The sequence below is a fragment of the Bradyrhizobium sp. BTAi1 genome, assembly GCF_000015165.1.
In the GTDB taxonomy this organism is placed as follows: Bacteria; Pseudomonadota; Alphaproteobacteria; order Rhizobiales; family Xanthobacteraceae; genus Bradyrhizobium; species Bradyrhizobium denitrificans.
Genome location: NC_009485.1, coordinates 7,580,472 through 7,638,142, shown reverse-complemented (window position 1 = coordinate 7,638,142; position 57,671 = coordinate 7,580,472). Strand labels below are relative to the sequence as shown.

The following is a 57,671-nucleotide window of genomic DNA, read 5'->3' as shown; positions in this document are numbered from 1 at the left end:
AACCGTGAGATTGCCCGATGTGTCCGAACGCGATCTCGTTGTTGGCTGCGGTAGGGGGCGCATCCGCGATCATCGAGCACATGGTTGCCGTGGCCCGGCCGATATCGGCCAGTACCAATAATCCTGCCGAATCCGGTTGCAGTCGAACCGGCTTGAAATAGTTTGGCATGCTGCGACGTGAACGGGGTTTCCCCGCAGCTGTCGCAGTCGTCTATGGCGGTTATCGAATGTTGACGCCCACCACGAAAACCGGTTGCGACGCTCAGCGACCCTTTCGATCTCGCACAGGCTGGCTTCGTTGCAAAAGACAAACCAGCAAGATCCGCGGTTTTTCGGCACAACCGCTGAATCCTAGGTGATCGATTACGGTCCATTAAACTTGCAACTCACTTCTCGCCCCCGGGGGGGGGAGGGCGAGTTTATCCGCGCCGCTCAAGAGCCGCATTTACATGCAGACGCGGACCCGCCGGGTTCTGTAACCGTAAGGGGTCCAAACGGCGCGTTGGCGAATGAAACAATCCGCGGCATACGCGTATGGATAATAGCTGCCATAATAGGGGGCCGGATAAAATCCACCATAAAAACCGTAATGCCCGCCATGGTGTCCGCCAAACCCGCCGTGGTGACCTCCGCCGAAGTGACCTCCAAAATAGCCACCTCCAAAATGACCACCTCCATGATGGTCCCCGCCGTGATGCTGCGCCAGTGCCGGTTGTGCAACAAACAGAATTGCCGCCAGAACGGCCACGGCCGTCAAATGCTTGATCATGTCCCTCTCCCTCGAACCTTAAGACTATCAGCGTCGTCCACAATCATGGCATGATTTGGTTTGTTGTCGCCGAGCTTACTCGCAAGTTCCCGGATCGGTAACGCGCTTTTCCCAGATCCCTAAAGCTCAATAAACCCTTTCAAAGGGATGCGAGTGTCATGTCCCCTTCTGCGCCATGAAAGAGACGCTTCTCCAGCAAATAGGTGATGCTGTGCTGCGGCCCTTTTCACAACGTCCGCCATCGTGAATTGGAATGCAGACAGAAATTCATTCAATAAATATCGCAACTGACTCAGCGTCCTTGCAGTGTCCGAGACCGCGTTTCCCCAGCGCAACATCGTGTTTGATGAAAGTTCCAGTTATGGATTGGCTCAACAAGCGTCACCACCTGAAGAGACTCAAGCTGTTTTTCGTGGTGGCAGGTTTGGTCATCGCGATCAGCTTGCTCAAGGTATTCGTTCACTGGATGCAGTTTGAATTCGTGACGCTCAGCACCTTGCTGACCAGTGCGATCGGCGGCGCCATCTTCATCATCGGTTTTTTGTTGTCCGGCGTTCTATCCGATTACAAGGAATCGGAACGCTTGCCAGCCGATATTCGCGTCGCTCTGGAGGCGATTCATGACGACGCCATGTGCTTTGCCGAAAAAGCAAAGAGTTTTCAACTTGGATCCCTGCGGGCTATTCTATCGGGCATTCTGGTGACACTGCAGAAGGGCTTGGGGCACGAAGGCGCCCACAGCAGACTGCAACCCGTCATCGCCGAGATCGACAAGCTCACACCGGTGTTCGCACAGATGGACTCGCTCGGGATGCCCGCCAATTTTATTGTTCGACTGCGCGGTCAGCAGGATCAGCTTCGCAGATGCGTATTCCGCATCTATCACATCCAAAGCATGCAGTTCGTGCCGTCGGTCTACATCCTGGTAAAAACGCTGGTTGCAGCGATCGTCCTGCTATTGCTGTTTCTAGAGACCGAAGGTTCGCCCGGCACCGCACTGATTTTTGGGTTCATCTCCTATATGTTCATCTATGCTCTTTATCTCATCGAAACGCTTGAGCAGCCGTTTCGCAAGGATCACGAATCGCTCGACGACGTAAGTCTATTTCTGCTCCGCGAGTTCGCAGACAAGTTGGCTCAGTGCGACGCAGCCGATCCCGCGACAGTCGTGCGCGATCCCGGTCCATGAACAGCGAAAAGGAATAGAACGTGAAATTGGTAGGAATACGTGGCGACGCCAAGACCTCGAGATCTAGACTCGCAGAGCCGGCTCAGCCGCGCGAATTTCTTCGTCCTCAATTTGCAAAGTCACGTGATCAATCTTGAACTTCTCCTCCAGAACGGCTTTGGCGCGTTTCAGCACCGTGGCTGCGGCCTGCATGTCAGTCACGACGAGATGCCCGGTCAGGGAGTCCGTTCCGGACGTAATAGTCCAGACGTGCAAATCGTGAACCGCCGTAACGCCCGGAATTTCCCGCAGCGCCTTTTCGAGGAGTGGGAGATCGATCTCGGCCGGTACGCCTTCCATCAGGATATGAACGGCCTGATTCAACAGCTTCCACGTGCGCGGTACGATGAAGAGGCCGATCCCGGCGCCGATAATCGGATCGGCAAGGGTCCAGCCGGTAAACATGATGATCAGGGCCGCGGCGATCACGCCCAAGGAACCAAGCATGTCGCTGAGAACCTCGAAATACGCCCCTTGGACGTTGAGGCTCTCGGAGGAGCCGGCCGACAATAACTTCATGCTGACGAGATTGACGATCAGCCCGACGGCGGCGACCGCCAGCATCGGCGTGCCCAAAATTTCGGGCGGCGACAGGAACCGCTTATATGCCTCGTAAAGAATATAAATTGTCAGCAGCAGGAGAACGACCGCATTAATCAGTGCGGCAAGGATTTCAGTCCGTAGATAGCCATAGGTCTTTTGCGGCGTTGGAGCTTTTTGAGCGAAATGAATTGCGAACAACGCCAGGCCCAACCCGCCGGCATCGGTCGCCATATGCGCGGCATCCGCGATCAGGGCGAGGCTGCCGGTCCAGATTCCGCCAACGATTTCGGCGGTCATATACGTCAACGTCAGGGCCAGCGCCGCGTAAAGAGGCTTGCGGTGCCGCCCGGCCGCCGACGGGATTGCACCTCCGTGCGAATGACCTTCACCCATAACCAAAACCTCTCTCTATTGCGAACAACTTCAAGCTCATTTTCCGCCAGTGTGACGGCCAGGTGAACGTTGTCTGACAGAACCAGCTATTCGTAAATCTGGGGGTTCCGGACGGACGCGCGACAATGTAATAGTATTACTCTGCAAGACTTGCTAATCGGAACATATGAGCCATCGGCTGAACAAAAGGTTGCCTACATCGAAAGCGTCGGGCGCTCGCCGTGCGCTGCTGGCTTTGCTTGCCTTTGCGTATCTTTTCGTCGGAATGTCCCATGCCGTGTCCTGCGCCGACGAGGCCGTGGGAATCTCGCTCGCCTCCGATTTCAGCACCGCTTCGGATGAAGGCGGTCCAGATGACGATGGAACCAGAAAGTTGCCGGTGGTCGCCAGCCATTGTTACGTCTGTGCACCGGTCCTGACGCCAGCGCTGGCCGCGGTAAGCGGTCGGTCTGCCAAGCTCGTCAGGCGGTCCTTTGTGGCTCAACACCATCTTCACGCCAACCCTCTCTGGCTCGATACGCCGCCACCCAAGCATCTCACCTGAGCAACTAGCCGAACGCGCGACTAAAGTCGCGTCGTCATCTGTTTCGCTATTCAGGTTGATCTTATGTGGTTGGTTCGAGTGGCTTTGCGCCTGGCGGGTGCAATGCTTTTATTCACAATTCCCGTACAGGCCGCCGAACGCGCGTCGCCCGCCATTTCGCTGCCGCAAGCACTGCAGCGGGCCTTGGCAGCGAACCCGAGGCTGACGGCGGCGGAGCGTGACATCGGTATTGCCGGCGGGCTGCGCATCCAGGCCGGCGTACTGCCCAATCCGGACGTTTCGTTCGAGCTCGACAACGCGCTGGGATCGGGACCTTACAAAGGCCTACGATCAGCCGAGACCAATCTGCAGCTCAGCCAGCTCGTCGAATTGGGTGGCAAACGGGAAGCGCGCATCGCTGCCGGTGAGGCCGGCATCGGCACGGCAGTGTGGCAGCGACGCGCAACGCGGCTGGAGGTTTTGTCGGAAGCCGCGATCGCGTTCATCACGATCATCAGTGCGCAGCGGCGGATCGAGATCTTCGACGAGCAGATCGAAAGCTTTGGCACCCTCATTCCCCTGTTGGAAAAGCGCGTTCAGGAAGGTGCTTCTTCACCGGCTGAAACACTGCGTGCGCGGGTCGCGGCCGATTTATTCCGGGTCGAGCGGGAGCGCGCCAAGACACAACTCGCTTTAGCGCGTCGCGACCTCGCAATCCTGATGGGCGACAGCAGCCCTCATTTCGGCAAAGCGTTGGGGCGGCTAACCAACATTGGACAACCGCCGCCGTTCCGGGACGTGTTGCAGGCGATTGAAGCCAACCCGCAATTGTTGCGTTGGACGGCGGTTGCGGCCCAACGCAACGCAGAACTCCTGATCGCGCGTCTGAAAGCAATCCCCGATCCGCGCATTTCGGCGGGCTGGCGGCACTATCAAGACACCAATGACAATGCCGTACGGCTCGGCGTGTCGATTCCGATACCGATTTTCGATCAGAACGCGGGCAACATCATCGCTGCTCAGGAAACGCTTGCAAAGACTGATGCCGAGCGCGCGATCAACAAGCTCGTCCTCACCAGTATCGTCGGCCGTGCCTACGATACCCTTACCGGCGCCTTGGCCGAGCTCAAGCTGCTGCGGACGTCAATCATTCCGAATGCACGTAGTGCTTCCGAGACGATCCAGAGCGGCTATCTGCAGGGACGGTTTACGCTGCTTGAGCTGCTCGATGTCAAAGGCTCGGTCTTGCAGGCGCTGCTTCGAGAACAGGAGGCCCTGCAGAACTTTCACATTGCCATCGCGACGATCGAAGGTCTTGTCGGCAACCCGTTTACGCTCACGCGCGAGACGTCAAGATGAAACGACTTCTGAGATACTTTTTTTTCGTGTTGGTCGCAGCGGGGCTGGTCTATGGCGGCTATCGAATGCTGAAACCGGCCGTACCCAAGACGGCTCCTACCGAAAAAGCCGAGAAGGAAGAACATGCAGACAGCGTCGCTTTAAGCGACGCCAAGATTGAGGCCGCTGGAATTGAGCTGGTAAAGGCCTCAACCGGTGTGTTGCGGGACAGCCTGTTGCTTAACGGTATCGTGCAGCCGAACCAGGAGTCGCTGGTTCAGGTCACACCGCGCTTTCCTGGTATCGTCCGGGACGTCCGCAAGCGGATCGGCGACGTCGTCCAGAAGGGCGATGTGCTGGCCGTCATCGAAAGCAATCAGAGCTTGACGCAATACGAGTTGAAGGCATCGCTTGCGGGCACGGTCATCGATCGTCAGATCTCGCTGGGTGAGTTCGTCTCCGAACAGAAATCGGCATTCGTGGTAGCGGATTTGTCGAATGTTTGGGTGGACTTCTCGGTCTACCGCCGCGACCTGAAGCGGGTCAGCATGGGCGATCAGGTACTCATCGATCCGGCCGACGGTGGACCCCCAATCGAGGCCAAGATTTCCTATCTTTCCCCCGTTGGGAGCAGTGACACCCAAAGCGCCATTGCAAGGGCAATTGTCACAAATCCCAGCCAGCGGCTGCGGCCTGGACTGTTCATCACGGGGCGCCTCACGTTGTCGGCCAAGACGGTTCCGGTCGCGGTCAAGTCGTCTGCGCTTCAGACCGTGGAAAATCGAACCGTTGTCTTCGTGCGCAAAGGCGAGAAGTTCGAGGCACGCGATGTCGAGGTGGGCGACCGCGATCCGCAGCTCGTCGAAATTCTGTTCGGCGTCTTCGATGGCGATCTCTACGCGGCGCAAAACAGCTTCATCGTGAAGGCGGAGATGACAAAGGGAGCGGGCGGCGATGAGCATTGAGGGCAGCAAGACGTTGATCACCGCGCTGATCCGGCCGCACATGGAGGGTCATGTCGTTCGTGCGCTGCACGACCTTGCTGATTTCCCCGGTTTCACCTTCGACGAAGTGAGGGGACAAGGAAGAGGGCGCGGACAGGGCGGCAGTTACATCTCGACTGACGCGGACCTCACTTACCATCAATATTTGGAGCTGAGATTGGTTTGCCGCTCCGACCTCGCTGAGGACATTTGCAGGCGGATCGCCTCGGCCGCATGGACCGGCAGGAAAGGTGACGGCGTCGTCTACACGACGCCGGTCCATTCGTTCTCGCGCGTCAGGGAAATTGGCAAGCGCCCGGAGCAACCTCATGATTAACGGGATTCTTTCTTTCTCCATCCGGCAGCGTTGGCTGGTGATGATCGGCGTTTTTGTCATGGCCGCTTTCGGAGCGTGGAATTTCACGCGTCTGCCGATCGACGCCGTGCCTGACATCACCAACGTTCAGATCCAGATCAACAGTCGCGCGCCCGGCTATTCGCCGCTGGAAGTCGAGCAGCGGATCACGTTTCCGATCGAGACCGCGATGGGAGGTTTGCCTCATCTGGACAGCACCCGCTCCCAATCCCGCTACGGCTTGAGCCAGGTCACCATCATCTTCAAAGACGGGACCGACATCTATTTCGCCCGGCAATTGGTCAACGAGCGGATTCAGCAGGTCAAGGACCAGCTTCCGCCCAGCATCGAAACTGCGATGGGACCAATCTCTACCGGCCTCGGTGAAATCTATCTGTTCACCGTCGAGGCAAAACCGGAAGCACGCAAAACCGGCGGTGACGAATACACGCCAAGCGACCTGCGGACGATCCAGGATTGGATCATCAAGCCACAACTACGGAATGTTCCCGGCGTCATCGAGGTCAACACCATTGGCGGCTTCGAACGGCAATTCCATGTGCTGCCGGATCCGGCGCAACTGATGGCCTACAAGCTCAGTTTTCGCGAGGTCATGACGGCGCTGGCCGCGAACAATGCCAACGTTGGAGCGGGGTATATCGAACGCAACGGCGAGCAGTATCTCGTTCGCACGCCCGGCCAGGTCGCAAATGTCGAGGAAATAAAGCAGATCGTGATCGGCTCCCGCCACGGCGTACCTGTGCGGGTGATGGACGTGGCCGATGTCAAGGAAGGCAAGGACCTGCGAACGGGTGCGGCAACGGTGGACGGCAAGGAGGTGGTGTTAGGCACCGCCATGCTGCTGATCGGCGACAATAGCCGGACAGTAGCTCAACGCGTGGCGGCAAAGCTGAAGGAGATCGGGCGGTCCCTGCCGGAAGGCGTGATCGCACGAGCCGTCTATGACCGGACCAAGCTGGTCGAGGCGACGGTTGCGACCGTGGAAAAGAACCTCGTCGAAGGCGCTCTTCTCGTCATCGTGATCCTGTTCCTGATCCTTGGAAACTTCAAGGCGGCGATCGCCACCGCCTTCGTCATCCCGCTGTCCATGCTGTTTACCATTACCGGCATGGTGGAAAACAAGGTCAGCGCAAACCTGATGAGCCTTGGCGCCATCGACTTCGGCATCATCATCGACGGCGCGGTGATCATCGTTGAGAATTGCCTGCGCTTATTGGCCGAGGAGCAAACCAGGCAGGGCCGTGTCCTCGATCGGCAGGAACGGTTCGAAACCATCTTGACGGCGTCAAAAGAAGTGATTGGTCCGAGCCTGTTCGGGACGTTGATCATCGGCGTCGTGTATCTGCCGATCCTGACGCTCACCGGCGTCGAAGGAAAGATGTTCACGCCGATGGCGTTGACAGTGCTGATGGCGCTAACCGGCGCGAGCATCCTGTCGCTGACGTTCGTGCCGGCTGCCGTGGCCTTGCTGGTGACCGGCAAAGTCTCCGAGCATGAGAACTGGTTCATGCGCGGTGCGCGCTATGTTTACACGCCACTGCTCGCCGCTTCGATCCGCAACAGATGGGGCGTTGCGGGAATCGCGGTCCTGCTGATGGCCGTGTGCGGCATCGCGGCTTCCCGCATGGGCGGGGAGTTCATTCCGAGCCTCGACGAAGGTGATGTTGCACTGCAGGCGATCCGTATTCCCGGCACCAGCCTGACGCAGTCGCTGGAGATGCAGGCCATGCTCGAAAGGCGATTATTGAAGATACCGGAGGTCCGGGAAGTGTTTGCCCGCACCGGAACCGCGGAAGTTGCAACCGACCTGATGCCGCCCTCGACGTCCGACGGATACGTGATGTTGAAACCGAGGAAGGAATGGCCCGATCCGGAGAAGCCAAAAGCTTCGGTTGTTTCCGAGATCCAGGAGGCCGCCGAAGAGATCCCGGGCAACGTCTATGAGATCTCGCAGCCGATCCAGCAACGCTTCAACGAGCTGATTTCCGGCGTCCGCAGCGACGTCGGCGTCAAGATCTTTGGCGACGACCTCGACGTGCTCGTCCAGTCCGCGGCCAAGGTGCAGGCAGTCCTGCAGGGTGTACAGGGCGCCGCCGACGTCAAAACCGAACAGGCGTCGGGGTTGCCTGTGCTTACGGTCAAGCTCAACCGTCAGGCGCTGTCTCGCTACGGCATCAGCGTCGGCGACGTGCAGAACCTGGTCGAGATCGCCGTCGGCGGTAAGAATTCCGGCATGGTGTTCGAAGGAGATCGCCGTTTTAACATCGTCGTCCGGCTTCCGGAACATTTGCGTTCCGACATCTCGGCGCTCAAGGCGCTTCCGGTGCCGCTTCCGCCGCTGGAGAGCCAGGCCAAGCCGGTGACAGCGCTCTGGAGCAACTCGCCTCTTTCTCAGATTCGCTATGTGCCGCTTTCGGAACTGGCCCAAATCGACGTCGCGCCCGGACCCAATCAGATCAGCCGCGAAAACGGCAAACGGCGAATTGTCGTGACCGCGAATGTCCGTGGACGAGACCTCGGCTCTTTCGTCGCGGACGCCCAAGAGCAGGTCGAAGCCAAGGTCAAACTTCCGGCCGGTTATTGGATCGGCTGGGGCGGCCAGTTCGAGCAACTGGTGTCCGCGACGCAGAGGCTGACGATCGTCGTGCCGGTCGCGCTTCTGTTGATTTTCCTGCTTTTGTTCATGAGCCTTGGTTCAATGCCGGACGCGCTACTGGTGTTCAGTGGCGTACCGCTGGCTTTGACTGGCGGAATTATCGCCCTGCTGCTTCGAGGCATTCCGCTGTCGATCAGCGCCGGGATCGGTTTTATCGCCCTGTCCGGCGTGGCGGTGCTCAACGGCCTCGTCATTATTACTTTTATCGAGCGGCTCCGGAGCGAGGGCAAGAACGTGATCGATGCGGTCCGGGAAGGATCGTTGACGCGGCTGCGGCCGGTGCTGATGACTGCGCTCGTCGCATCTCTCGGTTTCGTGCCCATGGCAATTGCGACCGGCGCCGGGGCAGAGGTGCAGCGGCCGTTGGCGACGGTCGTCATCGGCGGAATCATCTCGTCGACCATACTGACCTTGTTGGTACTACCGGCTCTCTACGTCTTGTTCAGGCGGGAAGATCTGGAAAATGGCGAATCCAAATCACAGGCTACAGAACCCAAATCACCGGCTACAGAAGGAGCAGTGTCATGAAATACCTGATCGCTATCGTTTGTGTTGTCTTTATGTGGTCCGCACCCTCCTATGCTCAGCACGCGCATGGCGGCGAAAAAGGCCCCAACGGCGGCCCAATGGAGGATGTTGCTGGCATTGATGCCGAACTCATGACATCCGGCAACAAAATCACAATCAACGTCTTCGATCCCAAGACGACAAAACCCGTTGCAACCAAAAACTTTACCGCAGCGGTCATGATTGCGAGCGGCAGTACGCGTGAAACGGTCACTCTCGCCCCCCAAGGCGACAACTCCCTTCAGGGCGACGCGAAGAGCCCCGTGACAGCAGGCGCCACGATCACCCTCACCATCAAGACGGCAGACGGACAATCCGGTCAGGCCAAGTTCAAAAAGTAGGACGATCGTTGGAGCAAGACGAGCGAAGCTTAAAAGAATGTCGCAAGGTGAACCGCCATGTGACCGTGCCGGCGCGTGTTAGTAGCGCCGCGCGCGTGCTCCTGATCGTTTCGCTGTTTTTGGCTGACGTTTTCGCGGCCGGCGCATCTCGACCCCTCCGGGCGCAGGCACAAACGGCAAAAATCGTCGGTCTGGGCGCCACGACGTGCCAGCGGTTCTCCGATGACGTCAAAGCCAATCCTGCGGTTCGACGAGACTATCTGGCGTGGGCGCAAGGGTTCATGAGCGGAATCATATCGAGCCGGCCGCCGGGTGTTGATGAGGGTCTCGACCTCGCTCCGGTGTCCTTCGATCTGATCAAACAACTGCATTATTTGGAAGATTACTGCGCGCGGAACGTCTCGCTGGATTTCTCGGACGCCGTAGCAGCGCTGTATAAGCGGCTCCGTCAGGAGGGTAAGACGTGAAATTAAATCAATGCGTCAAGCTTCGCCGGTGCGGTCAAGGAGTCGATCATGAGCGACAACTCACAAGCTGTTCGGATGCGCTTCCGCATTGAACCTTCGGATGGGAGCATTGCGGTCGCAACGCTCGGGTACGGATGACATGAACACAGCGGTAGCCAAAAGCGGCTTGGGTCGTGACTTGAGGTTGGACCTTTTCCGCGGGCTGGCAAATTGGGCGATCTTTCTCGATCACATTCCCAATAACGTGGTCGCCTGGATCACGATGAAGAACTACGGGTTCAGCGACGCGGCCGACCTGTTCGTTTTCATCTCCGGCTACACGGTCGCGCTCGTCTATTCGCGGACGATGGCCGCGGGCGGCTTTGTCGTGGCCGCGGTCGGCATTCTGGCTCGGGCCTGGCAGCTATACCTCGCGCTTATCCTGCTGTTCGTCGTTTATGTCGCCGCGATCGGCTACGTGGCCCAGAATTACGGTCACGCCTATCTGCTCGACGAATTTAACATTCGGCGCTTGATCGCCGATCCGATCGAATTCCTGAAGCACGGGCTGCTGCTGGAGTTCAAGCCGCTCAATCTGGACGTCCTGCCTCTCTACATCGCGCTGATGGTCACGTTCCCGCCGTTCCTCTGGCTATTGGTGCGGACGCCCGGTCTGGCGCTCGCAGTCTCCTTCGCAATCTATGCTGCGGCCCGGACCTTTGACTGGAATCTCGCGAGCTATCCCGATGGCGAGTGGTATTTCAATCCCTTTGCCTGGCAGTTTCTGTTCGTGATTGGCGCCTGGATTTCGCTCGACGGAACGGGCCTGGTGAGGCGGTTGACCGCATCCCGCCTGGTCCTGTGGTCGGCCGTGCTCTTCCTGCTGCTCGGTCTTGCCGTCACGCTCGCTGCGCGCCTCGGCTTCTCATCCGCGATGCCGGCACTGGTCGTGGATCTGTTTCTCCCGAACGACAAGACGAACCTGGCACCGTATCGGATCCTGCATTTCCTCGCACTCGCGCTGATCGTCGCGAGATTGGTGCCGCGCAGCGCGACGGCGTTGAAGTTTGCCGTCCTGCGTCCCGCGATAATCTGTGGCGAGCGCTCCCTCGAAGTATTTTGCGTCGGAATATTCCTGTCGTTCGTTGGGTGCTTCCTCATCGAATTGGTTTCCACCTCAATCGCCTTTCAGTTGTTCGTCAGCCTATCTGGCATCGCCTTGATGACAGCCGTCGCCTACTACCGATCGTGGATCAACAACCTGCGACCGGCATCGACGGCCGACAGATTGAGGGCTGTATGATGTCTGACTCTCATGGAGCCAACCCGATGGCGTCCGCGACTTCAGTTACCACCCGGTTGCGGGTTGAGGGGATGGATTGCGCCGGGTGCGCGATCAAGATCGAAAACGCCCTACGGCGGATACCCGGTGTTACTGAGGTGAACGTATCCGTCGCTGGGGGCGCGGTCACTGTCAGGCATGATCTGGCGGATACCAGGACGATGAGCAGCCAGATCGCGGCTGTTGGATATGCCGTTACCGGGTCGGAAGAGGTCGGAGCCAAACACGCTGGTCATGAAGTGTCCGCTCCCGAGGAAGACACCGGCCGTTTCCACGTCCACGATCACAGCCCCACGAACAAGAGCTGGTGGCAGACCAGCAAGGCGGATTTGACGATCGCGTCCGGAACCGCGCTCGCAGTCGCCTTCGCATTGGGAAAAGCCATTCCGGCCACCGAACAATGGGCATTCCTTCTGGCGATGATGGTCGGCCTGGTCCCGATCGGCAAACGCGCAATTTCCGCAGCGATTGCAGGAACGCCGTTCTCGATCGAGATGCTGATGACGATTGCCGCGGTCGGCGCGGTCTTCATCGGCGCGACAGAGGAGGCGGCAACGGTCGTTTTCCTGTTCCTGATCGGCGAAATGCTCGAGGGCGTCGCTGCCAGCCGGGCGCGAGCCAGCATCCAGGACTTGACAAAGCTTGTTCCAAAGACCGCCCGGCTCGAGGATGATGACGGTCAGGTCCGCGAGGTGGAAGCCGACACGCTATCGGTCGGCGCCATGATCCAGGTGCGTCCCGGCGACCGCATCCCGGCCGACGGCGTCATCGTATCCGGAGAGAGCGCCATCGACGAAGCGCCGGTCACAGGCGAAAGCACACCCATCCGCAAGGGGACGGATGCAATGTTGTTTGCCGGTACCGTCAACGGCGACGGATTGTTACGCGTACGCGTCACCGCCGCTGCAGCGGACAATACGATCGCGCGCGTGGTGCGCCTGGTCGAGGAGGCGCAGGAGTCTAAGGCGCCGACCGAGCGTTTCATCGACCGCTTCTCGCGCTACTACACGCCCGGCGTGGTAGCGGTCGCGGCTCTGGTGGCCATCGTCCCGCCGCTGCTATTCGGCGGAGCCTGGAACGGCTGGATCTACAAGGCTCTGGCTATTCTTCTGATTGGCTGTCCTTGCGCCTTGGTTATCTCTGTGCCTGCGGCGATCGCTGCCAGCCTGTCTGCCGGCGCGCGTCGGGGACTTCTGCTGAAGGGCGGCGCGGTCCTTGAACAAATCGGCAAGGTCACCGTGGCATGTTTCGACAAGACCGGCACGCTCACCGCCGGCAAGCCCCAGGTGACGGACATTATCGGCTTCGCACGCAGTGAGGCCGATGTCCTGCGTTTCGCCGCAGCGCTCGAGTCCGGTTCAAGTCATCCGCTCGCTACTGCGATCTTGGCCAAGGCGGCAGAGCAGAATGTCTGGTTGCCGGCGACCTCCGGCTCGAATGCGATCGGCGGGAAGGGAATTCGGGCCAGTGTCGAAGGCGCGGAAGTATTCTTGGGATCGCCAAAAGCTGTCGCGGAGATCTGTACACTGACAAACGAGCAAGACAACAAGATCGCAGCGCTGAACGACGAAGGCAAAACGGTTTCGCTGGTTGCGGTCGACGGGCAGATCGCGGGTGCAATCGCGATGCGTGACGAACCCCGCCCTGACGCGAAAAGCGGGCTCAAGCTTTTGACGGATGCCGGCATCCGGACCGTCATGCTGACGGGTGACAATCGCCGCACGGCGGATGCGATCGGCAAGCAGCTGGGAATAGAAGTTGAAGCGGAGTTGTTGCCGGAGGACAAGCAGCGCATGGTCGGCAACTTTCAAAAAGCGGGGTGGTCGGTCGCCAAGATCGGCGACGGTATAAATGATGCGCCAGCGCTGGCGGCCGCCGATGTCGGCATCGCGATGGGCGGCGGTACGGATGTCGCGCTGGAAACCGCCGACGCCGCCGTGCTGCACGGGCGAGTCGCGGATGTCGCAGCCATGGTCGACCTGTCGAAGCGGACGATGGTCAACATCCGGCAGAACATTTTCGTCGCACTCGGACTGAAGGCGGTCTTTCTCATCACCACGGTCGTCGGGCTCACCGGCTTATGGCCCGCTATCCTTGCAGACACGGGCGCGACGGTTTTGGTGACAATGAACGCGCTCCGTCTACTTCGCCTTCCGGCAACCGGATCTCTTGAACCTAAAGTAGCCAGGAAACTATAACTCAACAAAGACTCGCACTCAGAGAAACCATCCGATGCTTCATCGATCATGCGTGTTTTCGCTGCCCAAGAGACTTCTTATTTCGGTCTTCGCACTCTTATTCGCCGCCGTCATTTTTGGGTTAATAATGGATGCTGCATTCGCAGCTCCAGGCGAAGCGGGCGGAACGACAAGGTTCGATCTGGCGCTTCTCGTCCGAATCGGCGTTGCCGTCGCGCTGGCTTTCCCCATTGGATGGGAGCGTGAATTTCGCGGTTCGGAAGCAGGCGACCGTACCTTCATGCTCGTCAGCCTGGGAGCGGCTGCGTTCACCGCGGTCGGCGTCGAGAACTTCCCGGCGACCGCCGAAAAGGTGATGGCGGGCGTTGTGACCGGCGTAGGATTTCTGGGCGGAGGCATGATCCTCAAAGATGGCGGCAACGTCCGTGGCTTGACCACTGCGGCCGCCATCTGGGCGACGGCGGCTGTCGGGATGCTCGCAGGGGTTGGCGAACTTCTCATAGCCGGGCTGGTGACTGCGATGGTGATCCTTATTCTAGAGTTTGAGTTTTTGCCCGTGTTCGGCCGTCTCGACGCGCGACGCTGGAGACCGACGAAAATTGATCAGGAAAAACATGGACGCGAATTCTGATGGTTCTTCTAGTTGTGCATAGGCTGGGTGCGGGTCCTGCCATCGCGTCTAACGCACCTATCGCGGGCGGAGGGGCGATTATGGTCGGCGGCGGCGGAAACTCTTCGTTTCTTCCTAATTTGTCGAGGAGCCCAAAGGTTAGCCTGCGAAGGCAATACGTGTATAATTGAATCGATCATCCGCACGACTGGCTTGTAACATTGACTGTCCCCCCTGAAATACAACTGGCGTCTCGAACTCAGTGTCATCTTAATGCGAGGAGATCAAAATGGGCTTCGATCAATATCACGAACCGCCAGAAGAGCTTTCGCAGGAAACGCGTACCTTTGCGCGAATGATCACGTCGCTGATCGAGGAGGCGGAGGCAATCGGCTGGTATGAACAACGGATGTCGCTCGAAAAGGACAAGGAAGCCAAGGCCATCATGGCGAACGCGCAAAAGGAAGAATTCAAGCATTTTGGCATGAATCTCGAATTTCTTCTTCGTCGCAACAAGGATTGGCGAACCGAGCTCCAAGGGATTTTATTCACGAAAGGAGACATCGTTAAGCAAGGCGAAGCTGCCGAGAAGAAAGTCGATTGATCCACTCTTGAGGTGGCTGCCATGGTCGATAAGAGGTCGATCCCGCGGAAGAGGGTATTCAAGGCCGGAAAGATCACGTTCGGCGGTGCCGTTATCGATTGCACCGTCCGAAATCAAACAGTGTACGGGGCTCTACTTGAAGTGGAGAGCCCGCTTGGAATTCCCCGGCACTTCGTACTGGATATTGCGGTCGATCAGTTTCGGCGCGAATGCGAAATCGCATGGATGAAGGAAAAGCGGCTGGGAGTCGTTTTTCGAGGAGGCTGATCGGTAAGATTGATGAATTGGGAGGAGAGCTTCCGATGCTGAAACTAGCCCTCGCGCTGGCGTTTTGTCTTGCCGCCGCGGACGCTCAGGGCAGAGCCTCCGGCGCCGCTCAAGGCGGCTGGTCGAAACTTTCGGCTGCGCAAATGCATCGTCTTCCCGGGGTTGTCCGTCTGGCGCTTCATCAAGTACAAGCGGGGTGCGGGGCAGATGCGATCAGGGTCAAAAACGGCTTTGCAACATATTTGCCGATCTCTGATGGGCGACAGGTCATAACGATCCACTTCGAACATGTTGAATGCGGCAACGGTCAGCTTTGCGCGCCTGAAGGATGCCTTCACCGCGTGCTCTTCTCGGGCGCTGACGGCAAGATTCAGCGCGAAATCTGGCGGGGAAAAGTTCGCGAAATCGATACGGCGTTCTTTGCTGGCAGTCTGCTTGTCGAAATCGATTGCAGCCAAGGAGACAGCATTTGCAAGCGCCAGTTGAAGTGGAACGGCAAAAGCTTGCAGATCTCGACAAGCAGTGGAGCTATTCGGGCACGTTAGCGAGTTTGCTTATTTCATTGATATCCTGCGAGTCTTTCAGCAGCTTGCTCGCGACTTCATAGGACCGGTTGAGCTCGGCCAAGCGGCTCATCTCGATCGTCGGCTGAACATTTGATTGTTCCAGCATGGCTTGCAGTACCGTCGCCGAGCCCGCATTCGCTTTTGGCGGTTGAGCGGACCGAAGCAAATTGCCTCCTGCTGCCTCTAGCCTTGCGCCGGGGTCAAAGCTGACAAGCTTCAGTTTTCCGAGTTCTACTTGTTGCATTGAAACACGGCCGGAGGGGTCGATTGTGATCTCACCCGCTCGGGGAGGAACGGTTATAACGCCCTTATCGCCAAGAACGGGCAGACCTTCCAATGTCACCAGACGGCCCTTGGCATCCAAACTAAAGGAGCCGTCGCGGGTGTATCGCTCCCCCTGGCTCGTCTGGATTGCAAAATACGCATTTCCGTTGATTGCCAAGTCTAGCGGATTGCCGGTAGACCGGAAGGCGCCGGACGCAGAGGATGTAAAAGGCAGCGCCGCATCGACCAGCGACAACGGGCGTTCGGGCTTTTCACCTATTTCGGGGGGCTTGTCGGGCTTGAGATACTCTTGAAAGGCAAGCTGCTTGGCACGATAACCCGTCGTTTGGCTGTTCGCCACGTTGTTCGCGGCAACATCGAGCCGGCGCTGCAGCGCCATCAATCGCGAGAGACTGATGAGAGTGGTTTCTCCGACCAACTGAACCTCTGCGTTGCCGAATCAATGCAACGTTAATCGGAATTAGGGGTTGCGCCAAGATCAGAACTGACGCACCCAGCGCGAGTGTCCTGAACAGGGAATTTGGCCATTGCACGAACGTGATGTAAGCCGGGTGCAATAGTAACAATGGCAGGAGACATTCGATGGCTGGCCCTAAACATACCAAGCCGTCTGCTGACCCTTTCAGCTACGAGGATTTGGACACCGCGCCGTTTATATATTTTGACATTGTGCCCGTCCACGGCACGATGGGCGGCTGCTTGCAGATCGAAGTTGCCGCCCGCGTTTTGACCCCGGCACCGGGAGGAAAGGTTGAAGTAAAATTCCTGACCACCGGACGGTTGAGGTGCACCAAGGCGGCCGCAGCCAATCTTCGCGACGCGATAGATTTGGGATTGCGCATGATTGATCAAACCGAACAAGGTCCCGCCATCGCTGCAAAATTGAATTGAAAGGGAGACTTTGCAGACCTACCGCTTTAGGATGACGCAAGCCAGTCAACCGCGATAACACGACGCCCATCGTGGTTTGAATTATTGCGGCGACAACGTCGTTCAAAGATCGGTAAGTCCGTTGGCGCCAAAGTGCTGGTATGGGCACACGCGAAAACGCATCATCGTTTTACGTCAGAGGTTCGTTCGTGGACCAGCCTTATTGCTAAGCAGGTGTAGGAAATTATATCAGAATTTCAATAACATAAGAGTTCGTAGTTTTATTCTGAATGGCGCGCCATTCGTTACTCATCTACGAACCCGGGGCCGCGGCGGCCAGGACGGCCATTTCGCCCGCGTCCTTGATGCCGGGCCACGGTGTCATAAGCGCGACTATGCTGATGAGAGACTGCAGGTAGATTTAATTCGGTATGCAAAATCTGCAAGCCGATTGACATCCAGTTGTTCCCCGCCTCTTAGCAGTTCTCGCTCGCCATCGGCGCACGTTCGATCATGCGAGCTTCTATTTCGACCATTCCGATGAGAATGCGACGAAGGCCCGCTTTAGCACGTCGTTCTCCGCCTGGAGTTTTTCGATCTTGCGACGGAGGACGTCCAGCTCTGCGCTGACGTTCTCCGGAAGGGGATTGCCGCCGGCCTTGATCGGCTTGCGTGTTCCCAGGCGCTTGGCGTCGGATTGCCGCACCCACAACCGCAGCGACTGCTCGCCGACTTTGAGTTGCTCCGCGACTTCCCGAAAGATCGTCCGGTCACGCGGATTGCGAACCCGGCGACGATCGACCATGGCGACGGCCTTTTCGCGAATTTTCTTCGAGTATTTGCTGTTCAACTGGGATGAACTTTCCTACTCGGACGAAGGCCTGGACGAATAGCAATACTTTGCGCTCGGCTTCGTGCAGGACTACCCTTAGGAGAGAAAATACGCTCTTAAAGGAGCGGACCTTTTCTAGTTAGAAAATCTAACTAGCAAAAGTGCCGCCGTAAAGGCCCGTAACGTACTGCCGGCCGAAGAGGACACGACGATGAGTGACTATCCGCCGCTGGTATCGGTTGAGTGGCTGCGCGACAGGTTGGACGATCCGAACGTCTTGGTTCTCGACGCGAGTGTCTATCTCAGTCCGGCGCAGGACGGGCATTCGAGAGGCGAATTCCGCAGCGGCCTCGATGAGTACCTTAAGTCGGGGCACATCCCCGGTGCGCGCTTTGCCGATTTGTTCACCGAGTTTTCCGACCCGACGTCGCGCTTTCCCTTCACGCGTCCGCAGAGAGAGCAGTTCGAGGCGGCGGCTCGCAAATTGGGCATCACTCCGGCGACGCATGTCGTGACTTATGACGGGCTGGTGGGGCAGTGGGCAGCGCGGCTCTGGTGGGTCTTTACGACCCTCGGCCATGATCGCGTGAGCGTGCTCGATGGTGGACTGCGCAAATACGTCGCGCAGGGCGGCCGGCTGGAGACCGACATCGTGCCCTATCAAAAGACCAGCTATCGGCTTCCAGGGCCGCCAAAGGACTTTGTGCGAACCGACTTGGTGGCGGACATCGTCGCCGGCCGAGCCGGCGGTCGTCTCGTCTGCCTCCTGCAGCCCGACGATTATTCCGGCGCGATTGCCGTCCGGAGCCGGGCCGGTCATATTCCCGGTAGCGTCAATCTGCCTTTCACGCGGCTGGTCAACGAGGCCGACAATACGTTGCTTCCGCCGTCGAGGCTCCGGTCTCTCATCCAATCGGTCACGCCGCTCGAAGGCGAACTCGTCGTGACCTATTGTGGCGGCGGCATCGCGTCCACACTCGGCGCGCTCGCAATGGCGGTGATCGGCTACAAGAATTCTCTCGAATATGACGGCTCCCTTGCGGAATGGCTCGACGATCCCGGCCACCCGATGGCGACTGGAGAAGGTTAGCGCCTCACGGCCTCAGCGGGGGCGGTCGGCCCGCACGACGTCGTGGCATCACGAGGCCACGCAGTCGAGATAGGCATCGCCATCTCCATCGCCGCCAAAACATGAAAAGCGATTCCATCGCGACGCCAATCTTTGCAACGCGCGCTGTTTAAAATTCTAATTAGAATTTCTAATATCCCCTGCGCCTCGCTCATCGGCGATGTCTCGTAGCCAGGGGATTTTCATGGACCTCAGATCTAACCTTGCCGCACTCACTGCGGTGGCATTCGCGCTGCTGCCGGGGTCGGCAACGCGCGCCGAGGAAAGCCTGACCACCCTCCGGATCTCCGCCGTCTCCGGATCGGTCATGCCGCAGGATTTTCGCGCCGGGATCGCCCAGGGGATTTTCGCCAAGCATGGTCTGAAGCTGGAAATCGCCGAGCTCGCAACAGGCGCCAACAACATCACCGCTGCGATCAACGGCTCAGCGGATATTGGCTATGCAGACATCTTCGCCGGACTGTCTTCGATCAAGAACGGCTTCGATATTGGTCTCGTCGCGCCTCACAACGGCATCAGCCCGTTCCAATTCCTTCTCGTCCGCGATGACAGCGATATCCGCTCCATCAATGATCTGGGCGGCAGAAATGTCGCGCTGGGAGCGCCGCCCCAGTTCAAGGCGATCACGTCGGCACAGATTAAGGCGCAGGGCGGTGACCCGTCCGCGGTCAAGTTCACCATTGTGCCGGACCAGACGACATTCGGTGCGGTGCTGCAGAGCAAGCAGGCCGACGCCATCGCGACGTCCTCGGCAGTCAATGCCTACAAATGGATTAATCAGTTCAAGTTTAGGACGGTCGGTGCCGTCAACACGCAGAGCCTCAATCTCTCGGATGGAAGCCCGATCGCCGGCTGGTGGGCGACGCGGGGCTGGTACGAGAAGCACGAGGACCTCGCGCGCCGCTTCCGTGACGCCCTGCGGGAAACCATCCTCTGGTACGGGACGCTGCCGAGGGAGAGGCGGGTCGAAATCATCAAGACTCAGACCGGTGTCGATCTGGTGGCGCTGGATAAGGAGGCGCCCGGGGTGCTCGATGCCGCAACGGAATATTTCGGCTTCGGCACGCCGGTCGATCTGAAGAAGTTGGCCATCTGGGTCGAGATCGGAGCGCGATACGCCAAGGTCCCGAACGACCTTGATCTCGATCGGCATGTCTTCCCGACCGCGAAGAACTGACCTGTCCGCGAACCAGAATCGAGAGAGGCGCGATGACCACTCCAACCCGTACTGTGAAGCTCGCCTATTCCGCCTGGCCGACGGGCCGGCATGCCAGCGCTTGGCGTCTCCCTGAGGCGTTCAACGGCGGCACGGTCGATCCGGTCTATCTGACCGACACGGCTCGCGCCGCCGAGCGTGGCCTGTTCGACTATTATTTCATGGGCAACGCAATCTCCAGCACCCCGGAAGCGCAGCTGATCTGGCACAACGACGTCCACAAGCTGGAGGGTTTCACGGTCGCCTCCTACGTCGCGGCTGTCACGCAGAAGATTGGCCTGGTGGTCACGGTCAATAGCTCCTACCAGGATCCCTTCGATACCGCGCGCGCGATCGTTTCGCTCGATCATCTCAGCCGCGGGCGCGCCGGCCTGAACATCGTGACGGGCCTGGAGGGTATCGATGCGCCGGCGCAAAATTACGGCCAGATCAGGCATCTCGCCGGAGATGAGAAATACCGCAAGGCCCATGAGTTCATCTCGATCATCAATCAGCTCAGCGACAGTTGGGAGGACGGGTACTTCCGCGACGATCGTGCCAGCGGCGTTTTCGTCGACGCGTCGAAGGCCCACACCATCGACTTCAAGGGCGAATTCTTCTCCGTCAGGGGGCCGCTGAACCTTCCTCGCCCGCCGCAGGGCCAGATCCCGATCGTCCATGCCGGAGGTTCGGAGAGTTCATTCCGCTACGGCGGGCAATATGCCGATATCCGGTTCAGTCCGTTCGTCTCCACCGAGTGGAACATCGACTATTATGCGAAGGTCAAGAGCTACCTGGCACTGTTCGGGCGAAACCCGGAGGAGTTCCATGTCATCCCCGGGATCACCTTCTACGTCGCCGGCACCGACGCCGAGGCGCATCGCAAATTCCGCGAGGTGCAGGATCTTGTCGTCTCCGACTATGCGCCGGCCCATGTGGCGACGGTACTCGGACGCGACCTGAGCGCGGTCGATCGCAAGGAGCGGCTGGTCGACGTCCTGGACGACGCCGAGTTCGAGAAGAATAAGTGGCTGCGCACCGCGCTTGATGCCTTCGGCGACGAGAACGTCACCTTCCTCGACCTGTTCCACTACGTCTCCAACAGGGGCCACCTGAACCAGCCGCCCGTGGTCGGCAGCGGCAAGAAGGTGGCGCGCTGGATCGCTGATCATTTCGAGGCACGGGCTTTCGACGGGATCAAGCTGTTTCCACCCTATGCGCGAGGCCCTCTGGATGCGTTCGTCGACTTGGTGATTCCGGAGTTGCAGCGCCTCGGCGTCTACAAGACCGCGTACCAGGCCGACACGCTGCGCGGACACCTCGGCCTGCCAAAGCCGGCGAACCGCTTCTCGGCGCCGACGGCGGAGGCGGCGGCGGAGTGATGACATCCGAAGGTGTTTCCATTCGAGTGTCCGCCGTCAGCAAACGCTACAGGAGCGCTCGCGGCGAAGATGTCACGGGCCTCTCGCCGGTCAGTCTTTCGATCGCCGATGGTACCTTGGTGTCCATTGTGGGACGCTCCGGCTGCGGAAAATCGACCCTGCTGCGTCTGGTTGCGGGGCTCGAAGCGCCGAGCGGCGGCGGCATCGCCGTTCATGGGTCTCCGGTCTCGCGGCCGCCCGACAGTGTGCGGTATCTGTTCCAGAACTACGGGGAGTCGCTGCTTCCGTGGCGTACAGTCGGTGGAAACATTCAGTTCGGATTGCGACACGCCTATCGCCGGTCGATACTGACGGACCGCGCGGGAATCCGCGCGGTCATCGACGAGAAGCTGGCCGAGGTCGGTCTTGCGGGGACCGCCGACCGATATCCGTCGGAGCTGTCGGGCGGAATGCAGCAGCGCGTGGCAATCGCCCGCGCGCTGGCCTCCGAACCGCAGATCCTGTTACTCGACGAGCCGTTCTCGGCGGTGGATGCGCTGAGCCGAGCCAATCTTCAGGACCTTCTGCTTCGCATCTGGCAGTCTCATGCGCTGACGATCGTCTTCGTCACCCATGACATCGACGAAGCACTGTATCTGTCCGACCGCGTCCTGGTTCTCGAACCGAATGGCGGCGGGCTCCAGATGGACGTCGACGTGCCGCTGCCGCGTCCACGGCACCAGATCGAAACGCGTCGCGCTCCCGCATTCGTGGAAATGAGAAGCGACATCCTTAAGCGCGTCCTCGCGCCGAACTGACATGAACGGAGGCCACGATGTCCTCGCACGATGAAGCTGCTGGCCGTCTGGGGCTTGGCGCGCTCAGCAAACGCTCGCCGGGGCCGGCGCGGCCTGGAGTCGTTCTTCTGGCACGGAGATACTTTACGAGCAGGGCGTTTGGCTGGTCGATCGTCCTATTGGCTCTGGGGGCCTGGCAGATTGCCAGCACCCTTCACCGGATGCCGCAACTTCCGCCCCTGACAGACATCGGCGCGGTCTGGCTCGATCGTGTGCAGAACGGGGATCTGGTTGCTGCGGTGCTCGAGACCTTGAGAATCACCGTGATCGGCTATGCATTCGCAACCGTCACGGGCGTTGTGCTGGGCTTTCTGATGGGGCGTGTTCCGGTCGTGTGGGGTGGCGCCGAACCCGTCGTGGAGATCCTCCGCCAGATCCCTATCACCGCGCTGCTCCCCCTGCTGATCCTGTATCTTGGCATAGGCGATAGTTTCAAGATCGTCATCGTTATGCTGGCTGCGACGTTTCCGATCCTTCTGAATTCCTATGCCGGCGCGCGCAGCATCTCCAAGACGATGGCGATGACGGCCCAGACCTTCCAACTGAACTGGATCCAGACACAGATCGAGATCGGCTTGCCGGCGGCACTTCCCTACATCCTCGTCGGGATGCGTCAGGCGCTCGCGGTCACGTTGGTGATCGCCGTCGTTACCGGAATGCTGGCCGGCAATAGCGGCATTGGCTACTTCATTCTCGAAGCGCAGCAGGTTCTCGACGTGAAGGCGCTGTTCGCCGGCATCTTCACCATCGCGGCGATCGGTTACGTTCTGAATGCGCTCTTTCTGATGGTCGAACAACGGCTCACGCGCTGGCGGTCGCTCGGATCGGCCCGCCACTGACCGAACCCGCGAACAATCCGCTCAAACCCGGGACAAGCCGATGACGCTTCATCCGTCACTGCGATCGCCGAACACCATCAGCGTTGATGAGCTGGCCGCGCAACTCACCGCAAACCGCGATATCGCTCTGATCGACGTGCGCTTCACGCCGGGCAAGCCAGGGCGGCGGGACAGCTATCTCGAGGCCCATCTTCCAGGCGCTCTCTATATCGATCTGCCGACGGAACTGGCAGACCCTGTGGCGCGCGCCGAGGGAGGCGGAAGCAATCCGCTGCCGGATCCGACGCGGCTCCAGGCCGATCTTCGCCGGCTGGGCATCGGCAGGTCCTGCTCGGTCGTCGTCTATGACGACAGCAACGGTGCACCGGCGGCGCGCGCTTGGTGGGTGTTGAGGTGGGCCGGCATCGCCGACGCGAAGCTGCTCGATGGTGGACTGAACGCCTGGAAAGCCGCCGGTCTGCGGCTCACCAGCGGAGAGGTCCTGCCGCGACAGTCGAGCGACATCGAGGTCAGGGCCGGCGCGCTTCCGTTCCTTCAAGCCGACGAGGCGGCCGCGTTTCCGGCGAAAGGAACGCTGGTCGACGTGCGGCCGCTCGCGCAATTCGGCGCTGACGGGACCGGGCACATTCCCGGAGCGAAGAGCTTTCCGGCGGAGCAGCTTCTCGGCCCCGACAAGAAGCTGCTCGCCAGATCGGAAATTGCCGCTCGGCTGGAGCAGGCCGGCATCGACATCGCCCGACCGCTTGCCACCTATTGTGGAGGCGGCATCGCTTCGACCCTTTTCGTCCTCGCGCTTGCTGAGATCGAAAAGGAAGTGAGCTTGTATCCGGGCTCTTGGTCGGAATGGATCGCCGGAGGCAGGCGACCGATCGAACGTTGATCATCGAATTGCGGAAACGCGGCCAATGAATGGGAGCGCAGCATGAGCATTCAGGACATCTTTGCAGTCAAGGACAAGAAGGCGCTGGTTACGGGCGGTGCCAGCGGGATCGGCCTCGCGATTGCCGAGGGTTTGGCGGAGAACGGCGCTGTCGTCGCGATCGTTGACCGCAATAAAGAGGCCTTGGAGCGCGAGATCGCGCGGCTGATCAGCCGCGACCTCAGGGTGTCCGGGGTCCATGGCGACGTGGCGGCCGACGGGTTCGACGCGACGATCGAGGCCGCGATCGCGGCGCTCGGCGGTGTCGATATCGTGTTCGCCAATGCCGGGATCAGCGGCGGTTATGGACCAGGCGTCGGCGGCAATGACGCCGGCCTGCTGCAGAATATTGATCTCAAATCTTGGAATCACACCATCGGCGTCAACCTGACCGGCATCGTCTCAACCTTGAAGGCGACGATCCCGACTCTGAAAGAACAGCGCTCCGGGAAGATTGTGGTGACCGCTTCGATCGCTGGGCTGCGCGCCAATCCCTCGATCGGCTATTCCTACACGGCTTCGAAAGCCGCCTTGGTTCTGCTGATCAAGGAACTTGCCCTGGAACTGGCGCCGTTCGGCGTGCAGGTCAACGGTCTGGCTCCTGGACCGTTCAAGACCAATATCAATGGCGGTCGTTTCTTCGACCCGGATAACGCGGCACGCGAGGCCGCAACAGTCCCGCTCGGCCGCCTTGCTCAGCCGCACGAGATCAAGGGATTGGCGCTGCTGCTGTCGTCCGATGCCTCCAGCTATATCACGGGCGCCGTCATTCCGATCGATGGTGGCAAGACCGCAGGCGGCAATTAACTCCTGCCGAAGAACACCGAAGATATGATGCTGACCAAGATCTCACAGAAGAGTCACGACCGGAGGGGCGCGGCCGGTTCGAACGCTCGTCGACCGCGGACGAGTCGATCGGGAAGCGACGGAAAATTAATACGCAGTATCAAAAGCGTAAGAGATCGTGGCTTTACTCTGAATACGCGTATTTTGCATTATTGAGACGCAGCGGAAGCGAGGGTCCCTTCCAACAAGCCGGCGTTCGGACGGCCCTGTGGGACGTCCCTGAACAGATGACAGGGGGCATGACCGATCGCTTCCCATCATGACCGAGGTCCGTTGCTGGCCGATGCGCCAGGAGCCTCGCGCAGGAGAGATGGCGGTCGCGGCCGCTGGGACGACGGGATCATCAATCGTCCTTCATAGTCATCGAGGCATCTCGGGCAGGGCGGCAGCGTACGGCGCGTACAGTCAGCAAAGATCGCGTTGCGAATGATGAAGCTGATCTCATTCGCACCTCGGCGCGCGCTTGTCTGTAGAGAGACGCGCGTCGTATCGGCACGCGAGCAACGGCTACGCGCTTCGTCGTCGGATATCCGTCCTCTACAAGGATGAAGGGAGAGGCTTCCTCCACCAACGATGAGTGAGTCGGCCTAGCCGCAACTAGCCGTATCGGTTCTCGCCGTAATGTTGCCGCAAGCTAGGAGGTGTGGACTGACAACATCGAATCGATCTCGCGCGCGCAATCCCATGATTGCGGGTCGCGAGTACTTTGAGGCCGTGAGCACGAGATGGGCATTGAATCGACCTCATCACCTCAGAAGGCAGTCGCCACAGGGTCAAAGACCGGCACAGAGGAGCCGGTCAAGCCGTCGGCCAGCGCACGGACGGGAATCGCAGACAATTTTCAGTCATTCCTGACGCTGCTCACAACGCAGCTCAATCACCAGAACCCTCTCGATCCGCTCAACGTCAATCAGTTCACCCAACAGCTCGTCCAGTTCGCGCAGGTCGAGCAGCAGCTCAAGGGCAACACGCTTCTCGAACGGCTCGTCGAGGCTCAAAAATCGACGCAATCGACACAGGCGTTGATGCTCGTCGGCAGGACGGCAGTGGTCGATGGCAGCGAGGCCAGCCTCGCGAAGGGCGGCTCCGCCGTGTGGAACCTGAGATCCCCCAAGAGTGCCACGGCCACGGTTTCGGTGAGGAACGTGACCGGTCAGTTGGTCTATTCCGCGACCCGTGCATTGAACTCCGGCGATACAAGCTTTGCTTGGGACGGTCAGGCGAGCAATGGTGCGATGTGCCCTCCCGGCCAGTACAAATTGGTCGTCGATGCGAAGGATATCGGCGGAAAGCCCATCGCCGTGGCGGCAGAGGCGCAGGGCGTCGTTGAATCTGTCGACCTCACCAAGAGTCCAATCATGCTGTCGATCGGCGGTCGGAACTATCCGCTCGACAGTGTCAGGCGGGTGATCCACGCGAGCGCACGGGTCTAGATGTCGACTTCTGATATTGCGCCGATGCCGCCTACGACGAGCAAGGGCCTATCGATTGTGTGTAGGCATCGGTGCGTTTCCGGAGTTTCGGCCTTCCTGACACGCGCGTACCGCTAGCGAACGACGCGGCGTGCTGTTCTGTTGGCGGCCGAGAAGCCGGCGTAGCGTACAAGATCGGCCTGACGGCGGATGCTGTGGCGTCAACCGTCAGGGCCTCGGATTGTCGTGCTCCGCAAAGCCGGTGGTGCGATCGCGTGCGTCTCGCGACGAGCAAATGCCGCGACGAGCCCTCTCGCTCTTCGGGCCAGTCGCAAGTCGAATTGATTAAGAGCGCTTTAAGTCAAGCCTGTCAGCCCGCCGTGTCGGCAAGTCAACTATCTTGTCGCGACTGGCGCAGTGGTCGCGCAATCGTTGATTGAAGTTCGCGCGGCTCGGTCGCCCTCTAGATCCAGCCTCATCAGCTAATAATCCCAGGACATTCGCAGTCAGGGCAGTCGCGCCGGACCGTGCGCCGTGCCGCGCCTTCGTGCGTCGCATGCCGATGAGCATGAACTAACGACGACATCGATTCTCGATCGATAAGTACAAAAAGTACCTCGATGAGGACGGAGGGTGTCAAAACGGCGCGTGGAGGGCTCGAGGAATTTCGATGTCGTAAATAGTCCGGGGCGAGGCTCACGCTCGTCGCATGAAGCGGCGAAAAGAGAAGAGAAAGATCTCAGCCATGCCCTCCGAAATCACACTGTCTGCTGCCACGCGCCAGAATTTGCTGTCGTTGCAGGACACAGCGTCCCTGCTCGCGACGACCCAGTCGCGCCTGTCGACCCAGAAGAAGGTCAACTCCGCACTGGACAACCCGGTGAACTATTTCGCGGCGCAGAGCATGACGGCCCGCTCCGCAGACCTGATGTCCTTGATGGACGGAATCTCGAACGGCATCCAGACCATCCAGGCTGCGAACCAGGGCATCACGCGCATTCAGGGGCTTGTCGACTCCGCCAAGAGCACCGCGCAGCAGGCGCTTGCGGTTCAGAACACGGCGTCCGGCTCCGCTGCGACGGGCGCGGTGGTTGCCGCATCCAGCGGCAAATCGCTGCTCGGCCCAGGCACCGGCGCTGCGGCTGATGGCACTCACGACTACAGCGCGGCATCGGCGGCCTCGGTCTTCACCGTCACCGACAATTTCGGCAATGCCACCACGGTCTCGCTGGATCGCTCTCGCCTGGCGCAGAGTGTGCGAGACATCTCGAAGGTCACGTCGACCGAAATCCTCACCCAGATCAATCAGCAGCTGAACCAGGCGGGCGCATTTGCAACCGCGTCGATGACGAATGACGGTCGCCTGACGTTCACCTCGACCCTCACGGGCTCGGATGCGAAGCTCACGATCTCGGGCGGCGGCGCCACCAACACGGTTGATGTGGGCTTTGGAACCGGCGCACTGACCGCTGTCGCCGCGTCCGGCATCGATGCGACGGATGGCTCGGCCAAGGCGAGCGTCACGGGCGCAGCGATCGGCGCGCTCGGAACGGCCAGCAATTTCGACCTGACCGCTGGCGACGCCTCCATCACGGTCCAGCTCGGCAATGGTCTCACCAAGACCATCAATCTGAACAAGACGGCCGACGCAGCCCTCGGCGTGGCCACTTTGAAGGCTCAGGATATCGCGGCCGCGATCAACCGTCAGCTCAATGCCGATACCGGCATTTCGGGCAAGGTGATCGCGACCTATGACAATGCTGCGGGCACGGTTTCGCTTCGTACGACGGCCTCGGGCGGCGATCAGAAGCTGACGGTGACCTCGGCCGCTGCGAGCACGAAGGACATCGGCTTCGGTACCGCTGGAGACGCAACGAAGGCGAGAACTGCGGCTGGCGCCGGGGCGACCGCAGCGAACGGAACCAATCAGCGCGCGGCTTTGGCGCAACAGTTCAATGAACTGCTGAACCAGATCACCATGGCGGCGCAAGACGCGCGATTCCAGGGCGCCAACCTGCTCTACCGCACCGGCAGCGATCCGAAAGAAAACACGCTGCACATGACCTTCAACGAGAAGGACACGAGCTATCTCGACATCAAGGGCGTCAAGTTCGACGCGTCCGGTCTGGGTATCACTCAGTCGAGCGGCAACTTCGCGACGAACGACGAGGTCAAGACCGCGCTCAGTCAGTTGATGAATGCGTCATCGACGCTGCGCAGCCAAGCCTCGACGTTCGGCTCGAATCTGACGGTGATTCAGAACCGGCAGGCGTTCACCAAGAACATGATCAATATTCTCGATGTGGGCGCAAACAACCTCACGATCGCCGATCTCAACGAAGAAACTGCAAACCAGAACGCGCTGAGCTTGCGCAACTCGCTCGGCATTTCTGCCTTGTCGCTCGCCAACCAGGCGCAGCAGGGCATCCTCCAGCTTCTCCGCTAGCGCGTTGATCTTCGCATCGTCATCACGCGCTCTGAGCGCGTGATGACGGGGCAGCTCACGCATATCCGGGAACGTGTCGATGATGTCCTGCTTCTCGTTGCTTCGCGCGCGGTGAAGCCGCGGAGCACACGGGAAAAACAACGACGGGCGGCCGGCAGGCCGGGCGCCCAAAACCATCCCTCATCTCCAATCTTCGATACGAGACAGAAAAATGAGCATCTCGACCGCTCTGTTGACGGCATTCAGCGGCATGAAGGCGCAGTCTTACGCGATGGCCAACATCTCCGGCAACATCGCCAATACCCAGACGCCAGGCTACAAATACGTCGACACAAGCTTCTCTGATCTCATCAGTTCGCAGACCAGGAAGCAGGCGGTGGCGGGAAGTGTCGTTGCGGAAGCGAGGTTCACCAACTCGGTCCAAGGGGCGCTTCGCGCGACGGGCACGTCGACCAACATGGCGATCAATGGTCCCGCGTTCTTCTCCGTCCAACAGAAGACGGGTGACAGCAAATTCTCCGGAGTTCCGCTCTACACGCGCCGAGGAGACTTCACGATCGACAAGGACGGCTATCTGATGAACGGGGCCGACCTGTATCTGTTCGGGACCAATCTCGATCCCGCGACCGGGAGTGCAGTCTCGTCCGGCCCGATCAGGATCAACAACTCCAACATGCCGGGCCGGCAGACCACGAGGATCGACTACGGCGCCAATCTGCCGAAGGCGCCGGTGACGACGGCGGGGTCGGCCGGTGATTCCACGCCCTACGCGGTCGCCACTGCGATCGTGACCGATCCGACGCTGGCCACACCTGATACCAGCAAGAAGGTGCCTGCGGCGCAGGCGCAATCCTTTCTCGATAAGTCGCTTCCAGGCCCCTCGCTGACGATGTATGGCGCCGGAGGCACGCCCGTGTCGGTCTCGACACGTTGGGCGAAGGTGCAGGACGCCAACGCCGCGGCCACGCCCCCGAAGAACGCGACCTGGAACTTGTTCTACGCGTCGAGCTCGACCGGGTCGAAGGCCAGCGACTGGACCAATGTGGGGCACGCCTTCGCCTTCGATGGCGCCGGAAAATTCGTGCCGCCCGCCGCTGCTGTCGTGGCGGGAGATGGAAGTGTGGCGTTGAAGATCCCGCAATTGACCGTCGACGGCGTCAATTCGGGCGATGTCACGCTCAGCATCGGCTCGGGTGGCCTGACGCAACTGGCGACGTCCTCCGGCGCTGTGACGACCAACACGCTGGCTCAGGACGGCTACCCGGCGGGAAGTCTCAAAAGCCTCTCGGTTACATCCGAGGGAACGATCGTCGGCACCTTCACCAATGATATGACCGCTGCCGTGGCTGTGGCCGGCGTTGCGAACTTTGCCAATCCGAACGCGCTCAAGCCGGCGTCCGGCGGCAGCTATGAGCAGACGCGCGACTCCGGTCCGCCGATCGCCGGCCTCAATGGCGCAACCATCGTCGGCGGCAATGTCGAGGCCTCCAACAGCGATGTCGCGGGCGAATTCTCCAAGCTGATCGCGACGCAGCAGGCCTATTCGGCCAACGTCAAGGTCATGACGACCTCCCAGCAGATGATGTCCGACCTGCTCAACGCGATCCGCTGATCGTACGCGCTGCTGCTGGACCGGAGACGCCTGATGTTGACGAACGCCTTCAATACCGCAACCGCGGGTCTGCAGACGCTCCAGGTCGCCATCGGAACGGTCTCGCAGAACGTCGCCAATTCCGGCGTTGCCGGATACACGCGGCGCGTTGTGTCGACGGAGTCCGCAGGGCCCGGCAATTCCGGAGTTGCGGTCGCCAGGATCGACCGCACCTTCGATGAGATGGCGCTGAAGCAGATGCGGCTCGAAAGCGCGCATGCGGCCTATGCGTCGGCCAAGGCCGACATCCTGGCGCAGATCGACAAGCTCAGCGGCAAGCCAGCTGATTCCAGCGCGCTCGATGCTCGTCTCAATGGCCTCGCCAAGTCGTTGCTGGCGTTGGCTTCGAATGGTGCGTCAGCGAGCAGCCGCAGCACGGTCGTGGACGCGGCATCCGTTCTTGCTGACAAGATCCGCGGGATGGCGGATGCCCTTCAGGCCATGCGTGACGGTGCCAATAAGCGGCTTGCGGCCGAAGTGTCCGCCGCCGACGGCTTGCTGACGTCGATTGCGGATCTGAACATCAAAGCTACCACCGTAACCGACGACGCAACACGCGTGGGCATTCTTGATCGCCGTGACCAGCAGATCACGGAACTCGCCCGCTATATGGAAGTGAAGTCGATTCGTCAGCGCGACGGCGGTGTCACTCTGATGACGGCGTCGGGTCTGACCCTGGTCGAGCGTGGTGCTGCCACGAAGCTGTCCTTCATCGATCGGTCGCCAGCGACCGGCGGCGGTGCGATCGTGGCCACCCTGCCGGGCGGAGTTGGGCTCGAGCTCGATGCCTCGGCGGTCTCATCAGGCTCGATCGCAGCCAATCTGGAGATTCGCGATGCCATTCTGCCGCGCACCCAGCGTCGGCTCGACGATCTCGCGTTCGGGCTCGCCCAGGCGTTCACGAATACGACGGTGACCGCCGGTCGCCGTGGCGCCGGCTTCGACCTTCGCCTGGATGATGTCGCCCAGATGCAACCCGGCAATACGATCACGATTGCGGTCGGTTCGGGCGACACGCAACGCACCATTGTTCTCGTCGCATCCAATCTCGCTTCGAAATCGCTGGACGTTGCGCAGCCGCCCGGCCGCGTCCAGACGTTCGCGATCCCATCGGCTCCGGCGACGTCGCAGGCCTATGCCGCTGCGCTATCCACGGCGATCTCGGCCGCCGCACCGGGCCTGACGGTGACAAGCGGCGGCTCCAATAGCATCACGGTCGGCGGGGCCGGCATTCAGAGCGTGACAGCTTCCGTCACCCAGCCGAAAACCGCGGGCGACCTCTCTGGCGGCTATCCAAAGCTCGCTGTTTTCGTCGATGGCGCGGCGAATGCGCTGGTGAACGGGGCGATGGATGATGGTCCCCAGCGTGCGGGATTGGCTGCCCGCCTCGCGGTGAACACGGCGCTGAAGGCCGATACGTCGGCCCTTGTTGCCGTGGGCTCGTCACCGTCGGCGCTGTCGCGTCCGCAGGCCCTGTACCAGGCGCTGACCTCCGAGAAGCAGGGCTTCTCTTCGCCGAACGGCAGCAGCAACCGGTCCCCCGCCATGACGACGGTGATCTCGTTCGCGCAGGACGTGGTGGCGGCCGCGGGCTCCGAAGCCGCGGCCTCAGCCACCGTTGCCGACCAGCAAAACGTCGCAAAGGCCAACGCCGATGCCTGGTTCTCGAAGGGGGCGAGCGTGAACATCGACGAGGAGATGTCGCGGCTGATTGCGCTGCAGACAGCCTATGCAGCCAATGCTCGCGTGCTGACCGCAGCCCGCGAGATGATCGACCTTCTGCTCAGGGCGTGAGGCTTGGCATGACCACGATCTACCCCAGCATCCCCGCGAGCAGCTACCCGATCGGTCGCAGCGCAGCCGACCTGATGGCGCTCAAGCAGCAGATTGATCAATTGTCGTCGCAATTGAGCAGCGGCCGGGTCGGCGAGACCTTCGCCGAGCTGGGTGCCAGCCGATCGGACAGTCTGAGTGCCCGGGCGATGCTGAGTGCGCTGGATGGCTATGATGTCGGAATCACGAGCGCCCAACCGCGGGTCCAACTGATCTCGACCAGCGTCGCGCAGATCTCGAAATCGGTTGTCACGCTGCGCAACGCGTTGGTGAGCAACAATCCCGGACCAGGCGCCAGCGAGGCGCTTGCACGGGATGGACTTGAGAGCACGATCGCCGCTCTCAATCAGCAGATCGGTGGCCGCTACGTGTTCGGCGGACGAGAGGACAGGATGCCGCCCGTCGCGAGCGCCGCCGTGCTGCTTGACGGCGACAGCAGCGACCCTGCAAAGCCATTGGCGGGACTCAAGGCCCTGGTGGCGGAGCAGACGCGGGCCGACAGAGGTGACGGCACCGGCCGGCTGGCAGTGTCAAGGCCAAGCCCGACCAGCGTCCAGCTCAGAGAGGATGCCGACCCCGGAGCCCGAGCGAACTTCGGCTTCACGCTTGCTGGCGCCGCCGTCGTGTCGAGCAGCTTCGCGACTGTGAGCCATTCGGCCGGCACCATCGACGGCGCCGTGCCGCAATTCGCGCAGGCTCCGCTCCCGAGCGACCGTTTTCGCGTGGTGGTCAATCAGCCGTCCGGCGGACAGAAGACGTATGACCTGAGCGGCGCCGATCTGGCTGATATCAGCTCGCCGGCCAATGCGGCGTCCTCCCTGCTGGCGCTGCTCGGCAACGGCAAGATCGCCAGCGTCCAGAGCGCGACGCCCCCCGGGCTTCAGGCGACGTTTGCCACCGGCGGTACAGCCGGAGCGCTGACCATCGATGTTGCACGCCAGCCCGCGGTCGGTGACCAGCTCTCGATCAAGCTGGCGCTGCGCGACGGAACTACCACCACTGTGACCCTGCAGGCGCAGTCCAGGGTCGATGCGGACTCGGCGTTGGACTTTGCCATCGGCGCGACCCTGACGGAGACCGCGCAGAACATCTCCGAGTCCTTGCGCCGCGCCTTGGCTCGCGCGTCCGATACAGTCTTGGCGGCGAGCTCGACCGTGCGCGCGACACAGGATTTCTTCGCCGGACAGAGCGCGCCGGGACTTGCGGCGCGGCGGATCGATTTCAGCGCAGCTACGCCCGCCTACGCGCAGATCGCATCCACCTCGACCGTCACCTGGTATCGCGGCGAGGGATCGACCGCGGCTCCGCGCGAAGCGGTGGTCGTGCAGGCGTCGTCGACCAGCGCGTTGGCCGTTGGCGCGCGCGCCAACGAGGACGCCCTTCGTTCGGCCCTGGCCGGGTTTGCATCCGTTGCCGCGAGTGGATCTGGAACGACAACCGCGGCTTCAACTGAGCGCTCGAAGTCGCTCGCATCCCGTGCACTGGCGCTGCTACCCACGCGAGAGGCCGTCGACGGGATCACCAATGATTTCGGGCTCGCCCAGGCGGCGCTCTCCGAGGCCCAGTCTGAAAACAAGGCGATCCGCGCAATCCACCGGACCCAACTTGACCGTCTCGAGAGCGCTCCGGCCGAAGCGGTCGTGGCTGAGCTCGTGAGCCTGCAGAACAGATTGCAGGCGAGCTACCAAGTCACCGCGATGATCTCCAAATTGTCCCTGGTCAACTATCTCCGATGATCAGCGCTTCATCTCCCGCCCAGGAGGCGGCACCTTCGCAACTCGAACGGCGCTGGTCCGGCAAGTCCGGTAATGCCGCGGTAATGCGCCGGCGGAATATGACTGCGACCGACGAATCGGGCGCTGCAAATATGCCGCTCAAATTGATAGATCTGAGATCCTCAGAAGCGGACGATGATCAAATCCGGCTCCGGACGTGGCAGGAGCTCACGGCAAGCTTGTTCGTCACCGATCAGGCCGTTGCGGCGCAATCGGTCTGCGATATTTTTCTGCGCTGCTACCACCTGGAGCGGATGCTCTTCTTCGACCATAGAGCCTGCGCGCATCGGGCGGAGCGCACACAGTCGCAGATCGTAACGCAGGGTGTCGACCACATCTTCATTGCGTTACAGACAGCCGGTGCCACCCGGATGGCGCATGTCGACGGCGAGCTTGTTGCGACGCCCGGCGATTTTGTTGTTCTCGACCTTGCGCGCAGCTTTCGTCTCGCCACGGAAGGCATGTCTGCTATCCAGATCTGCATTCCCAGGCGCCATATCGCGCAATATGCCGGCCGTCCAAATGCGCCGGCTGCAAGGGTTCTGCCGTCACGCGGCAATCCGCTGCTGAAGCTGCTGGCCGATCATTTGTTGAATATGCGGGCATGCCTGACGCGCGCCGACGCCGAGCAGAGAAATCATCTGACCTCAGCGGCGCTTGCGATCTGCAACGCGGTCCTGACTGCGGACGATGAAGATCGCGGCGACGATCTTGCGCCGGCTGAGATCCAGCTTCGTCAATTCGTCGCGCAGAACCTTCATCGGCCCGATCTTGGCGTGGAACTGCTCTGTGCGACGTTTGGTCTCTCTCGGACCCCGTTGTACAAGCTGTTTGAGGCCGATGGTGGCGTCGCGAATTATATCCGAGATCGGCGCATGGCCCATGCTATGCGGATCTTGGCCTGCGCCGATGGTGGAGCCGCACAGCGCGTCTCGACGGTTGCTTACGCCTGCGGCTATCAATCCGAGAAGATCTTCAGCCGTGCCTTTCGTCGCCGGTACGGCATCAATCCCAGCCAGGTGAAGCGGGCATTTCCGCAGGTCTCCATCCGGCCCAAGGGCGCGCTTCTGGCCTCGTGGCTTCAGAACCTGTGATCGCGCTAGGCGGTGTGCCGTCATATTCCGGTAATGTCCGTGTCTCGATAGAGGACGCGTGCAACGTGTCTGCAGCAGGACGATGTCGGGTTGCGGCGTCTCTCGAGATAGGCGGCTTTGACCACGTTGCATCTTGGTTGTTTGTACTGCTGCAAGCCTCGCCGCGTGCAGATGGACGATTTGCGTTCGCCAGCCGCGTCGGTTTAGCCGATGCAACCATGGTGGCAGGCTGTTCGGGAGGGCGTATCCCACGCCTCCTGAACAGTCTCGCAGGCCCTCGATGTTCTGACGCTGACAATATTCTGATCCCGAAGGTGAGTGGGCGAGTGATTGCAGCCGAGTGAGCGGCACGTCGGATCGATCGCTGGTCTGCCGCTGATCGGTCGGCGAGAACCCCGGCGTCATCCTTGGCATGCTGCCGACGGTCTGCTCTCGCTGCGCGGGAGCCCTGTGCAGACACCAAGGCATCGAAACGGCTTGGAGCCGTGCTCGCATGTGTCCGGGCGGCGGTATCTTTCATCCACTGCTGGCGCGATGCGGAACCGACCGGCCGTTCTTATCCCGCGGCAATGTGCTGCCGGAGAGGGCAGGTCATTGCGCCGCACCGCGCGATTGACTAGCGTACGGTGAGATCATGTTCAATGCTGGTCTCGCAGCCACGCGTTCGAGGCCTTCCGGACGCGCCTTTGGCCGTTGCCCGCCAACCGCTGTGTCGCGATCCGCTTCTTTCCGGTCGAACTGTGTCGGGCGTCGCGGGTCCGCAGGAGGAAAGTCTTGAGCCGTTTCTGGTCAGAACTCGCCCGGGGGCTGTCGCCTTATGTTCCGGGCGAGCAGCCGCAAATTCCGGGCCTCATCAAGCTCAACACCAATGAGAGCCCGTTCGGTCCGTCGCCAAAGGCCATCGAGGCCATCCGAGCCGCCGCGGCCGATACGCTTCGGCTCTATCCCGATCCGCAGGCGACGCGGCTGCGCGAGGTGCTGGCGGCGTATCACAACGTGGCCCCGGAGCAAATCTTCGTCGGCAATGGCTCGGACGAGGTGCTGGCCCACGCTTTCGCGGCACTGCTGAAGCAGTCGGATCCATTGCTGTTCCCGGATGTGACCTACAGCTTCTATCCCGTTTATTGCCGGCTGCTCGGCATCGACCACACGACGGTTCCACTGGATGCCGAGATGCGGGTGCGGGTCGACGACTATCTCGGCCGCACTGGACCGGTGATCCTGGCCAACCCGAATGCGCCGACGGGCATCGCGCTGCCGCGCACGGAGATCGCGCGGCTGGTGTCATCGCGCCCCGAGGTTGCCGTCGTAATCGATGAAGCCTACGTCGATTTCGGTGCCGACAGCGCCATCCCGCTGATCCGCGACCACCCGAACCTTCTGGTCGTTCACACCATGTCGAAGTCGCGTGCGCTCGCCGGGCTGCGCGTCGGCTACGCCATTGGCGATGCCGAGCTCATTCAAGGCCTGACGCGGGTCAAGGACAGCTTCAATTCATATCCGCTCGGGCGGCCCGCCCAGGCCGGCGCGATCGCCTCGATCGAAGACGATGCGCATTTTCAGCAGGCGCGTGCGGCCATCATGCGGAATCGCGACGACCTCACGGCCGCACTGGTTCGCCTCGGCTTCGACGTCCTGCCATCAAGCGCGAATTTCGTCTTCGCCCGTCATCCGGATCGTTCTGGCCGGTCCTTGGCTGCGGCCTTGCGCGAACGCGCGGTGCTCGTCCGGCATTTCACGGCGTCCCGCATTGCCGACTACCTCCGGATCACAATCGGCTCGGAAGCGGAGCTGGCGCGCTTGACGGCGGCGTTGCGCGAGGTTCTGGCGCAGAACAGCTGATTGCACTGCAGTCAGCTCACATAGATGCCGTCGTCATGCGGTCGTCTCGGACAATCACGGGAATTTGCCGTCGTAGTTCGGCGAGAGTGTGGTCCATCGGCGAGAACATCCGGCGGATCTCGGTTCTCGCGCGAATTGGCAAGTCTCGGCTCACCAGGCGTAGCGGACCAGCCCCTTGCCTGCGTAGGAGCGCGTGACGTTTGAGAACTCGCCCTCGAAACTTGCGCCAGCCGACCAGCCGTTGACCCAATTCACTTCCGCCGAAGCGGTCGTCAATGCGGAATCGGCCGCTTGTGGCGCGCCGTTGACGATGAAGCTGGCCGCAGGCAACGCCTGGAAGGTTGCCGCCACCGACCGGTTCGGATTGAAATCATGCGCCCAGGCGAGGCGGCCGCGCAGAGTCAGCACGCCATTCTGCATGGCAAAGGATTTGTCGCTCCGCAGGCCGAGCTCGGTGCGGGTGTTGGTCGGCGTTCTCGCGGCATAGGCGAGCGCGAATGCGCCGCCGCCGGAGACGACGCGCTCGGCATAGGCGGGCAAATCGAAGGTTGTGACCTGGGCTGCCGCATAGGGCGTGAGGCCCATGCCGCTGATCCACGGCATGACGAAGCGTGTGCCGCCCTCGATACGGGCGGAATAGGCATTGGCGTTGAACGTTGCAGCGAGATGGTCGGAGCCTGCAATGGTGACGACGCGGTCGGTGCTCACGGCCTGCCAGCCATAGGCAAGCGCAGCCGCGACATAGCTGGGGCCCTGCACGTGACGGATGTAAGCCCCTGCCTGGAATAGGTCGGAGCGACCCCAGCCCTGGCCGGTGACATTGAAATTGGTGCCGCCCCCCGCCAACGCGAAGCCGGCGAGCGTGTTCGGCGAGAGCTGATAGTCTGCCCCCACCGCGGTGCCATATAGGCTGCTCGCGCTATTGGCCGGGCCGCCGGCGGCATTGCCATCGGTGGTCTGCGAGCCGCCAAAGCCGGCCGCCCACATGCTCCAACGCGACGCGAAGGGCGCAGCCGGCGCTTTGGTCACCATGGCAAAGGCGTCGTCGCGGCGGCGCGCGGCATAGGCGGCGCGCCCGTCCTCCTCGGCATAACCGGTCGCGGTGCTCGGGCCACCAAACGTGTTTCCGCGTTGCGTCGGATCGCTGACGAGGCCCATGAACTGGCTCATGGCGCTGAACGTCGTCTGTTGCGCCGAGCTGCCGATCTGGCCGGCAGCCTGCGCAAGGCCGGCTGGCGTCAGCGATGCATAAATCGCGGACATGCCGCCGCCGGCGTTGAAGGCGCTGGTCAAGGCGTCGCCGACGGCGCGTTGATTGCCATTCAGCCCCGGGATGCCGCTGTAGCCCAGTGCGACGGTCAGATAGACGTTGTTGGCATCATAGCTGAGCGAGCGCGTGAGCGTGGTCGAATTTGCACTGACGGTCGGCACGAACGTGCCGGAGATGCCGCCGGTCGCGCTCAGGATCGTGTAGGATTTTGCGATGTAGCTGCCGGGCGCGAATGCGACGTTCACGGTTGCCCCACCGAGCGTCGCGATGCCGCTGACATTGGTCGTGGAGGCGTTCGTCGGCGAGACCTGCACCAGGTAGATCGCCCCGGATTGGAAGGCGAGATTGCCGGAAATGGAGAGCGATGTACCAGCCGCGCCGCTGCCGGGCGCCAGAATGCCGCCGTTCGCAACACTGGTGTGGCCGAGCGTGCCGGTGCCGCTGAGCGTGCCGCCCGCGTTCACGGTCGTGCTGCCTGCGGAGGCGAGATTGCCGTCGACACGCAGCGTGCCGCCATCGACATTCACGGCGCCGGCGTATGTGGTGGTTCCGGTCAGGCTCCAGACCGAGCCGCCGACCTTATTGAAGGTGGAGAAGTCGCGATACTGCGCGGTGCTGCCGAGTTGCGAAAGGTCGAAGCTCGCGGTACCGCTGCCGCCGAGCTGCAACGCATTGTTGGTGCTTCCGCCCACCAGGCCATTGATGACGGACCCCGGTGCGAGCGTCAGGGTGTTGCCCGGTCCGAAGAAGTTGATTCCGCCATTGATCGTACCGGCATTGATGATCGAGGAGCCTGCTGCGGACATGCCATATGCGGCACCGCTGATCGTGCCATCATTGAAGATCAACGAATTAGTTCCGAGGACTACGCCGCCTCCTGAACTGCTGCTGATCGTTCCCGAATTCAGAACAGTAAGAACCCCGTTGCCGCCGCTAACTCCCGCATTTGTTCCACTGATGACGCCTCCGGCGAGGTTCACGAGGGTCCCCGAGCCGAACGGACTGATGAAGCCTGCCGAACCGGAGATGGTGCCGGAGTTGGCAATGGCGAAGGTGGAAAACGCCTCGATCCCGTTATTGGTCCCCGTGATGACTGCGCCTGCCGAATTGATAATCGCGAGAGAGGCGCCCTGCACACCCTCGAAGCCGCTGATCGATCCCGCATTCAGGACGCTACCGCCTTGAATTCTGATCCCGGCATTGGTTCCGCTCACGGTCGCTGCGGTCGCGACATTGATCGTCACGCCCGTCTCGGCGCCGGAGCCATAGCCGAAAGTGCTGCCGCTGGTTCCGGGGGCACCTGCGCCCTGATTGGTGGTCGTGCCGGCGCAGGTCGCGGTCACATTGTTGGCCGCCGCCGGCGTACAGTCGGCTTTGGCCGAGCCGGTCCCGAGTGCCAGCGCGGCAAGGCCGAGGGCCAGTGCCGAAGCGCTGGTTTGGCTGGAGAAACGACGAACCTGCCGTCGGACGGTGGTTGATTCACAAAGGCCCTGTCCGACTCGCAAGATCATTCCGCCACCCCATCGCAACTACGCACACAAACGTGAACATCGTATCATTTGAAACGTGGCGGGTGTTTGTGGAAATGATGAGTAACATCTCGACAAGTTCGAGGTGTTGCCAACTCGTCACACAGGTAGTGATCTCGCGATGTGCTCGTATTGAGGGAGGTCTGTCAGTTGCCGCTGCCTCACGGAAAGTGAACGAGCCATTCGGGATCGCTAAATGCTGGAGACGAGGAGGCAGCCATCGCCAGTTGCCGCCGTCACGCTGCGTTCAGCTCGTCGTCTCAAGTGCTGCCTGACTTCAGTGCTGCCTGACTTGCGCTCACGAGACGGACGGCTCTCGAAAGACGTGTCAGGCGGTCGTCCAGTCGAAATCAGAGATGTGGATGGGGCGTGTCCGCCCCATCCTGGCATGAACCGATCTCTGCGCGGTTTGCGGAAAACGGCGTGCCGTCTTGCATTCGCCAATCGCCGGATGGATGTCCGCGGTTGAGCCGCGGCCGGACGCGCGGCTCTCTGCCTCGGCTAAGAATGTCCCGGACTCGGCCAGTAACGATGTGCTTGGCGAACGGTGCTGGTCCGGCAGAGCTCATTCGCCACTCGGTGGCTCATATTCGTGGCCGAAGTAGTCGTCGTCCCAATTGTCTCGCCAACCAGGAGGCAGATTGTCCTCCTCCCAATGGTAGCCGACCCATTGCGGCAGGTCGACGTACAATGGCTGCTCTCGGTAGTGCTCGTGCCAATATGTCTCGATGTGGAAGGTCAGGGCTGGAATCTCGACGCGCGGCGCGTAGGCGGGAACGTAGACACGGCGTGTCTCGTAGATGAACTGAATGTGAGCACCTGAGGCCCAGCCGCGAAGGCCGGAAGCGCTGACATCGCACCATTTATAGCCGCTGAGACAACCGTGGATCGTCAGCGACGAGCCGGACCCCAGCACGCCAACAGCTGGAAACCTCACATTCGGTCCAGAGCGGATGTTCAGATTGACCCCGGCGTAACCTTCCAGTCCGGTTGCAGCAGCTTGCTCGCTTATGCCGATAAGGAGCAGCACCGCGCTGAGACGAATGACTTGCGTTTGTTTCATGCGATGACTCCTTGTACGTAATGCGCCGGTTCGCGTGAAGGACGAAGCGAGCGCGCTGTTCGCGTGCGGGGGCGCCGCCCGCTCATCCGGTGGTGACCTGATCAGGCCGAACGATCCCCCACCGGACGTCTCATCAGATGTTGCTGCTAAGACGCTGGGCCATTAGCCGCGGGATCGTTACGACAGGCTGACGCGCGGGAGATCCGCTCTCCTTGCCGGTCCACCGACGACGCGCATGGATCCGAGCATCGTAATGCTGCGGTAAGGCTCGCTCGCTAGCTTGCGCGTGTCCTTACGATCGAGACGGTATCATCTTCGCTGTCGACAGCGTAGACCGGGAACCGTGCTCACGAATCTCGATGTCGATCTCGCCCGGCCGGACACTGGAATGGCGTCGCGGAACAGAGCGTCGGGCCTCGTCGAGGCCAGCTCCGCCCCACTGCGGCACGCTCCTTCTCTACACTGGTAAGCCCGCATGGCTTCGGACGTCGTCGGACTCCAGTGAGCGGGCCGTTCGGGAGGTGTCCAGCCCCACATTCCCGAACGGCCTGCAGAGCGTTGTGGCTCTGAATTGTGAGCTGCCTCTATCGCATCGCGCTGAAGCAATCGTTTGTCTTGCTTGGACGAGCGCGTGCGGTGCCACGCCGCGCTATGTCGTCCGTCGCGAAGGCATTCACACACGTATCATTGTTCATGATCCGCCGTACGAAGAGACGAATTATGTCCGGAGCGTGGTGTCTAAGGCGGCTTGTAATGCTGTCGCAAGGCGAATGCGGCATTTCTCTGCGATGAACTGGCCGGACATCGTGAGCGGACCAGATGCAACATCGTAGGATGATATGAATAAGACTTTGCTTGTTGCTGCAGCTATTGCTCTTTTCGGCGCGGAGAGCGCAATGGCCGCAGACCTCGCGGCGAGGCCGGCCAAGACCTCCGCCGTGGTTGTGCCGCAGATCTCGCCCGTCCGCAGTTGGACCGGTCTTTATGTCGGCGGTCATCTCGGCGGAGAATTCAGCGGTGCCAGCGGAGCATTCGGCCGGGAATCGCGTTTCCTCGGCGGCCTGCAGTTTGGCGCTGACTATCAGTTTGCGCCGAACTGGGTGTTGGGTGCCGAAGGTCAATACAGCTGGCTTGCTGGAAACGGGCAGACCTCCAGCCTCGGTCGTCGCGAGCTGACCCGTGACCGTAATGGCATCGGTGGGCTGACAGGGCGTCTGGGCTACACGTGGGGAGCAGGTCTGCTTTATGTCAAAGGCGGATATGCTTATCAGGACAGGAGCTACGGCGTGAGATCGCGGGCCGGGGCGCCGGTTGCCTTTGCTGTCCGTGACAACAAGAGCGGCTACACGGTCGGGGCGGGCCTTGAATATATGTTCGCGCCGAATTGGTCGACGAAGTTGGAGTATCAGTATTACGACTTCGGCACCGCGCGCTTTGTCGCACCGTCACCCGGACGACTCGTGAGGAATGGTACGTTTGACAGCACGCTCCATACGGTGAGCGTGGGCGTCAACTATCGATTCTGACGACACCAAGCGGCGGCCTGCCGCGACATGATCGCGGCACGGCAGACCCGCTTTGTCATCGTGTGGTAAGCTGCGGGTGTGAATCTGGTCGCCTCGATTGGTCTCAGGCGCGTCGTCCCGGCGCGTCCTCATGGAGAACACAATGAAGCAGATCAGCGCATGTCTCATCGTAGCGTTGGCCGTCACCGGTGCGACGACGACCCAGGCGTCGGCCGGTGGCAATCGTGGTGCGGCCGTGGCGGCAGGGGTGGTTGGCGGCCTGGCCATCGGAGCTCTTTTGGGATCCGCGGCTACCGCTCGTTCGGCGCCGAGCTATGTCTACGTCGATGACAACTATCCGCCGCCACGAGTCGTTTATCGCCGTCACCATGTCTACGACTATGATCCGGGATATGGCGACGGCTACGCGGACGGCTATGTGTCCGGATACAAGGATGGCTACTCGGATGGAGCCTGGTCGGGCTACTGAGGCGACCGAGCGCAAACGAGACCTGCAGGCCCCGCCGAGGCGGGGCCCTTTCTCGGATGTCATGGCTCCTCTGCGCAAACAAGGCGAGCCGGGGCGGGGCCGGCTTGTGAACGGACGGCGGGCGCAGGGCCGAGGGGGCGGCGGACTACGGAGACGCAAGGGTCTCGGATGTCAGCGCCTGTGCGTCGGATCGCCTGCCCCGCAGCGATCTGATGTCCTGTTTGCTTCTGGCGTTGTTTGTCCTGGTCCGCGATGCGGCTTGGCCGCATATAAGAAGATGATGTTGTGATATTTGTTGTGTCGAAAGACTGGTCGTGACGTTCGGCAGAATCGTACGTGCACTCCTGGCCGCTAACGTTCTGGTCATTTCGTCGGGGTGCGCGCAGTTCGATGGTCCCACGTCCTCTGCAGCATTGTTGCCAGCTGAGCCTTTGACCGAGCCGGACGAAGCGCCAATTCAGCCGCTGCTGCCAGCCGCAGCCGCCCGCGTTCCGGCGCATCAGCCGAACCGCCGGTTGCGCTCTTTATCGCATGCTTGGTCCACGAAGCAGCGCGCGCCGCAGATTGGCGATATCGTCACCATGACAGTCAATATCGCGGAGAATCCGGGTGACATGTCCACGCAAGGTGGCACAAATTCCAATCGGCACGCCGATGAACTGCCTGACACCGGCGGCGCCGTGGCAGGCCGCAGGGCGGATGCTTCGTCGTCGCGCGACACTGCCGGCCGCACGACGGTCGGCCAGGCTGAGTTGAAACGGATGAGCATGGCGGCCGTGGTCACGCGCGTGAGTCCGGACGGCGGTCTCGTCGTCGAGGGGCGGCGCACGATGCAGATCGATGGCGAGATTGTCGATCTGGAGGTTTCGGGTGTCGTTCCGGCGGACAGCCTTCGCGTTGACCATTCGATCGACGCTTCGAAGATGAAGCAGATGCAGATCTCCTATCACCGGCGCCAAGCTGCCGCTCACCTGCGATAGCGCCGGGTGCAGGTCATCCTCGCGTAACCCGTCCGTCGTGCATTGCCGCATCGGGACTGTGGCTGGTTCGTGGGATACGGCTAGGATGATGACGCGACGCATCTGGCTCAGCTGCGCATTGATCGCTGCTGGTGGCACGGTGGCCGCCGTCTTGGTTGCTTCGCCAGAAGCGGATATTCAGCAAACGCCGCAGCTAGGCCGGGTCGTCCGGGAAGCCAAGAGGCTCAATCTCAATACGGCTCCCGCCGAGGAGTTACAGAAGCTGCCGCGCCTCAGCGCTGCCAGCGCCCAGGCGATCGTGGAAGCGCGAGACAAGTCGAAGTTCAAAGATTGGAACGATTTCGTGGCGCGCAGGGTGGTGCCATCGTTCGCCTACGACGAGATCCGGATTCTCGTGACGTTCTGACGAGACCCCGTATTGGGATTGTTGCAAGGCTCGCGGTCTGCGCGCCTGCCGCATTATTTGCTGCCCGGCCGGGCTGAATCATGCGGGTGTGACGACCGCAGGCCGTCGACCTTCGGCAGCACGAAAAACGCGACGGCTGCTCGCGACAGCCCGGCCAAGCCAAACAGTTGCGACTGCATTGTGAACTCGCGCCTCACATAATTCCCTGCCGCAACGGCCAGCGATGTTGCGGCCTCAATACAATCGACTTGATCAAGAAAGCAGACGGAGGCCCAGCCTTGATCCTGAGTCGCACCGGTAGGCCCGTCCGCGGCAGCCTGGGCGAGTGACGGAGACAATCCGTAAAACGGATGATCGGGACTGTAAAATGCGACTGCAAATCCGAGACTCTCGTCGCCGACGACAGATTTGAGCGGAATCCCGACCAGTTCGCGCCATTGTCGGGTGGTTTCGAACGCGACCGCGCGATAGAAACCGCGGCCCTCTTCATAGCCGAACGAATTGCGGTAGAGGGCATGGAGCGGCGCAGCGATGGTGACGGCGACGACGGCGATTGCGGCAGCCAGGACAGTCATATTGACAGTGTAGAACCGCTCGATCCCATAACTTGCGCCGCACACCACCAGCACGACAAACAAGAAAAGCCCCTGAACCGCCCAGAGCGATGGCAAATCAGTGCCCATGATCAGGGCGTTGGCGACCGGAAGGCAGATGGTTCCAATAGCAACGTAAAACAGCAGGCGCAGGCCGTCATCAAGCGCTACGAAGTCCCTCGGGAATCGCGCGATCCTGCGGCCGGCCGCCACGACCCAGGTCAAGGCGGATAGAGCCAGGGCGGCAGCAAGTCCCATCACGAATGAGAATGAATCGTGGAGCGATCTCAGCATGTCGGAATTGGCATGCGTCAGTGCGTGATGAATCGGAGCCGCGTCGCTCGCAATGAGCCAATCCAGATGCGGCCATAGCGCGGCCAGTCCGACCATGGCGGAGATCCAGGGCGAGAACGACGTGAAGTAGGCCCGGCGGAGCGGATGTAGCATTGCCGCCAGTCCGAAACTCGCGATCAGGAAGATCGAGTAGTATTTGCCGAGCATTGCGACCGCGGCGGTCAATCCCGCCATGGCGGCCCAGAGAAACGTCCGCGATTCAAACGCGCGCAGAAAGCAATAGGTTGCGAGTGGCCAAGTCGCCAGTTGCACGGAGTTCGCATTGAACCGCTGCGCGTGAAACTGGTACACCGGCGTGAGCATCAGGAGAAGCAGCACGATCACGCGCTTGTCTCCGGTCACGAAACGCCGCGAAATCTGGTCGACGAACCACAGCGCGAGCGCAGCATTGGTCATCGCCATCAGGTGAAACGACCAGTCGGTCGGCGGAAACAGGCGGCTCCAGGCGCCAGCCACCCATCCCATCAGCGGCGGATGCTTGAAGTAGCCCCAGGCGAAATGCCTTCCAAAGCTCCAGGTCTCGAGGGTGTCCGGATGCAGTCCGGCGCCGGAATAGGCGACGGTGAGATATGCCGTCCAGACCAGCGCGAAACAGGCCAGCAGCAGCGGCACGCCCCAGCCCCCCTCGACGGCGTCCAGCCACCGCAGGAAGGGACGACGCCAAGCCGCCGGACTCCGATCCGACTGTTCGGCGGCCGCCGAAAGCCAGTGATCGTATGTGCGATACAGTCCCTGGAGCAGATGTTGGCAGGAGCAGAGCGGAAGCGGGGCTGCTTCGCTCCGTCGGCAGTCCAGCGTTGATCCCGACCGAGCCGGAGCCGATGGGGGTGCGGCGACCCCCGGTGTCCGGTCGATCATGCGTCAAGCTCCGTGAACGTTTTCCAGACGGTGTCCGTGCATCCGTCTCGGCGCCCAGGATTACAATAAGCTGACATCCTGGAACGTTTGCGTTCGCGGCGATGCTGTCACAGCGATCGCATGATCCCGCGGCCAGCGGCGTCATACAACTGCAAGCATGGCGGTGAATCATTGGAGCTACAACCTCTGGTGTCGTGGCTTGGTCGCGTCAAGTCGGCGGCGCCAATGTGGTTCGATCACGCCCGCAGCGGCGAGGTTAATTCCCTGCGGTGGACCGTAGCGCAGCGGATGGACGGCAGGTTTCTGCCTAAAGGGGACGAGCAACCAGGCGGTGAGAGGAAGCGGTTCCAGAAAACGGTATCGGGTAGCTCCTGACGTAATCCTATTGTAATCCCCCTGTAATCATAGGAACAACAGCGTGCAAATGGCGCAGGAGAGTAGCGTGCGAGTGCTGGTCGTGGAAGATGACCCCCAGCTAGGTATCTGGCTGCGGGATGCACTCGCAACAGCCTTTGGCTCTTCTGATATCGTGACGACCCTTGATGAGGGGCGGGCCGCGATCGCTGTGCGCACGTTCGAGCTTGTGGTCATTGACCGGGGGCTTCCCGATGGCGACGGACTTGCGCTCCTGCCTGACCTCCGGCAACAGAAGCCCAGTCCCGCAACGGTGGTGTTGACGGCCCTGGACGACCCTGCCGACATTGCGCGGGCGCTTGATGAGGGGGCGGATGACTACGTCGCCAAGCCGTTCGAGCCGATCGAATTGGTCGCGCGGGCCAGGGCGGTGCTGCGGCGCCTGTACCTCGACAGGGGCGCCGTCGTCTCGATCGCTAATCTGAGCTACGACATCGTCAATCGCGCCGTTGGCGTCGATGGCAATCCGATCGTCGTGCCGCGGCGCGAATTGGCGATCCTGGAGGCCCTCGTGCGTCGCAGCGGGCGGGTGGTTTTGCGCGAGACGCTCGAATCGGCGGCTTACGGGTTCGAGGATGAAATTCAGTCCAACGCTATCGAGGCCCACGTCTCACGACTGCGGCGCCGCCTGCGCGAAGCCAACTGCAAGGCGACGATCAGGCCGGTGCGCGGCCTCGGCTATTTGCTGAGCGGTGAGTGATGATCGCGAGCTGGAAGAAGCTCAAAGGCATGCGCCGTTCGATTACGCTGCTGTCAGCAACGCTGATCGGAGTCGTCACGACGATCATGCTGATCTGCGCCGCCGCCCTGCTGATCAGGTTCGGTGGCGACGACGATGGCACCTGGGGCGCTGCGGATGTCGCCGATGCGTTGAAGGAGGCGGTTGCACGGGATGCGCAAGGCCAGCTTCTGGTCAAACAGACTCCGCGTCTCGACAAGATCATCCAGGATTTTCCGACATTCTGGTACGTCGTCTCCGACAAGAGCGGCGAGGTCAGCCACGGTCAGCTGCCGAAATGGCGTCCCCATAAGCCGATCACGGTTCAGGATGGGACCAGCTTTCTTGCCTACGCCATCGATGGTGAGACCCGAAACTTCAAGCGGATGACGGCCGTGCGCAATACGCCGGTCGGCGAGGTCCTCATCGAGACTGGCGGCGTGGCCTATACGTCGACACAGCTGATGCTCGGGACCCTGACGGATGCAACGATCGTCGCGCTGCCGATTATCCTGGTGCTGCTGGCGACCGGCTTCGCCGCACTGGTGTTCGTGCCGGCAGCAATCGCGCGTCCGGTGCGCGCTGTTGCCACCGCCGCCGAGATGATCGACGGCGTGCCGGACGGCCGCCGGCTGCCTGAAGCCAGTGCGCCCGCTGAATTGCTGCCCTTGGTCGCCGCGTTCAATCGGGCGTTGTCCCGGATCGACCGGGCGGCCGAGGCGCAGCGTCATTTCCTGTCCAATGCTGCGCACGAATTGAGGACGCCGCTGACCAATGCGCGGACGATGCTCGAGGTGATCCCGGATGGCGCGCTGCGTGCCAGGCTCATTGCAGAGAACCAGAAATTATCGACAATCGTCACCATGCTCCTGCAACTGGCGCGGATTTCGATGGAGCCGGTCGAACTCACCGATATCGATCTGGTGGCGCTGGCACGACGGGTGACGGCCGAGCATCTGCCGATGGCGCTGAAGGCCGGAGGTGAGATCGGATTTACCGGTCCTGACGCTCCGGTGTGGATCCGCGGCTCGGAGCCGGCGATCGCGGTGGCGCTGTCGAATCTGATCAGGAATGCCGTCATTCATGCCGGGGCAGGCGGTCCCATTCTCGTTGCAGTGGACACCGCCGCGAGTCTCAGCGTGATCGATTCCGGCCCCGGTCTGCAGGCGGATGAACCTGAACGGCTGCTTGAGCCGTTCGAGCGCGGTCATGCCCGCGGCGAAGGAATGGGACTCGGGCTTTCGATCGTGTCTCAGGTCATGGCCGCCCATCATGGCCGCGTCGGACTGCGCGCCACGCCGGGCGGAGGCACCACGGTTGAGCTTAGCTTCGCGCGCGCGGACGTTCGGGACGCGCCGTCGCTGGCGATCAACGGTTCGGAGTCAACAGCCGGACGCACAACGGAAAAGGCCGGTCTGCTGCAGCGCTGGTGTTGAGGATCTTCGCGGGGCCGCTTGAATGCTGACGCGCGGCCTCAGCGCGTCTCCTTGCTCCGCTGCCATTTCAGAAAGTCGCTATAGAGCCGCGCCGCCTCGTCCGTCGACATGCGCGCCTGTGTCTTGCGCTCGTCGAGAAATTTGCGGAATTCCGCTGGCGTGCGCTGGTCCTCCGCCGGCGACTGCATCCGGCCTACGCCGTCGAGCCAGTCCTGCGCAGCCTTGAAGCGGATCAGCCCCGACACCGGCGCGGATAGGACGGTGTCGCGCCATTTCGGATGCCGCGGTGGCGACTGCAACACCTGGATCTTGCCGAACAGCGCATCGACAAACCTCGCCGTGCGGCGGTAGCGCTCGCTTCCTTCGGGCCAGTTGTAGACCATCAGCACGGTCGAGGCTGCGACCGCGTCGACCTTGGTCCCGGCCGGCACCAGATTCGGATATTCCTCGGACGAGAATGTCGTCGGCAGGTAAATGTCCTGCAATGCGCGGTCGTAGGGCACGGGCAGCAAATGCAGCCGTCCCCCCTCATTCTTGATGCCCTTGATGACGGGGGCGTCCTTCGACACCGAGGCGATCCAGGCGTCGCCCTGGCCGTCGATCAGCTTCTGCAGACCCCCGGTCGGATCGGTCTGCGAATCGATCTCGGCCTGGATGCCGAGCCGGCGGAAGATCGTCCGCGCCGCTGGCAGGCCGATCGAGCGCTCGGCGAACACGCGCCTTCCGTTGAGGTCCTGCAGGCTGCGGATCTCGCGCCGCGCGACAATGTGGACGTCGTTATGGAAGAGCTGCGCGATGTAGCGCACGCGCTGGGCAATGTCCGGGATGTTATATTCCGTCTTGACGAATTCCAGCGCGTCGGTGGCGACGAAGCCCATGTCGATGTTCTTCAACATGATGATGTCGACGAGGTTCTGCGCCGATCCCTTGCCGAGGATCGGCAGGACGCGCAGGTTCTCGCCTTCGTCGAGCACCGCCGCCATGTCGGAGCCCATCACCGACATCGGACCGCCGATCGGCGCGGTGATGACGGTCACGGTGCCGGAGTTCAGCGCCTCGCGGTCCGGGAGATTGCCGACCACGGCCGCATTGGCCGGCGGCGGCCGGTGCTGTTGCGCTTGCTGTGCTGCGGCGTTGCCGGAAAACGTCACGAAGGATAGGAGGCCGAATGTAGAGACGAAGACGCCAACAACGGCACGCGCGACACGATTCACCGAACGCTTCCCCGGATTTAGTCTACTTTGGTCGGGTAACTAGCAGTTCGATCCCGGCCGAAATTTGGCAGCAGCGCGGCGATGCGCAAGATGCTCCAAATTTGCCTAATCAGCTCCATGCCGGCGCTGGAATTGCGGTACCGGCGTGTAGCATGCGCTGCATGAGTTCGTGTCGTATCCGAAGCAGGGCGCGCGGTATGATGACTACAAATCGTGTTTGTCTGAATGCATCCGCTTTGCGTGCGTTTGGCCCGCATCGATGTCGTGAATTCGCGACCCGTGCCGGGGCGCGCACGGTCGACGAGCTTCGGCCCCGTCGCGATGCGCGCCTCGCAATGATCGAGGCGTCCTTACCGCCTCACGTGCTTGCGGCATCGAGCCGCGCGACCTGATCGGGTGTCAGTGTGAGCCGGGTCGCGGCGACCAGCGTGTCGACATGCTCCGGCTTGGTGGCGCTCGCGATCGGTGCGGTCACGGACGGTTTGGCCAAGAGCCAGGCCAGCGCGATCGATGCCGGCTCGGCGCCGGTCTCCTTGGCCACGGCATCAAGGCCGGCGAGGATGCGCAATCCCCGCTCGTTCATGTATTTCGGAATGCCGCGCTGTCCTCGCGGGCTTTTGCCGAAATCGGCCTCCGAGCGGTACTTGCCGGTCAGGAAGCCGGCCGCGAGCGAGAAGAAGGTGATGACGCCGACGTCGTTGCTTTCGCACACGCGCTGCAGCGCTCCCTCGTAGGAATTGCGCTCGGCGAGGCTATATTCAGGCTGCAGGCTCTCATAGCGCGGCAGATTGTGCGCCTTGGCGATGTCGAGCGCAGCCTGCAGCCGCTCGGCCGAGAAGTTCGAAGCGCCGATGACGCGCACCTTGCCGGCCTTGATGAGCTTGTCATAGGCCGCCAGCGTCTCTTCCTGCGGCGTCGTCTCGTCGTCCTTGTGCGACTGATAGAGATCGATCACCTCGGTCTGCAGCCGGCGCAGCGAATCTTCGACCGCACGCGCAATGTAGTCGGGCTTCAGCCCGACCTTGCCGTCGCCCATGTCCATGCCGACCTTGGTGGCGAGGATGATCTTGTCCCGGTTGCCGCGCAGTTTCATCCATTTGCCGATGATGGTCTCGGACTCACCGCCGGTGTGGCCCGGTACCCAGCGCGAATAGACGTCGGCAGTGTCGAGAAAGTTGATCCCGGCCTCCAGCACCTTGTCGAGCAGGCGGAACGAGGCCGCCTCGTCGACAGTCCAGCCGAACACGTTGCAGCCGAAGCAGAGGGGTGGAACGAGGAGGCCGGAACGGCCGAGCGGACGCATCTTCATGACGATCTCTCGATTGAGCGGAGCTTGAAGGGAGCTGGGGCTGGAGCTGCAGATTGCCTGTGTTCGCTGAGCGTGACCAGAGCGGCAGCAGCATGGCGGGGCCGCCCCTGGCGGACCCAACCGTGACGCAGTCTGCCCCGAAGACGGTCCGGCTGCGTCAGACTTTTCACTCAGTCACCGACCACGGTCTGCCTATTGCGAATGCCTCGCAGCTGCGAATCCGAGGCGAAGCTTGGGGAGTCCGTTGAATGAACATGCTGACCTATGACCAGCTCGGACTGAGCTCCGATGCGATCAACGGCCTCGAGCCGACCGCGGCCGCCGCGAGCGCCGGCGCTGTGGCATCAGCCGCCGCCGCGCTGCCGGCCGGAGCGGTGTCCAAGCCCGTGTTTCACGCCGACGGCTCGGAGACGGTGTCGGTGCATACTGGCGGCCTCACCTTCAATCTCACCTTCGATGCTGCCGCGGCCGCAGCGCCCGAGAGCTTCCGCGCTGGCGTCGAGCAGGCGGCGGCTATCCTGTCGTCGGCGATCACCGACAAGGCCACGGTCAATCTCGCGATCGACTATGCGGGCACCGGCGGCGGCGCCGGCGCCAATATCAGCAATGGCCTGCTGGTCAACTATACGCAGCTCAAGGCCGACCTCGTCGATCATGCGGCGGCTGGCGACACAGTGTTCGATCATCTGAAGGCCGGGGCGACGATCCAGGGCCATGCGATGGTCGCTGTCTCCAACGCCGAGGCGAAGGTGCTCGGCCTGATCGCGCCGAACGACACAACCACGCAGGACGGCTTCGCGACCTTCAACACCGATATTCCGACGCAGTCGCTGGTCGGCGTCGCGCTGCATGAGCTGTCGCATGCGCTGGGGCGCGTGCCCACGCCGGGCCAGGCGGATGTGTTCGATCTGTTCGACTTCACCCGGCCCGGCCACAATCTGATCAACAACAGCCTGAGTTCGGCGCCGCCAGCCTATTTCTCGATCGACGGCGGCGTCACCAAGATTGCGGATTTCGGCCAGACCTCCGATCCGGCCGATTTCCTCAACACCGGCATTCAGGGCGCCAACGATCCGCTCAATGAGTTCTACAACCCCACGACGTCGCAATTCCTGTCGCCGATCGACCTCGTGGTGCTGGAGGCACTCGGCTTCAATATCTCGACCCCGAACACGCAGGCGCTGCTCGCTCAGCTGCCGCAAGCCACCGGCGCCGCAGCCCCGGTGCAGACCGCGCAGCAGGCCGCGACCATCGCCTCGGCCGTGGCCGCCGAGACGGCGGCGAGCCTGACCAAGCTTGGAGATCCCACCGGTGCGGCGCAGGTGCTTGCGAATGCGCGGGCCGATGCGGTCGCGGCCAATGCGGCCGATGCCAGCTCGTCGCATGACCACACGGCATCCTACGCCTCACATTCCGCCGCGCTGCATCATGATGGCATGACGCTCGCCATGCATCTGCATGCCATCAGCGCGACCTGAGGGCGCGGAGCGGTCGAGGACGGCGGCGCTCATCCGAGCCAGGGCTTGACGAACGTTTCGCTGTGTTCCCACAACCGGCGTGCGGCCGTGCCGTCATCCTTGAAGGCGACCGGCATCGGCTTGCGGCCGGAATAGCATTCGCCAAGCTGCCAATCCGTTCCAGGCGCGCTCTCGGCCAGCCACGTGAGCCGCTGCGCGCTGCGCTCTGGGCTGATCGTGATCAGATATTTCAGCGGCGAGTGATAGAACAGCCTCATCAAATGCGTCGTATCATTGGCGAAGTTGGAGCGTACGATGCCGGGATGGAATGAGACTGCTGCGATCCCGTCGGCGCGATGACGGCGATCGAGCTCGCGGGTGAACAGGATGTTCTCAAGCTTGCCGTAGCCATAGGCGCCCTGTGGCGTGTAGCCGCGCTCATTATTGAGATCGTCGACATCGAAGTTGCGGCCGAAAATATTGGCCGCGGCGCTTGCCGTCTGGATGACCTTGGCCCGGCTGGCGATCAGCCGCTCCAGCAGCAACCGGGTCAGCAAAAACGGCGCGAGGTGGTTGACCTGGAATGTCATCTCGAAGCCGTCGGAGGTGAGTGCGCGCTGGCCCATGATGCCGCCGGCATTGTTGGCGAGCACGTCGATGCGGCCGTGATCGAGCAACTCACCGGCGAGCCGCTGGACATCGGCGAGCTGCGTATAGTCGGCGAGGTGAAAGGGCGCATTCAGCTCGCGCGCCAGCGCCTCGGTCTTGGCCTTGCTGCGCCCGACCAGCACGACATTGTGACCGTTCGCCTTCAACTGCCGCGCAGCGGCGGCTCCGATACCGTCGCTGGCTCCGGTGATGATGATGGTCGGCATGACGGCTCCCTTGCTCGTGGAGGCAACGATCGCCGTCGCTACCGGCACTTCTGAAAGAATGGACATATCGACGATATCTGTCGACCCGATAATTGCATCGACCGTTGCTTCGTCTCGAACAAGCGCCCGCGATGCAGCGGTGACCGGTGCTCGCCTGTATTCGCGGCCGATGCGTCGCAAGCTTCGCCACGGCCGTTCAGCGGGGCGTCGATCACAGCCGTTCAGGGCTCGACCGCGAGCGCATGCCGTGCGCTGTCCGGCTTCAGCCGCGCACGGAGCTTCGCCGCCAGCTCAGCGCCGAAGAAGCCTTGGGGATTCGATGGCGACAAGGCGTCGCGCTTTTCCCACTCCGTGATTCGGTCCCTGGCCTTGTCGAACGCGTCTTCGAGCGACACGCCGGCGCCGAGATTCTGGTTGAACAGGGCGTCGCCGAAATACGTCCAGTCACGCTCATTCGAGCAGCCGAAGGAGGGATTGTTTTCGTCGGCGGCGGTCAGCACCACGCTGTCGGGTGAAGCGAGGCGCTTCACGAACACGCCGGAATAGCAGGCCGAGATGATGATCAGCCGGTTCTTGATGCCTTCGCGATCGAGAACAGTGGCGATGTGATCGGGCGAAAGCTGACCGTGGAACGCGCCGGACAGCCGCAGTCCGACGCCCGTCGGCCCGCCATGCGAGGTGATGAAGAGCAGCAGAATATCCTCGTCCTTGTCCATCACCTTGGCGACCGCATGGACGGCTGACGCAAAATTCGTCCGGTTCGCGATCGGTTGGGCGTCGACCGTATCGGGGTGGTTGACGAGCCGGATCGTGCCACGGTCGAGCCCGATCGCTTTGTCCAGCGCCGCAAGGCCGCCGTCGAGCTCCTTGATGAAGACATCCTGGTCGGACCAGCCGGCCATCCCGATGGCATAGATGCCGGGCTTGCCCTTGCGCTCGGGCAGCAGCTTTGCGGTGGCGGCCTCCAGCAGCGGCCCTTGCGCGAGCTCGACCGTATCGGCGTCGACCAGACGGGCCGTGTTGTTGTTGAGCCCGACGAGTTTGGCGAAGGTCCATTCGTAAAGATTGTAGGAGCTGCGTGACGTATCGAGACCGATGAAGGTCGGATAGGCAGGCAAAACGGCCAGCGCGGTCGACACCAGGGCCGTCAGGCCCAAGGCACGCCAGACAGGTCGGCGGTAGGCGGGGTCGCTACGCAGCGCTGCGGCGATCGCGCCGGTCCACCAGATCAGCAGGACGAGCACGAGCGTAGCTGTGGCCGCCGTGCTGATCCAACCATCGAATCTCATATCGAAGCGCTCGGCCATCGGCAGGCGATCGATGGCGAGCGCGGCGAGCTGCACGAGGCCGATCAGCGCAAACAGCTTCCAGAACAGCGCTGTGCGGCTGCGCGAGACATAGGCGATGCCGGCCACGCTCAGAGCGGCGGCCGCAGCCAGCACCGGCTGACTGCTGATCAGCATCACCGCGCATTCCGCGAGGACGACAAGCGCGAACAATTGCGCGACGCCCGTGGTCCGATCGGCCGAGAACACCAGCAATCCCGCGGCCACCAGAATGGCGGCCTGGGCGATCACCGTATTGACGCCATACAGCGTAAAACTGGCCGCGCCATCGGCTGCAACATATTGCCGAGCCGCCTCCGCAGCCATCGCGACGAAGATCCAGATGATGGCAGTGCGGATCCTGACAGCGCCCGGCGTCGCCGCACGCCGCCAAGTGGCGGCGCCCAGCGCCGTCTTGAGGATCGACCAGAGCCCGTTCATGTTCTTTTCACCATCCCCGACCAGACGCCTGGTGCGATGGTAATCACGATCTCCGAACGATTGATTGCGCCGGTCGCGTGAATCCTCCGCATTTGTCGCTCCGCCGCGATTGTGGACCGGTTGCCGCCGCGGTGCTGGTCGGCGGGGGGGCGCGCTGTCACCGCGCTGTCCGCACGGTGGCGAGCGACATGATGGTCCAGCCGAGCCACATCCGTTCTTGAGTATGACGAATAGAACGATGCAGCCAACCTAATCCGAGCGCTTCGGCCAATCGTCGGACGCGCGGCGCGTTGACGTAGCGCAGCAGTCCGCGATTGAAGTGCGGCGTGATCGAGAACATCTCGCTGACGTCGAAGCGGTTGCCGAGCAATTGCGCCAGCTCATGTCTGTCGGTCCAGCGTCGAAGCTGTCCCTGCGCCGGTGGCGGAATGTCGTTCATCCGCAAAGCCGGCGCATTTTGGGTGCCGAGCATCAGACGACCTCCCGGCTTCAGCAGATCGGCGATCTTGGCCAGAAAGGCCTGCTGGTCAGCAACATGCGCGAGCACCTCAAGGCTGATCGCGACATCGTAGTCGCCGCCGACATCGAGTGTCATGAAGTCCCCTGGGATGAAGCGAACCTCAAGGAGCCGCTTGGCGGTCCGGGCGATGACCTCGTGAGAAAGGTCGGTGGCTGTCACCTGACCAAACCGGGTCAGGTGCTCGCACAACCATCCGGCGCCACATCCAACCTCGATGATTTTGAGGTCGGTCCGTCCCAGGCCTTCCAGCCATGATATGATGACGTCGCGTTGATCGATCGAGACCTCTCCGACGTCCTTCTCCCGGGTCGACGCATTCCAACTATTCCAGAAGGTCTGTTGAATATCGATCGTATCGTTCATGAATTGGCCCCGTTTGGATCGACGCGCGCATTAATGACCGGATCGTAAATCGTCATTTGATAGAAATCGCGGGGAGTATAGGGCTATGGTCCGAAGCGTGCAATCACGGGGGGCGACAGGGGAGGGCGGTTCAGCGGCTGCTGCGCTTTGTCTGAGAGAGGCCCGAGGCGGAGGACACGCCTGGCGCACGCGACGCGAATGCGGCGGTCGCTGAGCTGGGGCGCGCTAGGTCCTTTCTCTGTATCGTCCAGCCTCGTGTCTCTGGGCGAGACGACGCGGGACGACATCTTTCGTCGCTATGAGAAAGTAGTTCTGATGACCGGTGCCAGGTCAACGAACGCTGTAGATGTGGGCTTAGAACCCCGAGAAGACCCGCACATTTTCTTTGCCAGAATCAGAGAAATCGTCGCCTGCCAGAACAGGCACGCCCCACGAAGCGCATGGCTATCTTCGCTTGCCTAAATTGTTCGCGATAGCGGACAGCAAGGCGGGCGCGTGTCCATATGATGAGACTTCGCGGGCGCAGGGACTACTTCTTGATCTTCACGCCCTTGATTGTGAAGCGTTGGGGTCGATGCGCTCCAACGGATCGCTCTCGATTGGACGGCCTTGCCGCGCTGCGGCCTCGCTCATTGGGCGTGCGATATCAGCGCCTCCGCCTGTCGCGGAGGCGCTGCTGGAATCTCGTCAGGCTGCGGCGCGCGCCGCCACGGCAGGAAAGTCGATCTCGGTCTGGGCAACGTTGTTGATGTAGTTGGTCCAGCTGTTGAGCGCAACGTGGAGCCCGCGTGCTATCCTATGAGGTCGCCGACGCGATCAGCGTCGGCCGGCTGCAACTGGCTTCGGAATCCTTCGAGCCGCCGCCCGCCCCGGTCAGCCTGGTCCATGCCGGCCAGGGCCTGCTGCCGCTCAAGCTGCGGGCCTTCCTCGCCTTCGCCGCTGCGCGCCTGAAGGCGCGGCTGGCGGCGTCAGGACTGAGCCGGGGCGATGGGGCGTCCTGATCCGCGATCGAATCGCGATAGAGGAGGTGCACGACGCACTGGCGTCTAGTTGCATGCAGCGTCACCTTAATTTTGCGGAGCGGCGTGGATGCGCCGCGCGCGGTGGTGCTCGTTGGGCGTGTGAGTTGGAGCGACAGTCCTACAAACTTGGTGTCGTCCCGGACTTGACCCGTGACCTATAGCCACCCTCGAATGTGTGAGGCGCGCACGTGGCTCAGAGAGGCGGTCCAATACGTCTCCCTCTGGTTATGGATCCCGGATCTTCGCGCGCTTTGCGCGCTCGTCCGGGATGACAACGGAGATTGAGGCTGCATTGTACGACAAGCTCGCTGTCATCGCCCGGCTTGACCGGGCGATCCAGTATTCCAGAGACAGTGGAGATGGAGCCGAGGCGCCGCGGGATACTGGATCACCCGCCTTCTGTTCAGCCCGGGGACATAGCTTACACCTGTTCGGGGACATAGTTGACACTTTTGGGGTCGCGCAAATCGATCGCTGCGATCTGATGCGCGGCAAAGAAAATTCCGAATTTTCCGTCCTGGCTGAGCGGGCGAATAGCGAGCCGCTCGCTGCGAAAGGCTTGCGGGACTTTCCAGAGCCGTCCCTCGAAACTG

49 protein-coding genes (1 of these 49 only partly in view) are annotated in these 57,671 nt (G+C 61.5%); 35 read left to right on the top strand and 14 right to left on the bottom strand.

Translation table 11 applies throughout. The features are described from left to right. Positions 1–445: 445 nt before the first annotated feature. Positions 446–769, bottom strand: a complete 324-nt coding sequence (locus BBTA_RS34080) for a hypothetical protein (RefSeq protein ID WP_006022543.1) — start codon at positions 767–769, stop codon at positions 446–448. A gap of 361 nt (positions 770–1,130) precedes the next feature. Between BBTA_RS34080 and BBTA_RS34075 the strand changes: the two genes are divergently transcribed. Beyond that, complete coding sequence (locus tag BBTA_RS34075) at positions 1,131–1,958, top strand: hypothetical protein (RefSeq protein ID WP_006022544.1); 828 nt, start codon at positions 1,131–1,133, stop codon at positions 1,956–1,958. A 63-nt stretch (positions 1,959–2,021) separates the two neighbouring features. Here the strand turns inward: BBTA_RS34075 and BBTA_RS34070 are convergent, their stop codons facing one another. Further along, positions 2,022–2,933, bottom strand: coding sequence for a cation diffusion facilitator family transporter (locus BBTA_RS34070; RefSeq protein WP_006022545.1), 912 nt, complete (start codon positions 2,931–2,933; stop codon positions 2,022–2,024). 136 nt (positions 2,934–3,069) lie between these two features. Further along, positions 3,070–3,327, bottom strand: a complete 258-nt coding sequence (locus BBTA_RS41015; RefSeq protein WP_160166476.1) for a hypothetical protein — start codon at positions 3,325–3,327, stop codon at positions 3,070–3,072. A gap of 213 nt (positions 3,328–3,540) precedes the next feature. Here BBTA_RS41015 and ihpA point away from each other — a divergent pair, with 213 nt between their 5' ends. The 11 genes from ihpA to BBTA_RS40450 all read left to right on the top strand — a co-directional run bounded on the left by ihpA (position 3,541) and on the right by BBTA_RS40450 (position 15,729). Further along, a complete protein-coding gene (gene ihpA, locus BBTA_RS34065; protein WP_006022546.1) occupies positions 3,541–4,815 on the top strand; it encodes a divalent metal ion exporter subunit IhpA in 1,275 nt (424 codons plus the stop codon). Next, a complete protein-coding gene (gene ihpB / locus BBTA_RS34060; protein ID WP_006022547.1) occupies positions 4,812–5,759 on the top strand; it encodes a divalent metal ion exporter adaptor subunit IhpB in 948 nt (315 codons plus the stop codon). Before ihpA ends, ihpB begins: the two co-directional genes overlap by 4 nt. Then, a complete protein-coding gene (locus tag BBTA_RS34055; RefSeq protein WP_006022548.1) occupies positions 5,749–6,114 on the top strand; it encodes a P-II family nitrogen regulator in 366 nt (121 codons plus the stop codon). Before ihpB ends, BBTA_RS34055 begins: the two co-directional genes overlap by 11 nt. Beyond that, positions 6,107–9,337: an efflux RND transporter permease subunit gene (locus BBTA_RS34050; protein ID WP_006022549.1), complete on the top strand. Its 3,231-nt coding sequence runs from the start codon at positions 6,107–6,109 to the stop codon at positions 9,335–9,337. The genes BBTA_RS34055 and BBTA_RS34050 overlap by 8 nt, the downstream gene beginning before the upstream one ends. Continuing rightward, entirely contained in the window at positions 9,334–9,717 is a 384-nt protein-coding gene (locus BBTA_RS34045; protein ID WP_006022550.1) for a hypothetical protein, read from the top strand. The genes BBTA_RS34050 and BBTA_RS34045 overlap by 4 nt, the downstream gene beginning before the upstream one ends. Before the next feature lie 113 nt (positions 9,718–9,830). After that, positions 9,831–10,184: a hypothetical protein gene (locus BBTA_RS34040; protein ID WP_244424500.1), complete on the top strand. Its 354-nt coding sequence runs from the start codon at positions 9,831–9,833 to the stop codon at positions 10,182–10,184. A gap of 139 nt (positions 10,185–10,323) precedes the next feature. Beyond that, a complete protein-coding gene (locus BBTA_RS34035) occupies positions 10,324–11,466 on the top strand; it encodes an OpgC family protein (RefSeq protein ID WP_006022552.1) in 1,143 nt (380 codons plus the stop codon). Between the two features lie 26 nt (positions 11,467–11,492). After that, on the top strand, positions 11,493–13,703 hold the full coding sequence (locus BBTA_RS34030) for a heavy metal translocating P-type ATPase (RefSeq protein WP_006022553.1): 2,211 nt from the start codon (positions 11,493–11,495) through the stop codon (positions 13,701–13,703). Positions 13,704–13,755: 52 nt separating this feature from the next. Beyond that, on the top strand, positions 13,756–14,334 hold the full coding sequence (locus tag BBTA_RS34025; RefSeq protein WP_244424236.1) for an MgtC/SapB family protein: 579 nt from the start codon (positions 13,756–13,758) through the stop codon (positions 14,332–14,334). Positions 14,335–14,602: 268 nt separating this feature from the next. After that, the gene (locus BBTA_RS34020; protein WP_006022555.1) at positions 14,603–14,917 is read left to right on the top strand and encodes a hypothetical protein; all 315 of its coding nucleotides are present in this window, start codon (positions 14,603–14,605) and stop codon (positions 14,915–14,917) included. Positions 14,918–15,138: 221 nt separating this feature from the next. Next, positions 15,139–15,729, top strand: a complete 591-nt coding sequence (locus BBTA_RS40450) for a hypothetical protein (RefSeq protein ID WP_160166475.1) — start codon at positions 15,139–15,141, stop codon at positions 15,727–15,729. On the opposite strand, the gene flgF is transcribed toward BBTA_RS40450, so the two are convergent. Then, positions 15,713–16,453: a flagellar basal-body rod protein FlgF gene (gene flgF, locus BBTA_RS34005; protein ID WP_006022558.1), complete on the bottom strand. Its 741-nt coding sequence runs from the start codon at positions 16,451–16,453 to the stop codon at positions 15,713–15,715. The two genes, BBTA_RS40450 and flgF, sit on opposite strands and share 17 nt — an antisense overlap. Before the next feature lie 164 nt (positions 16,454–16,617). Here flgF and BBTA_RS34000 point away from each other — a divergent pair, with 164 nt between their 5' ends. Next, positions 16,618–16,926 (top strand): hypothetical protein, encoded by a 309-nt coding sequence (locus BBTA_RS34000; RefSeq protein ID WP_006022559.1) that lies wholly within the window; start codon positions 16,618–16,620, stop codon positions 16,924–16,926. A gap of 502 nt (positions 16,927–17,428) precedes the next feature. On the opposite strand, the gene BBTA_RS33995 is transcribed toward BBTA_RS34000, so the two are convergent. After that, positions 17,429–17,755 carry a hypothetical protein gene (locus BBTA_RS33995; RefSeq protein WP_012047055.1) on the bottom strand — a complete coding sequence of 109 codons (327 nt, stop codon included), beginning with the start codon at positions 17,753–17,755 and terminating at the stop codon, positions 17,429–17,431. 193 nt (positions 17,756–17,948) lie between these two features. On the opposite strand from BBTA_RS33995, the gene BBTA_RS33990 reads away from it, so the two are divergent. The 14 genes from BBTA_RS33990 (at position 17,949) to hisC (ending at position 36,936) form a co-directional block, all read left to right on the top strand. Further along, positions 17,949–18,827, top strand: a complete 879-nt coding sequence (locus BBTA_RS33990; RefSeq protein WP_012047054.1) for a sulfurtransferase — start codon at positions 17,949–17,951, stop codon at positions 18,825–18,827. A 223-nt stretch (positions 18,828–19,050) separates the two neighbouring features. Further along, positions 19,051–20,043: an ABC transporter substrate-binding protein gene (locus BBTA_RS33985; RefSeq protein ID WP_168167938.1), complete on the top strand. Its 993-nt coding sequence runs from the start codon at positions 19,051–19,053 to the stop codon at positions 20,041–20,043. Positions 20,044–20,075: 32 nt separating this feature from the next. Next, positions 20,076–21,443, top strand: coding sequence for an NtaA/DmoA family FMN-dependent monooxygenase (locus BBTA_RS33980; protein ID WP_012047052.1), 1,368 nt, complete (start codon positions 20,076–20,078; stop codon positions 21,441–21,443). Then, positions 21,443–22,240: an ABC transporter ATP-binding protein gene (locus BBTA_RS33975; RefSeq protein ID WP_041751072.1), complete on the top strand. Its 798-nt coding sequence runs from the start codon at positions 21,443–21,445 to the stop codon at positions 22,238–22,240. Before BBTA_RS33980 ends, BBTA_RS33975 begins: the two co-directional genes overlap by 1 nt. 17 nt (positions 22,241–22,257) lie before the next feature. Further along, a complete protein-coding gene (locus BBTA_RS33970; RefSeq protein WP_012047050.1) occupies positions 22,258–23,118 on the top strand; it encodes an ABC transporter permease in 861 nt (286 codons plus the stop codon). A 40-nt stretch (positions 23,119–23,158) separates the two neighbouring features. After that, a complete protein-coding gene (locus BBTA_RS33965) occupies positions 23,159–23,998 on the top strand; it encodes a sulfurtransferase (protein WP_012047049.1) in 840 nt (279 codons plus the stop codon). Positions 23,999–24,040: 42 nt separating this feature from the next. Further along, the gene (locus tag BBTA_RS33960) at positions 24,041–24,844 is read left to right on the top strand and encodes an SDR family NAD(P)-dependent oxidoreductase (protein WP_012047048.1); all 804 of its coding nucleotides are present in this window, start codon (positions 24,041–24,043) and stop codon (positions 24,842–24,844) included. A 764-nt stretch (positions 24,845–25,608) separates the two neighbouring features. Next, the gene (locus tag BBTA_RS33955) at positions 25,609–26,316 is read left to right on the top strand and encodes a flagellar hook assembly protein FlgD (protein WP_012047047.1); all 708 of its coding nucleotides are present in this window, start codon (positions 25,609–25,611) and stop codon (positions 26,314–26,316) included. Between the two features lie 724 nt (positions 26,317–27,040). Then, entirely contained in the window at positions 27,041–28,741 is a 1,701-nt protein-coding gene (locus BBTA_RS33950; protein WP_041751071.1) for a flagellin, read from the top strand. Between the two features lie 211 nt (positions 28,742–28,952). Continuing rightward, entirely contained in the window at positions 28,953–30,353 is a 1,401-nt protein-coding gene (locus tag BBTA_RS33945) for a flagellar hook protein FlgE (protein ID WP_012047045.1), read from the top strand. A 33-nt stretch (positions 30,354–30,386) separates the two neighbouring features. Continuing rightward, positions 30,387–32,186 (top strand): flagellar hook-associated protein FlgK, encoded by a 1,800-nt coding sequence (gene flgK, locus BBTA_RS33940; RefSeq protein WP_012047044.1) that lies wholly within the window; start codon positions 30,387–30,389, stop codon positions 32,184–32,186. An 8-nt stretch (positions 32,187–32,194) separates the two neighbouring features. Further along, positions 32,195–33,961: a hypothetical protein gene (locus BBTA_RS33935; RefSeq protein WP_012047043.1), complete on the top strand. Its 1,767-nt coding sequence runs from the start codon at positions 32,195–32,197 to the stop codon at positions 33,959–33,961. Then, positions 33,958–35,094 carry an AraC family transcriptional regulator gene (locus BBTA_RS33930; protein WP_148221557.1) on the top strand — a complete coding sequence of 379 codons (1,137 nt, stop codon included), beginning with the start codon at positions 33,958–33,960 and terminating at the stop codon, positions 35,092–35,094. The genes BBTA_RS33935 and BBTA_RS33930 overlap by 4 nt, the downstream gene beginning before the upstream one ends. A gap of 774 nt (positions 35,095–35,868) precedes the next feature. After that, positions 35,869–36,936: a histidinol-phosphate transaminase gene (gene hisC / locus BBTA_RS33925; RefSeq protein ID WP_012047041.1), complete on the top strand. Its 1,068-nt coding sequence runs from the start codon at positions 35,869–35,871 to the stop codon at positions 36,934–36,936. A gap of 150 nt (positions 36,937–37,086) precedes the next feature. On the opposite strand, the gene BBTA_RS33920 is transcribed toward hisC, so the two are convergent. Together BBTA_RS33920 and BBTA_RS33915 are read right to left on the bottom strand one after the other, a co-directional pair. Beyond that, on the bottom strand, positions 37,087–39,717 hold the full coding sequence (locus BBTA_RS33920; protein WP_148221556.1) for an autotransporter domain-containing protein: 2,631 nt from the start codon (positions 39,715–39,717) through the stop codon (positions 37,087–37,089). A gap of 583 nt (positions 39,718–40,300) precedes the next feature. After that, the gene (locus BBTA_RS33915) at positions 40,301–40,798 is read right to left on the bottom strand and encodes an SH3 domain-containing protein (protein ID WP_012047039.1); all 498 of its coding nucleotides are present in this window, start codon (positions 40,796–40,798) and stop codon (positions 40,301–40,303) included. An 839-nt stretch (positions 40,799–41,637) separates the two neighbouring features. On the opposite strand from BBTA_RS33915, the gene BBTA_RS33910 reads away from it, so the two are divergent. The 4 genes from BBTA_RS33910 to BBTA_RS33895 all read left to right on the top strand — a co-directional run bounded on the left by BBTA_RS33910 (position 41,638) and on the right by BBTA_RS33895 (position 44,179). Further along, complete coding sequence (locus tag BBTA_RS33910) at positions 41,638–42,324, top strand: outer membrane beta-barrel protein (protein ID WP_041751070.1); 687 nt, start codon at positions 41,638–41,640, stop codon at positions 42,322–42,324. Between the two features lie 142 nt (positions 42,325–42,466). Next, a complete protein-coding gene (locus tag BBTA_RS33905) occupies positions 42,467–42,793 on the top strand; it encodes a hypothetical protein (RefSeq protein WP_041751069.1) in 327 nt (108 codons plus the stop codon). Between the two features lie 431 nt (positions 42,794–43,224). Next, positions 43,225–43,773: a flagellar basal body L-ring protein FlgH gene (locus tag BBTA_RS33900; protein ID WP_041751068.1), complete on the top strand. Its 549-nt coding sequence runs from the start codon at positions 43,225–43,227 to the stop codon at positions 43,771–43,773. Positions 43,774–43,858: 85 nt separating this feature from the next. Next, positions 43,859–44,179, top strand: a complete 321-nt coding sequence (locus BBTA_RS33895; protein ID WP_041751067.1) for a helix-hairpin-helix domain-containing protein — start codon at positions 43,859–43,861, stop codon at positions 44,177–44,179. A 53-nt stretch (positions 44,180–44,232) separates the two neighbouring features. Here BBTA_RS33895 and BBTA_RS33890 read toward each other — a convergent pair whose 3' ends face one another. After that, positions 44,233–45,984 (bottom strand): glycosyltransferase family 39 protein, encoded by a 1,752-nt coding sequence (locus BBTA_RS33890; protein WP_012047034.1) that lies wholly within the window; start codon positions 45,982–45,984, stop codon positions 44,233–44,235. Between the two features lie 442 nt (positions 45,985–46,426). Here BBTA_RS33890 and BBTA_RS33885 point away from each other — a divergent pair, with 442 nt between their 5' ends. Together BBTA_RS33885 and BBTA_RS33880 are read left to right on the top strand one after the other, a co-directional pair. Further along, positions 46,427–47,098 (top strand): response regulator transcription factor, encoded by a 672-nt coding sequence (locus tag BBTA_RS33885; protein WP_041751742.1) that lies wholly within the window; start codon positions 46,427–46,429, stop codon positions 47,096–47,098. Further along, positions 47,098–48,552, top strand: coding sequence for a HAMP domain-containing sensor histidine kinase (locus BBTA_RS33880; RefSeq protein ID WP_012047032.1), 1,455 nt, complete (start codon positions 47,098–47,100; stop codon positions 48,550–48,552). Before BBTA_RS33885 ends, BBTA_RS33880 begins: the two co-directional genes overlap by 1 nt. A gap of 38 nt (positions 48,553–48,590) precedes the next feature. On the opposite strand, the gene BBTA_RS33875 is transcribed toward BBTA_RS33880, so the two are convergent. Beyond that, entirely contained in the window at positions 48,591–49,766 is a 1,176-nt protein-coding gene (locus BBTA_RS33875; protein WP_012047031.1) for a TAXI family TRAP transporter solute-binding subunit, read from the bottom strand. Between the two features lie 358 nt (positions 49,767–50,124). Beyond that, complete coding sequence (locus BBTA_RS33870; protein ID WP_012047030.1) at positions 50,125–51,075, bottom strand: aldo/keto reductase; 951 nt, start codon at positions 51,073–51,075, stop codon at positions 50,125–50,127. Between the two features lie 248 nt (positions 51,076–51,323). Between BBTA_RS33870 and BBTA_RS33865 the strand changes: the two genes are divergently transcribed. Next, on the top strand, positions 51,324–52,553 hold the full coding sequence (locus BBTA_RS33865; protein ID WP_012047029.1) for an NF038122 family metalloprotease: 1,230 nt from the start codon (positions 51,324–51,326) through the stop codon (positions 52,551–52,553). Positions 52,554–52,582: 29 nt separating this feature from the next. Here the strand turns inward: BBTA_RS33865 and BBTA_RS33860 are convergent, their stop codons facing one another. From BBTA_RS33860 to BBTA_RS33850, 3 genes are all read right to left on the bottom strand, one after another. After that, positions 52,583–53,407, bottom strand: coding sequence for an SDR family NAD(P)-dependent oxidoreductase (locus BBTA_RS33860; RefSeq protein WP_012047028.1), 825 nt, complete (start codon positions 53,405–53,407; stop codon positions 52,583–52,585). A gap of 221 nt (positions 53,408–53,628) precedes the next feature. After that, positions 53,629–55,173 (bottom strand): C13 family peptidase, encoded by a 1,545-nt coding sequence (locus BBTA_RS38355; RefSeq protein WP_012047027.1) that lies wholly within the window; start codon positions 55,171–55,173, stop codon positions 53,629–53,631. A gap of 157 nt (positions 55,174–55,330) precedes the next feature. Continuing rightward, on the bottom strand, positions 55,331–56,056 hold the full coding sequence (locus tag BBTA_RS33850; protein WP_012047026.1) for a bifunctional 2-polyprenyl-6-hydroxyphenol methylase/3-demethylubiquinol 3-O-methyltransferase UbiG: 726 nt from the start codon (positions 56,054–56,056) through the stop codon (positions 55,331–55,333). Positions 56,057–56,844: 788 nt separating this feature from the next. Here BBTA_RS33850 and BBTA_RS33845 point away from each other — a divergent pair. Further along, positions 56,845–57,057 carry a hypothetical protein gene (locus BBTA_RS33845; RefSeq protein ID WP_041751066.1) on the top strand — a complete coding sequence of 71 codons (213 nt, stop codon included), beginning with the start codon at positions 56,845–56,847 and terminating at the stop codon, positions 57,055–57,057. A 442-nt stretch (positions 57,058–57,499) separates the two neighbouring features. Here BBTA_RS33845 and BBTA_RS33840 read toward each other — a convergent pair whose 3' ends face one another. After that, on the bottom strand, positions 57,500–57,671 hold the end of the coding sequence (locus BBTA_RS33840; protein WP_083780733.1) for an IS481-like element ISBrsp4 family transposase. Its footprint extends 986 nt past the window's final position; only the last 172 of its 1,158 coding nucleotides appear in the window; its start codon lies beyond the right edge, outside the window — the gene reads right to left on this strand; the stop codon is at positions 57,500–57,502.

What these genes read in the sequence shown, in the direction of transcription:
- BBTA_RS34080 (WP_006022543.1), bottom strand. Translation starts at nt 769, where the DNA reads ATGATCAAGCATTTGACGGCCGTGGCCGTTCTGGCGGCAATTCTGTTT.
- BBTA_RS34075 (WP_006022544.1), top strand. Translation starts at nt 1,131, where the DNA reads ATGGATTGGCTCAACAAGCGTCACCACCTGAAGAGACTCAAGCTGTTT.
- BBTA_RS34070 (WP_006022545.1), bottom strand. Translation starts at nt 2,933, where the DNA reads ATGGGTGAAGGTCATTCGCACGGAGGTGCAATCCCGTCGGCGGCCGGG.
- BBTA_RS41015 (WP_160166476.1), bottom strand. Translation starts at nt 3,327, where the DNA reads ATGGCTGGCGACCACCGGCAACTTTCTGGTTCCATCGTCATCTGGACC.
- ihpA (WP_006022546.1), top strand. Translation starts at nt 3,541, where the DNA reads ATGTGGTTGGTTCGAGTGGCTTTGCGCCTGGCGGGTGCAATGCTTTTA.
- ihpB (WP_006022547.1), top strand. Translation starts at nt 4,812, where the DNA reads ATGAAACGACTTCTGAGATACTTTTTTTTCGTGTTGGTCGCAGCGGGG.
- BBTA_RS34055 (WP_006022548.1), top strand. Translation starts at nt 5,749, where the DNA reads ATGAGCATTGAGGGCAGCAAGACGTTGATCACCGCGCTGATCCGGCCG.
- BBTA_RS34050 (WP_006022549.1), top strand. Translation starts at nt 6,107, where the DNA reads ATGATTAACGGGATTCTTTCTTTCTCCATCCGGCAGCGTTGGCTGGTG.
- BBTA_RS34045 (WP_006022550.1), top strand. Translation starts at nt 9,334, where the DNA reads ATGAAATACCTGATCGCTATCGTTTGTGTTGTCTTTATGTGGTCCGCA.
- BBTA_RS34035 (WP_006022552.1), top strand. Translation starts at nt 10,324, where the DNA reads ATGAACACAGCGGTAGCCAAAAGCGGCTTGGGTCGTGACTTGAGGTTG.
- BBTA_RS34030 (WP_006022553.1), top strand. Translation starts at nt 11,493, where the DNA reads ATGGCGTCCGCGACTTCAGTTACCACCCGGTTGCGGGTTGAGGGGATG.
- BBTA_RS34020 (WP_006022555.1), top strand. Translation starts at nt 14,603, where the DNA reads ATGGGCTTCGATCAATATCACGAACCGCCAGAAGAGCTTTCGCAGGAA.
- BBTA_RS40450 (WP_160166475.1), top strand. Translation starts at nt 15,139, where the DNA reads ATGGATGAAGGAAAAGCGGCTGGGAGTCGTTTTTCGAGGAGGCTGATC.
- BBTA_RS34000 (WP_006022559.1), top strand. Translation starts at nt 16,618, where the DNA reads ATGGCTGGCCCTAAACATACCAAGCCGTCTGCTGACCCTTTCAGCTAC.
- BBTA_RS33990 (WP_012047054.1), top strand. Translation starts at nt 17,949, where the DNA reads ATGAGTGACTATCCGCCGCTGGTATCGGTTGAGTGGCTGCGCGACAGG.
- BBTA_RS33985 (WP_168167938.1), top strand. Translation starts at nt 19,051, where the DNA reads ATGGACCTCAGATCTAACCTTGCCGCACTCACTGCGGTGGCATTCGCG.
- BBTA_RS33980 (WP_012047052.1), top strand. Translation starts at nt 20,076, where the DNA reads ATGACCACTCCAACCCGTACTGTGAAGCTCGCCTATTCCGCCTGGCCG.
- BBTA_RS33975 (WP_041751072.1), top strand. Translation starts at nt 21,443, where the DNA reads ATGACATCCGAAGGTGTTTCCATTCGAGTGTCCGCCGTCAGCAAACGC.
- BBTA_RS33970 (WP_012047050.1), top strand. Translation starts at nt 22,258, where the DNA reads ATGTCCTCGCACGATGAAGCTGCTGGCCGTCTGGGGCTTGGCGCGCTC.
- BBTA_RS33965 (WP_012047049.1), top strand. Translation starts at nt 23,159, where the DNA reads ATGACGCTTCATCCGTCACTGCGATCGCCGAACACCATCAGCGTTGAT.
- BBTA_RS33960 (WP_012047048.1), top strand. Translation starts at nt 24,041, where the DNA reads ATGAGCATTCAGGACATCTTTGCAGTCAAGGACAAGAAGGCGCTGGTT.
- BBTA_RS33955 (WP_012047047.1), top strand. Translation starts at nt 25,609, where the DNA reads ATGGGCATTGAATCGACCTCATCACCTCAGAAGGCAGTCGCCACAGGG.
- BBTA_RS33950 (WP_041751071.1), top strand. Translation starts at nt 27,041, where the DNA reads ATGCCCTCCGAAATCACACTGTCTGCTGCCACGCGCCAGAATTTGCTG.
- BBTA_RS33945 (WP_012047045.1), top strand. Translation starts at nt 28,953, where the DNA reads ATGAGCATCTCGACCGCTCTGTTGACGGCATTCAGCGGCATGAAGGCG.
- flgK (WP_012047044.1), top strand. Translation starts at nt 30,387, where the DNA reads ATGTTGACGAACGCCTTCAATACCGCAACCGCGGGTCTGCAGACGCTC.
- BBTA_RS33935 (WP_012047043.1), top strand. Translation starts at nt 32,195, where the DNA reads ATGACCACGATCTACCCCAGCATCCCCGCGAGCAGCTACCCGATCGGT.
- BBTA_RS33930 (WP_148221557.1), top strand. Translation starts at nt 33,958, where the DNA reads ATGATCAGCGCTTCATCTCCCGCCCAGGAGGCGGCACCTTCGCAACTC.
- BBTA_RS33920 (WP_148221556.1), bottom strand. Translation starts at nt 39,717, where the DNA reads ATGATCTTGCGAGTCGGACAGGGCCTTTGTGAATCAACCACCGTCCGA.
- BBTA_RS33915 (WP_012047039.1), bottom strand. Translation starts at nt 40,798, where the DNA reads ATGAAACAAACGCAAGTCATTCGTCTCAGCGCGGTGCTGCTCCTTATC.
- BBTA_RS33910 (WP_041751070.1), top strand. Translation starts at nt 41,638, where the DNA reads ATGAATAAGACTTTGCTTGTTGCTGCAGCTATTGCTCTTTTCGGCGCG.
- BBTA_RS33905 (WP_041751069.1), top strand. Translation starts at nt 42,467, where the DNA reads ATGAAGCAGATCAGCGCATGTCTCATCGTAGCGTTGGCCGTCACCGGT.
- BBTA_RS33895 (WP_041751067.1), top strand. Translation starts at nt 43,859, where the DNA reads ATGATGACGCGACGCATCTGGCTCAGCTGCGCATTGATCGCTGCTGGT.
- BBTA_RS33890 (WP_012047034.1), bottom strand. Translation starts at nt 45,984, where the DNA reads ATGATCGACCGGACACCGGGGGTCGCCGCACCCCCATCGGCTCCGGCT.
- BBTA_RS33880 (WP_012047032.1), top strand. Translation starts at nt 47,098, where the DNA reads ATGATCGCGAGCTGGAAGAAGCTCAAAGGCATGCGCCGTTCGATTACG.
- BBTA_RS33870 (WP_012047030.1), bottom strand. Translation starts at nt 51,075, where the DNA reads ATGAAGATGCGTCCGCTCGGCCGTTCCGGCCTCCTCGTTCCACCCCTC.
- BBTA_RS33865 (WP_012047029.1), top strand. Translation starts at nt 51,324, where the DNA reads ATGAACATGCTGACCTATGACCAGCTCGGACTGAGCTCCGATGCGATC.
- BBTA_RS33860 (WP_012047028.1), bottom strand. Translation starts at nt 53,407, where the DNA reads ATGCCGACCATCATCATCACCGGAGCCAGCGACGGTATCGGAGCCGCC.
- BBTA_RS38355 (WP_012047027.1), bottom strand. Translation starts at nt 55,173, where the DNA reads ATGAACGGGCTCTGGTCGATCCTCAAGACGGCGCTGGGCGCCGCCACT.
- BBTA_RS33850 (WP_012047026.1), bottom strand. Translation starts at nt 56,056, where the DNA reads ATGAACGATACGATCGATATTCAACAGACCTTCTGGAATAGTTGGAAT.